Source organism: Pseudonocardia sp., from assembly GCF_050246655.1.
In the GTDB taxonomy this organism is placed as follows: Bacteria; Actinomycetota; Actinomycetes; order Mycobacteriales; family Pseudonocardiaceae; genus Pseudonocardia.
In genome coordinates this window covers 1-56,927 of record NZ_JBFWVQ010000024.1, presented here as the reverse complement: position 1 = coordinate 56,927, position 56,927 = coordinate 1, and the positions used below count along the sequence as shown (strand labels likewise).

The window sequence follows — 56,927 nt, the reverse complement described above, 5'->3', positions numbered from 1 at the left end:
CGGTGCTGCGCGGTGCGTCGATCCGCCCGGACGGCGACCTCGTGCTCGCCTGCGTCGCCCGCGAGGCGGCCAACGACGTCGTCGACCGGCTCCGGGAGCTGGAGCTGCCCACGTACGGCAGCATCCACATCGAGCCGGTACGCACCTGGATCTCCCAGGCCGGCCTCGCCGCCCAGCACCTCGCACCCGGAAGCGGTGCCGACAGCGTCGTCTGGGCCGACGTCACGCAGCAGGCCTACGAGGACTCCGAGACCAACTGGACGTTCCTGAGCCTGCTCAGCCTCGCGACGCTGCTGGCCGGGATCGCGATCGTGCTCGACTCGCAGATCCTCGTCATCGGCGCGATGGTGATCGGCCCGGAGTTCGGCGCCGTCGCCGCGCTCGGTGTGGCGCTCGTACGGAGGCGGGGATCGCTGCTGGTCGCGGCCGCCCGCACGCTGGCGTTCGGGTTCGCCGTCGCCATCCTCGTCACCACGCTCGCGGCGCTGGTCGGGCGCGGGCTCGGGTGGGTGACCGTCGGGGACGTCACCGCCGCCCGGCCCGGGACCGGGTTCATCTACACGCCCGACCGCTGGTCCTTCCTGGTCGCGCTCATCGCCGCATCGGCAGGCGTCCTGGCCCTCACGTCCGCCCGGGTCGGCGCCCTGTCCGGCGTGTTCATCTCAGTCACGACGATCCCCGCCGCGGCCAACATCGCTCTCGGGATCGCCTTCGGGCTCGGCGACGAGATCCGGGGAAGCCTGCTCCAGCTCGTGATCAACCTGTCCGGCATGGCGGTCGCCGGCTGGCTCACCCTCGCCGTCGAGCAGGCCGTCTGGGCACGGGTCTCCCGCTATCGCGCACGGCTGACCGCGCGGCTGCGCGGCGGGTGAGCCTGCGACCGGCCGTCCCGGTCCCGCGATCCGGTGATCGCTGCGGCCGCCAGCGCGGCTCGGGACGCCGGAACCTGGACGAGTGCGCACCGCACCGTGAGGATGCGCAGGTGCGCGTCCGCCTCGCCGAGCTGCTGACCGGGTTCTCGGCGATCGCCGACCTGGGGATGGGGCTGCCGGCGGGTGAGGCGGCGCGGACGGCCCTTGTCGCGCTGGAGCTGGCCCGGTCGCAGGGGTGCGCCGAGCCCGAGGTCGCCGACGTGCTGCATGCGGCGCTGCTGCAGCACATCGGCTGCACCGCGTACTCGCACGAGGCGGCACTGCTGTTCGCCGACGAGACCTCGGTCAAGCGGACGAGCCTGGCCACGGACTTCACCCGGCCGCGCGAGGTCCTGCTCGGCTACCTGCCGACGATCACCCGGGAAGCGCCCCGGGGACAGCGGCTGCGGACGGTGCGATCGGCGCTCCTGCACTCGAGGGCGCTGACCGAGGGGTACCGGCGCGCCAACTGCGAGGTGGCGTCGGTGATCGCGGCGCGGCTCGGGCTGAGCGCGAGCGTTCAGGCCGGGCTCCTGGACAACTTCGAGTGGTGGAACGGCGGCGGCGGCCCGCGGGGCCTGCGCGGCGAGGCGATCTCCCTGGTGTCGCGCCTGGTGAACGTCGCAGGGTACGGGGTGTTCTTCGACCGGATCGGCGGGCCGGACTGCGCGCGACAGGCGGTGGCGCAGCGCTCCGGCGGCTACCTCGATCCCGGGCTCGCCGCGGCGTTCGTCGACCGGGCCGACGCGCTGCTGGCCGCCACCGACGCGGGGGATGTCTCCGACCGGCTGCTCGCCGCGGCCCCCGGGCCGCCCGTCGTCGTGGCTGACGAGGCGCTCGACGAAAGCCTCCGGATCTTCGGCGAGGCGGTCGATCTCAAGTCGCCGTTCCTGCACGGCCACTGCACGGGGGTGAGCGCGCTCGCGGCGGGTGCCTGCGCCCGGCTCGGACTCGCCGGGGCCGACGTCACCCTCGCCCGGCGGACCGGCCTCGTGCAGGACATCGGCCGCGTCGCGGTGCCCAACGGCATCTGGGAGCACTGCGGGCCGCTGGGCAGCGACGCCTGGTCGCAGGTGCGGCTGCACGCCTACCACGGCGAGCAGATGCTGCGCCGCTGCGCGCCGCTGGCCGACCTGGCCCCGCTCGCGGGCATGCACCACGACCGCCTCGACGGCTCCGGCTACCACCGCGGCGCGGCCGCCGCCCAGCTGCCGACGATCGCCCGGGTGCTCGCCGCGGCCGACGTCCTGCAGGCGCTGCGCGCCGACCGGCCCCACCGGCCTGCGCACCCGCCGGAGCGGGCCGCCGCTGTGCTGCGGGCGGAGGCAGGCGCGGGCCGGCTGGACGCGGACGCCGTCGAAGCCGTGCTGGCGGCCGCCGACGGCGCGCCGCGCGCCCGTCGAGCCCGCCCGGCGGGGCTCACCGAGCGGCAGGTCGAGGTCCTCGGCCTGATGGCCCGGGGCCTGTCGAACAGGGCGATCGGCGAGGCGCTCTCGATCTCGCCGCGCACCGCCGAGCACCACGTGCAGGACGTCTACGCCCGGATCGGGGTGTCCAGCCGGGCCGGTGCCGCCCTGTTCGCGATGCAGCACGGGCTGCTCCCGAGCGGGTAGGTAGCTCTACCCATGCGCCCCACGACGTCGCGGCGCCACCCTTGGCCGCACCCCCGGCCGACCCGGCCGGACCGACCCAGGGAGCGGGCATGAGCGACAACAAGGCGATCATCCGGCGGTTCATCGACGAGTACCAGACCGGCGGCGACAAGATCGTCCTCCGGGAGACGGTCTCCCCGCGGCTGGTCAACCGCACGCCGCTGCAGCCGGACGCGCAGGGCGGCGTCGAGGAGGTCGAGCAGATCTTCGACATGTTCCACGCGGCGTTCGCGGACTTCCGCGTCGAGGTGCTCGACCAGCTCGCCGAGGGCGACAAGGTGATGACCTACAAGGTGTTCAGCGGCACGCACACCGGCGAGTTCCAGGGGATCGCGCCGACCGGCCGCGCGGTGCGCTTCGACGTCATGGACATCGTGCGGCTCGACGGCGGGCAGATCGTCGAGCACTGGGGCATGGTCGACCAGCTCGGCCTGTTGCGCCAGCTCGGCGTGCTCGGCTGATCCACGGCCCGTCCGGCTCTTGCCCGGGCCCACCTCCCCGACCAGGGTCGACGGCGACGGGCTCCGCTCCCGGGAGAGGAGGACGACCATGCTCGCCGAGGTCGGTCTGGGACTGTCGGTCGTGCTCGCGGGCCTGTGGTCGGGTCTCCTGCTCGCCGTCGCCACCCTGCTGCACCCGATGTACGCAGCGCTCGACGGCCGGGAGTTCGCCGTCGAACTGCAGCGGTTCCTCCCGGTCGCTCGGAAGTCACCGACGAACTGGGTGTCGGTGATCGGTCTGATCGTCTTCCCTGTCCTCGCCCTCGTCGCGCTGGCCGGCGACCCGACCGGGGCGCCGTTCGTGCTCACCGCCCTCGGGCTGGTGTGCACCGTCGCCGGGCCGCTGCTCGTGTCGCGGCTGCTGGCCGAGCCGAACTACGCCGTCATCCTCGGCTGGGACCCGGCCACGATGCCTGTCGGGTGGGAGGCGGTGCGGCGGCGGTACTTCCTCTGGAACTGGGTGCGCGGGGCGTTCACCTGGGTCGCCTTCGGCCTGTTCCTCGCCGCCGCCTATGCCCACCTCAGCCGGTGAGCGTGCGCGGGGCCCGCGGCTGGGCCCGCTTCCTGCTCGGGTTCGTGCTGCTCTACGCCGTCCTGGCGGGGCTCGCCGAGCTCGACCCGACCGGCGCGTCCGGGGTGGCGATCTTCGGTGCGGTGCTGCTGGCGGCGATGGTCGTCCACCGGGGCGGCCTGCGCGCGGTCGGCCTGGGCCGGCCCGCGCCGCGGGCGCTCGGCGTCGCGTTCGGGGTGTCGCTGCTGGTGCTGCTCGTCTATCCGCTCACGACGGCCGTCACCGGGGCCCAGTTCAGCCTGCGGCCCGGCTGGGTGTGGCTTCTCGTCGGGGTGTTCGCCATGCACGGGCTGGCCGAGGAGCTGGTGTGGCGCGGCTACGCGTTCGCCCGGCTGCGCGAGGGCCGGTCCTTCGGGCGGGCGGTGGTGGCGACGATGCCGCTGGTCGCCGCGACGCACATCCCGATCATCGCCGGATCCGGGCTCGCCGTCGGGCTCGCCGCGATGCTGGTCGCGGCGGTGACGGCGCTGCCGCTGGCGTACCTGTACGAGACCGGCGGCAACACGGTGTGGGCCCCCGCGGTCGTGCACACCGCGATCGACAGCTTCAAGCTCGTCACCGTCGCGCCGGAGTCGGTGATGACGTTCTCCCTGTTGCTGGCCGCCGTCAGCCTCACGGTCCCGCTGCTCGCCGTGGCCGTCCCGCGGCGCGTCCTCGTGCCGGACAGGGCTGGCGAGGGGGTCCGGTCCGCGGCAGTGTCGACGCGGGAGGTGTCGACGCGGGAGGTGTCGATGTCGAACGTGTACGAGCTACCCGACGGCCTGGTGGAGCCGACCGACGACGGCGCGGCGGACCACCTGCTCGGCGCCGGCGTGCCGCCCCTGGCCCTGCCCTCGACGCAGGGCGGGAGCGTCCGGGTCGACCGGGCGCCGGAGGGTCTGCACCGCCTGGTCCTCTACGCCTATCCCCGGACGGGGCGGCCCGGAGAGGCCCTACCCGACGGCTGGGACCTCATCCCCGGAGCCCGCGGGTGCACGCCGCAGGCGTGCGCCTTCCGAGACCATGCCGCCGAGCTGACCGCCGCCGGTGCCGCCGTCGCCGGCGTCTCCACGCAGACGACGGACTACCAGCGCGAGGTGGCCGAGCGGCTGCACCTGCCGTTCCCGCTGCTGTCCGACGTCGACGGCCGCCTCACCCGAGCGCTCCGCCTGCCGACGTTCGAGGCCGCGGGCGCGACCCTGCTGAAGCGCCTCACCCTGGTTGTGCACGACGGGCGGGTCGAGCACGTGTTCTACCCGGTGTTCCCGCCGGACCGCCACGCCGCGGCGGTCCTCGCCTGGCTGGCCGCCCACTGAGTTCCTCGTCGTCAGCCGGACCGGGGGGTGGCCGGATCGTCCGTCGCGGCCGACCCCGCCCAGGCCACGGCCGCATCGAGATCGTCAGGGTCGAACCAGCGCACCTGCGGGTGCACGATCCGCCCGGCCAGGCCCGCCGCCTGCGGCGCGAGCCGACCGCCGACGACGACCGCGAGCCGTCCGACGCGGCGGTGGTGCGTGCCGACGAAGCCGAGGTGGCGCAGGAGGGCCCCGAGCGTCGCCCACCCGGGGAAGTGCGGCGCCCGCACGACCAGTCCCGGCAGGTCCGGGTGCTCGTCGAGCCACGGGTCGACGACCGCGGCCAGCGCCTGCACGTCCTCGACGCGCAGGGCCCCGGCCGCCTCGACGACGACCACCCCGCTGTCCGGGACCAGCCGCGCGGTGACGTTCCCGCCGGCCGGCAGCGCGACGAGCCAGGCCTGCGCCGCGGCCCGCTGGTGCCCGCGGAACGTGCGCAGCGGGTAGGGCAGTACGGCCGCGGCGGCCGCGGTGGCCCTCCGGATCCACGCGACGTCGGTCACGACCGCGCACCCGTCGAACGAACGGATCGCCCGCACGCCGTCCCGCACGTCCTGCACCAGCGCGGCGGGTGTCAAGCCGCGGAAGTCCGGCGCCACCTCGACGAGGAACCGGCCCCGCCGGCCCTCCCGGGTCAACTCGTCCACCAGGGGGTCGACCACGCTCGCGTAGTCCTGCGCGGTCAGCGTCCCACTGGCGCGCACGCCGATCACGCCATCGGGCACGTCGCCGAGCTTCTCGATCATCGGGTCCTCCTCCGTCTCGATCGGGCGGCGCCCGCCTAGTCGCCCTGGCGGGCACGCAGCCGCAGATAGCTGCGCAGGACCAGCAGAGCCACCACGGCGACGAGCTGGCCGCCGAGGATCACCCGGTTGACGTCGACCGCAGGGCGCCACGTCACGGTCCCGTCGCGCAGGACGAAGGCGCCGACCGGTCGCACACCCAGCCCGTAGCCCCCGCCCGAGCCGGAACCGGTCGACCCGCCGTCGTCGGGTCCGCCCTCACCGGCCCCGGCACCGCCGCCGCCGACGATCCGGGCCACGGGGACGATCGTCACCCCGTCGCGCTCGATCGGCTCGCCGAACACGCGTCGCACGGTCAGCGCGTCGCCGGAACGGGTCACCACCTCCGTCGCGTCCATCGTCGCTCCTCCGGTTCGTCGGCGCGCCGCGCCACCGTACTCGCGCGGCGAGGTCACCGTCGGCGACTCCGGACGCGGCCACGAGAGCACACCGGCCTGCGACGCGCGGGCCGTTGGCACCTGGCTACTCTGGCCTGGACGGACAGCTGCCTTGCACGTCAGGATCGTGCAGTCCGGCGTCGCGAGGGGAGGCGGCGTGGAGCCGGAGATGTTCGGCCCGTACCGGCTGGACCGCCTGATCGGTCGCGGCGGGATGGGCGCGGTCTACCACGCCCACGACACGCAGTCCCAGCGGATGGTCGCGCTGAAGCTCCTGCCCGGGCACCTCGGGCACGACGAGGCGTTCGTCCTGCGGTTCAAGCGGGAGGCCCAGCTCGCGGCTTCGCTGAGCGACCCCCATGTCATCCCGATCCACCGGTTCGGCGAGATCGACGGCGTTCCGTACATCGACATGCGCTTCGTCGCCGGACGGGACCTGAAGGCGATACTGCACGACGAGGGCACGATGCCCGCCGCGCGAGCGGTGAACATCATCGGCCAGGTCGCCCAGGCGCTCGATGCGGCGCACGTCAGCGGTCTGGTCCACCGTGACGTCAAGCCGTCGAACATTCTGGTCGCCGGTGGCGGGGGAGAGGACTTCGCCTACCTCACCGACTTCGGGGTGGCACGGGTGGCGGGCGGCGACGTCGAGGTGACCGGTCCCGGGGTGGCCGTCGGAACGCTCACCTACATGGCACCCGAGCAGTTCGAGGGCGGCCTGGACGGTCGATCCGATGTCTACGCGCTGGGTTGCGTGCTCTACGAGATGCTCGCCGGGCGACCGCCGTTCACCGGCGAGAGCGCCCCCGAGCTCATGTTCGCGCACCTGAAGTCGCCCCCACCACGTCCGTCGGACTACGCGGCCGTGCCGCTGCTCTTCGACGACGTCGTTGCGCGGGCCCTGGCGAAGGAGCCGGAGAGTCGCTACCCCACGGCGGGCGCGCTCGCACACGCGGCGAGGGCGGCGATCTCGTCGGGCGGGCCGGTCTCGTCCCCGACGGCGGATCCGCCCGGGACCGCAGGTCACCAGGACACACCGACCGTCGTGATCAACTCGCCTGCGCCGCCTCACGTCCGCGAATGGCCGTTGGTCAGCCCGTCGGGTGCGACGGCCTTCGTCCCCAGCCGGGCCCGCGTGGACGGCTTCCCGACCGTGCAGGCCATGCGGCTCCCGCTGCACCCGGCATTTCGCTTCGTGACCGGTCCACTGCGCCCCGGTGGGCCGATCCCGCTGATCGACAACCAACCGGCGGTGGACGGGCTGCGTGACCGGATTCGCTACTCGCCGGGCGGCGCAGTCCTCGTCACCGGATTCACCGGCGTCGGGAAGACGACCGTCGTGGACCGTGCGCTGCATGAGCTGCACACCGCGCTCGCGGGCGCCGACGAGCCGGTTCCACTCGTCGTGGTGTGGATGAACGTCGCCCGCCCGATGTCCCCCGACGCCCTGCTCGTCACTCTCATCCGAAGGCTGCACGACGTCCTCCACAGAGCGGGAGTGCTGGAACGCGTCGAACCGGTGGCGCGCGACGTGCTCCTTCGGGCTTATCGGCGGACGTCGGCCGCGCACAAGCAGGTGCTGATGGAGAACCGGGAGGACGGCGGCGAGTTGGCGTTCCCGCTCGGGGGCGCCGGCGCGGCCGGCAAGGTCAACCGACGCCGGACGTCGGGGCGGCAGGAGGAACTCGTCGAGCGCGACTACACCTTCGAGGACATGGAGCACGATCTCCGCAGCGTCCTGGAGGACCTGTCGACGGAGGTATCCACGCCGTCGGCGGGCCTTCTGGCTCGGCTGTTCCGGCGAGCGCCGCCGCGATGGTCGGGCCGGCTGGTCGTCGTCCTCGACGAACTCGACAAGCTCACGGGCGCCGACGGGGGTCGCCAATCGCTGGAACGCATGCTCGCGGCGCTCAAGAACGTCTTTGCGGCAAGCCGTGTGCACTTCGTCTTCGTCGGGGGCGCAGATGTGCTCGACGAGGCACGGAGCGCGCGGGGGCGGGGCAGCAGCATCTACGACGGCGTGTTCGGCAGCATGCCGTACATCCGTTGCCTCTCCGCCGATGCCCCGCGGCGCATGCTGTCGGCTGTGCTCGTCGCCGAGACCGCCCCGGCTCAGCTCGACGGGCTGTGCGACTACCTGGAGTACCGTTCGCGCGGACGGCCGCGGGACCTGCTGGAGGCCATGCAACGGCTCGTCGTGTGGGCGGCAGACGGTCCCAGCCTGGCCGTGGACGATCGGGAGGCGGCCGCCGTGTCGTTCTTCGGCGGGCTGCACAAGCGCATCGACGTGCTCCTTGCCGAGCCGGGCCCGGTCGGTCCGCTCGATCACGACATCGACCGCGACCGCCGTCGGTTCGGCCTCTATCTGCTCGCCGACTGGGCCCTTCGCCGCGGCAACGGAACGTTCACGGCGGACGACCTGCTGGCCGATGCGGCGGGTCGGCCGGATCCGTGCGTTCTGCCTGACGAGCTCGTGCGGGAGCTGCTCGACAAGCTGGCCCGGCCGGATGTCGCCGTGCTCGAACGTGTGACGATCGAGGGTGCAGCGCAGACGGTCGTCGACTACCCCCAAGCCGAGGACGCCGTGTTCCGCCTGGCGTCGGACGTCTTGGCAGCGGCCCGCGGCAGCGGGCAAGCGGTCGCCACGATCGCCCAGGTCGGCGGCGGACGCTACCGGCTGCTGCAGGAGCTGGGCCGGGGGGCTCTGGGTCGGACCTATCGCGCCTACGACGAGCACGGCCGCCGCACGGTGGCGATCAAGTTGCTCGACCTACCGGCCGCCGCCGGTGACGAGCTCGCCCGTCAGCGCTTCCTGCGCGAGGCCGAGCTCGCCCAGCGGCTCACGCACTGCGGCCTCGCCGCAACGTACGGAAGCTTCGAGGAACCGAACGGTCTGCTCGGGCTGGTCTCCGAACTTGTTGTCGGTCAGTCTCTCGAGGACCTGCTCGCCCAACGCCCGATGCCAGCATCCGAGGCGGTCGGGATGGCGCGGGAGCTCGTCGACCTGCTCATCTACCTGCGCGCCGAGGGGGTGGTGCGGCTGGACCTCAAGCCGTCCAACATCGTGCTGCGGGCCGGTGCGGGCGCGCTCCTCACCGATCTCGGGATCGCCCGCAGACTGGCGGAACCGCAGTCGGAACGGATCACGGCGGCCGGCGCCATCCTCGGCACCCCACGCTATGCGGCGCCGGAGCAGCTGAGGGGTGAGGAGGTGGACGGCCGGGCGGCGGAGTACTCGCTGGGACTGGTCCTCTACGAGGCGCTCACCGGCGTACCGGCGCGGCCCGATGCGTCGAGCTCATCGGCGATCATGGCCGCGGTATCGGGGGAGCGGGTCGACGTCGAGGGTCTCGACTGCTCGCCGCAGCTTCGCGGCATCCTCGAGAAGCTGTTGCGTTTCGACCGCAACGAGCGCTTCGAGACGCCCGAGGCGATCGCGGCGGCTCTGCATGCGACACCGGAGGCAGCCACGCGATCGGCGTCCTGACGTCACCAGGGAGGGTCGCCGTCAGGACCGCAGCCGGATCTCGGCCACCAGTTGCGCGTGGTCGGACACGATGCGGTCGCGCCGGTCGTCGCTGAGCTGGCTGTCGACGAGGTGGTCGTTGAAGTAGCGCAGGTCGACGGCATCCGCGATCCGGGCCGGGTTGCGTTCGTAGAACTCCTGGCTGACGAGGATGTGGTCGAGGTTGTCGTAGTGGCCGCTGAAGATGTGGGTGTAGCTGACGTCGCGACCGGTGCGACGGCTCACCAGTTCGTGCGCCGAGTACAGCAGCCGGTCCCAGTAGGCCCGCCGCAGCTCGGGCTGCTGCGGCGGGGGCCAGAAGCGCGAGGGCGCATCTCCCATGACCACGTCGGTGGTGACCGCGCGGGTGCCGTCGTTGAGGTCGCCGAGCACGATCGCCGGCTGGTCGTTGTCGACGATCTCGGCGAGCAGCAGGAGCCGCAGTGCCACGGCCTCCGCGGCCCGCCGGACGAGCGACCGTGCCTTGCCCAGCGCCTCCTCCCGCGGATCGTGGTCGACCGCGTCCGGCCGCACCGTCGGCCGCTTCGACTTGAGGTGCACCACGAACACCGTGCACGTCGTGCCCGCCGCCTCGTCGAGGACGACCCGGGCACGCAGCACCGGGCGGCTGAACGTGCCACCCGGCAGCGCGATGCCGTCCGCGGGCGCGTCGACGCCGTCGGGGAAGAGCTCGATCGGCTCGGGGTCCTCGGCCAGCGGCAGCCTGGACGCGAACCCGACGCGCGGACCGCTCAGGCCGTCCGCACCCGGCGCCACGACGGTGTCGTCGGGGCCGAACCGGCCGGAGCGGGTGCACACCTCACGCAGCGCCTCGACGTGGAAGACCTCCTGGAAGCCGACCACGTCGGCGTCCATCCGCCGCAGCTGCTCGGCGATCCAGTCGGCCTTCTTGTCGAACTCCGCTGCCGTGTACGGCGGCGTGTCGTCGTAGTAGCGCTCGCCCACCCGGGCGAGGTTGAGCACGTTGAAGGTCCCGATCTTGACGTTCACAGGCGGCTCCCCCCGGTTCCAGCCCGACCGCCGAGACGCTATCGCCGTTGCGGGCGGTCCCGGTGCCGCCGGACGGGTTGGCGTCGGTCGACCACGCCTCGCCGTCGGTACCCGGCCCGCTCAGGTCGCCGAGAGCCCACGCAGGACGATGTCGAGGCCGCGTCGGAACTCCTCGTCGGGCGGTACCGACCGGGCGTCGGCGGCCGTGCGCGCGAGCAGGGGGTACTCGTCGGGGGACAGCTCCGACATCACGATCGTGCCGGGCCCCGACAGCGCGGCGAAGTGCTCGTTCTGCAGGAACCCGAGCAGGTAGCCGATCAGCGTGCGCTGGGCGAGCACCCGGTCGGTGCCGTCGAGGCCGCCCTCGGTGAGCGCCGACAGCATGGCCTCGATCAGGCGCAGCGAGCCCGGCGCGGCCTGCCGGTGCCGCAGCACGAGCGGAACCACCGCGGGATGCCGGGCCACCGCGACCCGCACGCGGTCCAGCAGCACCCGGATGCGTTCCTGCCATCCGGCGTCCGGCAGTGACAGGTCGACCGAGCGGAACACGTGGTCGACCACCAGCAGTTCGAGCGCCTGCCGGTCGGCGACATAGCGGTACAGGCCCATCGTGGCCACGCCGAGCTCGCGCGCGACCGACCGCATCGTGAGCGCCGCGAGCCCGTCGCGATCGACGACGGCCAGTGCGGCGCCGACCAGCTGGTCGGCGGTGAGCGAGCGAGGCCGGGGCACGGCTTGACAGCGTACTAGGTACGCGCATACTGGATGAGACGTAAGCGTACTTCGTACACCTAAGGAGTCTCCGATGCAGCATCCCGCCGTCGTCGCCCCTCGCACGCTGGACACCGTGGCCGGCGCGCGAGTGCCGGTACCTCATCCCGACCACCTCGTTCACCTGCAGTTTCGCCGGTTCGCCGGGTGTCCCGTGTGCAACCTGCACCTGCGTTCGTTCGTCAACCGGCTCGCGGACATCGAGGCGGCCGGCGTCCGCGAGGTCGTGTTCTTCCACTCGAGCGCCGAGGCGCTGCGCACCTACACGTCGGACCTGCCACTCGACGTGATCGCCGATCCCGACCGCGTCCTCTACCGGGAGTTCGGCGTGGAGTACGGGGCGCGAGCCCTGCTCGACCCGCGCGGCTGGCCGACCATCGTGCGGGCCGTCGCGCAGGAGCTGCGGGCCATCCGCCGCCGCGAGCGTCCCGCCCCGCCGACCACCCCGGAGGGCGGCCGGCTCGGCCTGCCCGCCGACTTCCTCGTCGCGCCCGACGGGCGGGTTCTGGCCGCCAAGTACGGCGCCCATGTCGACGACCAGTGGTCGGTCGACGAGCTGCTCGCGCTCGCACCGGTGACGGAGTGGGACCGCACGTGATGACCGGAGGGTCTGGTCAGCACCCCGGGGCCCGGGGCAGAGCTCCGCTTCGGATGTCCCGCCAGCGCCCCGCGGCAGCACCGGCGGGAACGTTCCGCTAGGCTTGGCTTATACCCCCCGGGGTACTAGGCAGGGAGCGGGAGATGAACGTCGACACGACAGCGCTGGCCGACGTACTCGGACGACTGCGTCGAGTGCAGGGCCAGATCGGCGGGATCGTCCGCATGATCGAGGAGGGTCGCGACTGCTCGGACGTGGTGACCCAGCTCGCGGCGGCGTCCCGGGCGCTCGACCGCGCCGGGTTCAAGATCATCGCTACGGGGATGCGTCAGTGCATGGTCCAGGAGGCGGAGGGAACCCGCCCGATGGACGTCGAGGAGCTCGAGCGCCTGTTCCTCTCCCTCGCGTAGTCCGGTCAACACGCGGAGATCGCGCATGTGCGACCACATCTTCATCGGCAGATACCCTACGGGGTAGGGAAGAGGAAGTCGTGACCGAGGTTCTCACCATCGAGACGTCCAGCCTGGGTGACCGCAGCTACATCGCCCACGACGGCGAGACCGCGGTGGTCGTCGACCCGCAGCGCGACATCGACCGGGTGCTCGCACGTGCCGCCGAGCACGGAGTGCGGATCGCGGGGGTGCTGGAGACGCACGTGCACAACGACTACGTCAGCGGGGGCCTGGAGCTGGCGCGCGCCACCGGTGCCGACTACGTGCTCCCGGACGGGAGCGGCGCGGAGTTCGCCCACATCGCGGCCGCCGACGGGGACGTGCTGGAGTACGGCCGCCTGCGCGTCCGGGTGCTGCACACGCCCGGGCACACCCACCATCACGTCAGCTACGCGCTCGCTGACGCCGGCGGCGAGGTGACGGCGGCGTTCACCGGCGGCTCGCTGCTGTACGGGTCGACGGGCCGGACGGACCTCGTCGGACCGGGCTCCACCGTCGAGCTGACGCATGCCCAGTACCACTCGGTGCGCCGGCTCGCCGACGAGCTGCCCGCGGACGCTGCGGTGCTGCCGACCCACGGCTTCGGCAGCTTCTGCTCGGCCACCCCGACCAGCGGCGACTCCTCCACCCTCGCCGAGCAGGCCCGCACGAACCCGGCACTGACCCTTGCCGAGCAGGACTACGTCGACACGCTCCTCGCCGGCCTGGACGCCTACCCCGCGTACTACGCGCAGATGGGCCCGCTGAACCGTCGCGGCCCGGCCCCGGTCGACCTGTCGATGCCCGAGCCGGTGCGGCCCGTGGAGCTGCGGCGGCGGATCGAGGCCGGCGAGTGGGTGGTGGACCTGCGGGCGCGCACCGCGTTCGCCGCGGGCCACCTGGCCGGCTCGCTGGGGTTCGAGCTGTCGCTGAACTTCGTCACCTATCTCGGCTGGCTCTACCGCTACGGCACGCCCCTCACCCTGATCGGCGAGTCCTCCGAGCAGGTCGCCGACGCCCGCCGCGAGCTGGTGCGCATCGGCATCGACGAGCTCGCCGGCGCTGCGGTCGGCGACATCGAGACCCTCGCCGACGGCCGGCAGCTGCGTTCCTACCCGGTCACCGACTTCGCCGGGCTCGCCGACGCCCGCGCCCGGCGCCCGGTGCACGTCCTCGACGCCCGCCGCCGCGACGAACGCGCCCGTGGGCACGTCGCCGGATCGCAGCACATTCCCCTGCACGAGCTCGCCGTCCGGATCGACGAGGTGTCCGACGGCGAGGTCTGGGTGTACTGCGGCTCCGGCTACCGCGCCGCGATCGCCGCGTCGGTTCTCGACCGCCCGGGCCGGCAGGTCGTCCTGATCGACGACTCCTACGCCAACGCCGCCGCGGCCGGCCTGGAGACCGCACAGGCGGCCGCCGCAACCGGCCGCTGACGTCCTGTGTGCCCGGCCGAAATGTCCGACCACCTATCAGATCCGAAGGGTTCGCCGTGACCAGCACGTGCTCGGGCCGTATCGACCCCGCCACCGCCCGGGCCTGGCTCGACCGCCCCGATGCGGTCACCGTTCTGGATGTCCGCACCCCTTCCCTGCAACCGCAGCCCGCGCGACCGGACAGCTGCCGAGGTCTTCGGCGCCCTCCACGCTGGGCGGGCGGTATGACCACCCGACGCCGGCGGAAGGCCGCGGTGACCGCCGCCGTCGGGTCGGGCCTGCTCATCGCGGTAGCGCCCGGTCTGCTCGGCGGTGGCGGGTCGGTTCTCGCCCTCGGCGGGATCAGCCGCGGCGACCGGTCGGCCGTCCCGGCGCATGGCCAAGCCCGGCGAATCCTCGATGAGCGCTACGCCCGCGGCGAGTTGACCACCGAGGAGTACCGCGAGCGGCTGCGCACGCAGGAGGAGCCACGATGATCCCACCGATCAGCCGCCGTCGTGCCCTGCAACTCGGCGGCCTCGGCCTCGCGGCGACCGTGGTCGGTGGTGCGGGTCTGGCAGCGGCCGCCGGCTCCCGATTCTCGCCGACACCCGGCGCCGAGCTCTCCGAGCCGGCCGTCCTGCGCAGCACCGGAGGCCTGCTGCAGGTCCGCCTGGAGGCCGCTGAGCAGCGAGTACCGCTCGCCGGCGGCGAGGCCACGATCCTCGGCTACAACGGCGGCCTGCCCGGCCCGACGCTGCGTCTGCACCCCGGCGACCGGCTCCGCGTCGACCTCGCGAACCGGCTGGGTGAGGCCACCAACCTGCACGTGCACGGGCTGCACGTGTCGCCACAGGGGAACGGCGACAACTCGTTCCTGGCTGTCCAGCCGGGCGACACCTTCGCCTACGAGTTCCGGCTCCCGCCCGACCACCCGCCGGGCGTGTACTGGTACCACCCGCACCACCACGGCACGGTCGCCGATCAGATCTTCGGCGGCCTCTACGGCGCGATCATCGTCGACGATCCCGTCTCGATCCCGGTCACCCGTGAGCGCGTCCTGGTCGTCTCCGACATCTCTGTCGACGACACCGGGAGGATCCAGCAGCCCTCGCCGATGGCGCAGATGATGGGCCGCGAGGGCGAACTCGTCCTCGTCAACGGCCAGAGACGGCCCCGCCTGCACGCCGGCCCCCGCGACCGCGAACGCTGGCGCATCGTCAACGCCTGCACCGCCCGCTACCTGCGCCTCCGCCTCGACGGCCAGCAGATGCAGCTGCTCGGCATCGACTCCGGGCACTTCGCCGAGCCGCGTGCCGTCGAGGAGTTCGTGCTCACCACCGGCAACCGCGCCGACCTGCTCGTCACCACCGCTGCGGGCACGGCCGAGCTGCGCGCGCTGCCCGTGGACCGCGGCGGCATGACCGGCATGATGGGCGGCATGATGGGCGGCCGAGGCCCGGGCGGAACCGCCTTCCCCACCGAGGAGCCGGTCACCCTGGCCGACCTGGAGGTCGCCGGCCCCGCCGCAGTGCCGCTCCCGGCCGTCCCCGCCCGCGCCGCCGCACGGGATCTTCGTGCCGAACCCGTCGCCACCCGCCGGCGGATCACCTTCGCCATGGGCATGGGCGCCGGCATGGGCATGGGAATGACCTTCACGATCGACGGCAAGCGGTTCGACCCCGACCGGATCGACCAGCTCGTCGCCGCCGGGACCGTCGAGGAGTGGACCGTCGTCAACACCAGCCCCATGGACCACCCGCTGCACCTGCACGTCTGGCCGATGCAGCTCATCGCCCGTACGGGCCGTCCCGTCACCGAGCCGACCTGGCAGGACGTCGTGAACGTCCCCGCCCGCAGCGACGTCACCCTCCGCGTCGCCTTCGACCACTTCACCGGCCGGACCGTCTACCACTGCCACGTCCTCGACCACGAGGACCGCGGCATGATGGCCGTTCTCGAAGCACGTTGATCGGTGTGAGGCTGTGGCGAAGGCGCCGCCCGGAGCTTCTCCGGCACGATCATCGGATCCCCACCGAGCCCAGCGGCCCCTCTACCAGCAACCATCCTCTCGGATCCGGTCCCGTCGGGCAGCTGATCTTGTCTCAGGCCTGGCTGGGAGAGCTGTACGCCGGTCGGCTTCCGGGCGTGGGCGTGGGCGTGGCGCCGGCGGGCGCGTCAGCGGCCCTCCGTGGCTCCGGGCGTCGCACCGTCCGCGGAGGGCACCAGCTGTTCGATGGTGTGCAGCGCCTGGGCGCTCGCCCAGGACAGATCCTTGCCTGCACCCTGAGCCATGGATCGTTGCACGGGGCCGGCGCCGAGGGCTCGTTCGAGCGAGGCTCGGGCGTCGGCCAGTCGCCGGGCCTCGTCCCCGTAGGTGCCCTTGAGGTTGTGGGCGTGCAACGCGCCGAGGAGCTGGGCAGCTGCGTCGTGGGCGCCGACGCGCGAACAGCTCGGTGACATTGCGCAACGAGGTCACCAGGTGGGTCAGGTTCCCGCGTCGCTGCCAGTCCGCGACGAGACGCGGAAACGCGCGCAGCGCCCGGTCCGGATCGGCTGACCGCCCGTAGACGGAAGCGGCGGACACCCGCGCCACTCCGCCGAGGAAACGGTTGCCGACTCCGTCGGCCAGCTCGATCGCCGCCTCGAACGCCGCCACCGCGAGGTCGGGATCGGCTCGGGCGTGTGCCTCCCCTTCGGCGTAGTGGAACCAGGCCTGGTCCGACGGTGCATGGTCGGACCGCTCGCACCTGCCGAGCACATCCAGCGCGGTGCCTGCGTCGGTGCCGTAGGCCAGGGCGAGCGCCTCGTCGACGTGGCCCAGGGCGACGGCATGGCTGTCACCGGCCTTCCGTCCGACGTCCTGAAGCCGACGTCCCAGACACCGACAGCGGACCAGGTCGCGATGGCGGTGCAGTTGGTGCACGAGTACCTGGCCGAGCTGTGAACCGGATGCTCGCCGCGCTGGCGGTCGGGCCCTGCGGTGCTCGGCGGTGTAGATCATGAGGATCAGCCCGGGTTCGGTGGTGATGGCGAGTTCCACGTAGGCGAGGACGAGTTGGCCGACGAGTTCCTGCAGGCCGGGGTCGTGCGGGTCCCGCCCGGCTCCGGCGCGCATGATCGCGACGCGCGTCTCGGCGAAGAGGTCCCAGTCGGGGTAGAACTCCCGCGAGGCGGAGTCGAGGAACTGAAAGCGGGCGAGGTTCGGGTCCGGCCGCCGTCACCGATGAATGGTGAGGGAGAACGCGCGGCCGAGGGCGTTGGTGGCGAGCAGATCCTGCTGCGAGTTGCGCACGAAGGCGACACCGTCGGTGATACTCGCGCGATCGCGTAATCGCTTCCTACGACAGTCCTTGCGTCCGTCATTCACAGGCAGCAACTCGAAGTGCTGCAAGAGGCACTGGCAGACTAGTTTGAGCGCTGGGCCTCACCCGTCAATATCCGCACATCGAAGATGGTCGCATCGTGCACGGAGTTCGCATGGCCGATCAGGGGTTCCTGCTTGTAGATACCTGTACCTGTTACAAGATTGACCAATCTAATTGAATTATCACGGTAGGCGACGATTAGAATAGGTGCCCCGTCATGCTTGGCGGCGGAAACCACACGCGGCACTTCGCTGCCTCGCTCGAACGGCGTCAGGCTTCGGATGACCCGTCCATCGAGCGACACAACGTCGATCTTCGGACGCTCGCTATGGGAATCCCGGTACACTGCTACGACCGCGGTCTCGCCGCCCAGCTCACAAACAGCTATGTTCGGACCGATCATGTCGTTCTTTCTGACCGTAGTCCACTGTGCAGGTTTCGCGGGCTCTCCGTTCGACGGTTCGGCTGCCATTGATGGGCGTTGTGCCACGCGGAAGCCGTCAAGCAGATCAACCGTCGTGTCATTGCCGATGATCGCGACGTGCCTTCCGTTACGTCGCCCTACTGCCAGACTACGAACAGGGCCAGCATTGCCTCGCTTTGGCCCGAATGCGGCGGCGCCTGTTTCCAGGTCCCATGTAGAGATGCGACCCTCAGCGTCTCCTACTACGGCGATGGGGCGACCCGCGATCCGTGCGGTAGCTACTCGAAGTACCGGACCGTCATGGTCCCGGATCGGTTCACCTACCATTTCGCGAGTTTCCAGATCCCAAACGATGATGCTGTGATCGAAACTGCCAGATACCAGAACCGGCGTTGAGTTGATTCGACTCGTTGTCAATGTGGAGACTCCGTCAAAATGGCCGACAAGCGGATCGCCCAATGAACTTCCAGTTAGCGGATCCCAAAGACGAATGCATTCATCCATCCCGGCGGAGGCTATAAACGGCTGGCCATGAATCCAGTCTGTGCAAATAGCATTAACGGATTCGTCGTGACCGATGATCGTATGATTGAGCCGTGCTTCGGAGCGTAGGTTCCACACCTTGACTGTCTCGTCAGCTCCGCACGACACGAGAAAGCTAGCTTGCGAACTCGTCCTACTCTCCTCGGATGGTTTCGCACGAGTCATTGACGAGCTATTGCCATCTAGGGGTTGGGGGCGGCGCGTCGAGCCGTCAGGGACCGAGACGCTTCTACTCTGTGTCGAGATGGGTGCGGGCTGGCGGAGTGAGGTTTGAGGAGGTCGCGGTGGGGTGCCGCCTCTAGTGGATGCTGTCGGAGAACTGATGACCGGGGACGGCACATCATGCAGCCGGCTGTCTTGAAAACGCTTCTTCGGGACGAGCGGAGCAGTCGCGAGTGCTGCGCCTACTGCTATGAGATGCTTGGGGTGCGCGTCGACTGCGATTGGCCGGTCCATCAACTCAGAAACCAACTGCGCAACTAGGGGAATTCTTGAGGATCCTCCTGCTAGCAGCACGACACTCACATCCTCAGGCGTGAGTTCAGCCGAGGTCAGCGCCCGCCGCAGAGCTTGAATCGTCTCAAGGATTGCAGGCTTGATCATTGCCTCGAACTCGGCCCGGACGATCCGCACTCGTCCTTGGTGCCCAGGAAGGTTGACGGGGATGATTGTATCGGTATCCGCGGAGAGGGCCTCCTTTGCCGCTGTGCACTCTGCGCGAAGCCTGAGGACGGCTGATATGAAATCTGGGCTCGCCGCCTCCGCCGTGGCCGTTGCAGTGGCGAGGACCGGAACCGCCTTCTTAACGTGGGCATAAACCGCTTCGTCGAAGTCTATCCCGCCCAGCCGCTCGATTCCTTCCGGCCTTCCGAGATGCACGAAACCGTTCCGCGTCTTCCGAAGAATCGCGGCGTCAAACGTTCCACCGCCGAGGTCGTAAACGGCGATAGCGCTATCCGATTTGACACGTTCTAGGCTTGAGTAGGCGATTGCGGCAGCTTGAGGTTCGGTTACGAGTTGTGCGTCGCCGATGCCCGCCCGGACGGCTGCCTGCCGCAGTAGATCCTGCTTGTAGGGGCCCCAGTTTGCCGGATGGCTCAAGCCAATGTGATCGGGTGGGCCTCCTTCGCGTGCAGTAACGTAATCGAAGACTGTGCGCAATACTCTGGCGGTGAGACCCTCAGCCGACCACGGTGCCCCGCCGACTATTAGTGGGGTAGGGTCACCAAGGCGCCTCTTGAACTCACGGGCGGAACGCTCAGGCTCCTCGACTGCCCGCCTCATAGCTGCTTCGCCAGTAATGACGGTGCCGTCGGGTCGCAGATAGACAGCGGTGGGGACAACAGCAGACCTGGCGCCGAGTTCTACGATCTCTGTGCGGCCCTCTCGGCAAATCGCGGCTGCGGAGTAGGTTGTTCCGAAATCAATACCAGCTGAGTAGCTGCCCACTTCGGCAACGCTCCTCTCGTTCCGCGCCGCCAAGGCAGTCTATGGTAGCAGGTGGACATGCACAATGGTCAGGGGTGGTAAGCGACCAGCGAGATCTACTCCACTGTGTGATCACGAAGGCTCGAATAGTGCCCGACGAGCAGGTATAGAAAGGTCGCGCGCGCCTGAAACCATCTTCGAGATTGATGTCGGCAGCGTGAACGCGCTTGATCGAATCTGCGAGTCGTTTTTTTTTCGGCTTCCGCGCCCGCGGCGATGAGGTTGCCGTGGCATCGAACCTGTAGGTCTAGCGGCTCTCCGATCTTGACGGGCAGAGTCAGCTCGGCGCGCCTGAACGAGGGCTGCCCGTGGCTGCTTGATCCTCGCTGTGTATTGGAGCAGCGAGAGGAGCGCCACGGGCAGTGGACGACCGTAGAGGACGCGGCGCGTCTGTTGGGACTGGCCGGGCCGGCGGTGGAGCGTGTCGCGCTCACACCGCTGGGGATCCGGGTCGTGAAGCTGGTCACCGCGGATCCGGACGCCGTGCGGTGACCGGACTCCAGGGGGTGTCTCTCTGGGGTTGTCAAGCGGCGACGTGGCGATGTCGGGCCTGTCGGATGTGGGTCTTGTCTGGGGTGCGGTCGCGGAGCATGGCGTAGATGACATCGACGCGGCGGCGGGCCTGGCACATCAGGGCGCCGTTGTGCCGTTTGCCTTGGGCGCGTTGGCGGTCGTAGTAGGCGCGGCTTGTCGGGTCAGCGAGACTGGCGAAGGCCGACAAGAACAGCGCGGACTCGAGGGCGTGGTTGCCGCGCTGGGAGCGGGTCGCGTCCTTGATCGAGATTCCGGATCGGCCTGTCACCGGGGCCAGGCCGGCGTCGTCGGCGAGGTCGCCGGCGGTGGGAGACGCGGCGGCGTCACTCACGATCGTGAGGATCTTGAGGGCGGTCCTGAACCCGAGGATCATCGCGATCGGTACATTCCGCTCACTGGTGAGCGGAATGCACCGCTCCTGGTGATCATGGGGCCGGTGGGCCCCGCGCACGAGGAGGTCAAGAGGGTGGGCGCGGCAGGGTTCGAACCTGCGACCGCTCGGATGTAAGAGAAGTCGTCCACACCCAACAAGCCCTCTACCGGCAACTATGGTCTCGGCACCGACATCCTCGGCATCATCAGCCCACCGGATCGCATCGGTTTCGCACCACGTTTGATCCCATGCTGAGCGTCCATAGTAGAGCGTGGCGCTATTCGGTGGCCTTCGGATGACTCGGGCTGGCTGCGACGAGCCATACGATCTGACGCTGCTCGTCGGGGCAGTACCAGATGCGGCCGCCGGCCGTGACCTCGTACTGCCACTGGTCGAGAGTCCGCCCGCCGACCTCGCGGGTGGCGAGCTGGCCGCGCAGTCGGTGCTGCCGTGCTGGGTTCTCCGGCCTGGTTGGTCGCTCGGTGAGCAGGATCCACGCCTCCCAGGTGTTGCCGCGCGCGACGCGGCAGAGCTCCTCCCAGCCCTTCGCGGCCTCGGACGTGGCGAACCGTGCTTCCCAGCCGCCGGGTCGGGCTGGTGGCGCGACCCGGTCGCCTCGTTTGGCCGGCACCGCTCATGTTCCTTCGGGCGCGGGCACCGGCCCGAGGTCGTCGTCGAGCGGGCGGGTCAGCTCCTCGACAAGTGCCGGATCGGCGTACACCGTGGCGGTCGCCCGCCACTCGACGATCACCTGGGCGAGGACGGACCAGCGGCCCAGTTCGGCCGAGGCCGCGACGGCACGGACGAAGTCGTTCGCGAACTGACGCCGGTCCGCCTCGGGCAGCACGTCGAGCCAGGGAAACTCCTCGGTGAGCGCGCCGACTGCCTCGTCGGGTGGAAGATGGGCAAGCACGTTGCGCAGCGCCCGAGCGGCACTCAATGCGCCGGTGGCGGCGGCCTCGGCGCTGTCTTCGCGGACGAGCAGCAGCGGTACGCCGTCCCGGCGCCGCACGCGCACGTCGCCTCGGTCGGCGAGCGCGGCTACCCCCTTGGGGTCGCGCTGCAGTTCGCTCCACTGCACCTCGGTCGTCATGTCCCTATTCTGAACTTCTTCAGAAGTCAGGGCAAGGTCGTTCGTGTCGCATCTGGTGTCATGGAGCACTGCCACGATCTGGCCGAGACGCGAAACTGCTGGTCAGGTCGCTGGGCGCGGCAGGGTTCGAACCTGCGACCGCTCGGGTGTAAGAGGAGTCGTCCACACCCAGCAAGGTCTCTACCAGCGACTATGGCCGCGCTGCGGCCCTCACTGGCAACATCGCCACCACCGTTCGGCGTCGCTTCGCACCACGCTTGATCTCACGAAATCTGTCCTCATAGGACGCTCACCCGGGCGGGTGCATCCCGAAAGGTGTCAGGCGCGAAGGGCACGGTGGCCCGACGGTCGGTCGCGCGGGCTCGTCGGTTGGCACGGCAGACTGTCCGGATGCCTGCTGCGTTGCGCCTCGCCTGTGGGCTGGTGGTGCTGGTGGTCGTGGTGGTCGCGCTGGTGTGGGCGTTCCAGCGACGCCTCGTCTACTTCCCTCGGGGCCGCCGGCAGTGCCTCCGGAGCTGGCCCTCACGGCCGGATCCGCCGTGGACATACGCACTGAGGACGGCCTCGACCTCATTGCGTGGTACGCCCCCGCAACAGCGCCGGCGACGGGCGCCACAGTTCTGGTCCTTCCGGGCAATGCGGGCTCCCGCGAAGCCCGGGTCCCGCTCGCGCGTGCCCTGACGGCCCAGGGCCTCCACGTGCTCCTGCTCGACTATCGGGGCTACGGCGGCAACCCGGGGTCGCCCACCGAGGAGGGCCTGGCGGCCGACGCACGCGCGGCGCACCAATATCTCGTGGGTGAACGCGGCGTCGACCCGGGACGGCTCGTGCTCCTCGGCGAGAGCATGGGGGCGGGCGCTGCGGTTCGGCTCGCGATGGAGCGGCCAGTCGGCGGGGTGGTGCTGCGCAGCCCGTTCATCTCGCTCGCCGCCGTCGCGGCCGAGCACTACCCGGTCTTGCCGGTCGGGCTGCTGTTGCGGGATCGCTTCCCGGTGGCGGAGAGCATCCGGTCCGTGACCGCGCCCGTCGTCGTGGTCGCCGGTGGAGCCGACGAGATCGTGCCGCCCGAACAGAGCCGCATGGTCGCGGTCCGGGCGGGCGCACCGTACGTCGAAGTCCCCGGTGCGCGGCATAACGACGCCGAGCTGAGTTCCGGACCGTCTGTCGTCGACGCCGTCGTGCAGGTCGCCGCGGCGTCCCGCCAACGCTGAGGCATGCCATTCCGCTCACTGTTGAGCGCCCCGCACCGCTCCTGGTGATCATGGGGCCGGTGGGCCCCGCGCACGAGGAGGTCAAGACAGTGGGCGCGGCAGGGTTCGAACCTGCGACCGCTCGGGTGTAAGAGTAGTCGTCCACACCCAACAAGGCCTCTACCTGCAACTATGCTCCGGGAACCGGCCACATCGGCCGCTGTGACCCCACCAACTCACACCAGTTCGCACCACGTTTGATTCCACGCGGCGAGTCCTCTATGGAACTGCCGTCGTCACCCGGCTGCTGTGCAGCGGGCCGGTCGGGTCGGTCAGGCGACGTCGAGCCAGGCGCGCAGTGCTTGGCGGATGACGTCGCTGGCGCTGGTGTGTTCGGCGTCGGCCCGCGCGGTGAGTGCTGCGCGTAGTTCGGGATCGAGTCGTACCGGGACGACGTCGGCAGGCCCGGACCCGAGTGGCCGTCGCCCGCCCCGTCGGCGGACGGTGGCGACGTCGTAGCCGGCTTCGGCCTCGTCCGCCAGTTGCTGCACCAGCTCGTCGGTCACCGGGACACCACCCGAGGTGGGTCGGCCTTTCTCGTCTGTGCTCATGGTGGGTTCATCCGTTGTCACGGGAGGAGGTCTCGGTACTTCGGTCTCATTCGCATCGCGTGGATGACGAGTTCGCCGCCGTCGTCGAGCAGCAACACCACGGTCTCCAGCAGGTTGCCCGCCCGATCCGGGCCCAGTCGTAGCTCGCGACGTGGGCCGTCCTGGTCCTCGTCCTCCAGCGGGTAGGTGACCAGGAACCTGCCCGCGGCGTGGACTGCGTCCTCGTCGGCGACGCCGTGCTTGCGCGCCGACCGGTGCACCTCCACACGACCAATCGTAATACGAAACCCGGTCAGGAGAAACGCCCATCCACGACCTGGCTACTCGCGACCGGCCGTAGTTGTTGCTGTCGATCGAAGAGAACCTGAGTGAGCGGCGCAGGTCCAGATGGGTGACCACTCGGCTCGGCCATGGTGCGAAACGCTGATGTCATGGTGGCTGCAGCCGATGCCGAGGACCGAGCGTGTGACGCGTTCCTGCTGGTCAAAGCGTGGGCGCGGCAGGGTTCGAACCTGCGACCGCTCGGGTGTAAGCCGAGTGCTCTCCCGCTGAGCTACGCGCCCCCTGCCGCCGGGACCGCCGCAGCGGTCCCGGCGGAGTGGCTACAACGCCGCCAGGGCCTTGCGCCAGGCGTCCTGGTCCCGGGCCTGGCCCGGCGCGTTCACCTCGGCGAACCGGACGATCCCCGCCTCGTCGACGAGGAACGTGCCGCGCACGGCCATGCCGGCCTTGTCGTTGAACACGCCGTAGGCCTGGGCGACCTCGCCGTGCGGCCAGAAGTCGGCCAGCAGCGGGAACTCGTAGCCTTCGGCCTGCGACCAGGCTTTGAGCGCGAACACGTGGTCCACCGAGACCGCGAGGATCTGCACGTCGTCGTTCTGGAAGGTGCCGAGATCGTCGCGGATCGCGCAGAGCTCGCCGGTGCAGATGCCGGAGAACGCGAACGGGTAGAACACCACGAGCGCGGCGCGGTCGCCGCGGAACGACGAGAGCGTCACCTCCTGGTTGTTCTGGTCCTTCAGCGTGAAGTCGGGGGCTTCGGTTCCCACCTCGGGGGGCATCGGCTTCTCCTTGCAGCAGGCAGTGACCCGAGCCTAGTGTCCTGCCCGTCCGGCGACGAACCAGAGCGTGGGCCGGCCCCCGCGCTGCCTACCGGCGCGACTTCGCCGCCTTGGGCGCCACGAGCCGCGCCCCGGCCCAGCCGTCCCCGACGCTGACGTTCGACGTCTGCGCCAGGCCCGCGGTGGGTGCGGCCTCGGCGATCTCGGAGGGCTCCACGTGGCCGCGCCGGCCGGTCTTGGGGGTGAGCACCCAGATGACGCCGTTGTCGGCCAGCGGGCCGATGGCGTTGATCAGGGCGTCGACGAGATCACCGTCCCCGTCGCGCCACCACAGCAGCACGACGTCCACGACCTCCTGGGCGTCCTCGTCGAGGAGCTCGTCGCCGCAGCGTTCCTCGACGGCGTCACGGACCGCCTCGTCGACGTCGGAGTCCCAATTCAGTTCCTGGACGACCATCCCCGGCTCGACACCGAGCTTGCCCGCGATGTCGGACGTCCGCCCGCCATCCCCCGCGGCGACCACGCGTACACCCCGTTCCCTTCACAACCGCACCGTCATGAGGGCACGACGGTCCTCGCGCGCGTCGCGCGATGCGGCATCCGAACACGAGCACTGACCTGTGCGCAACACATCGTGGTGGTTCGATACGTGGAAGGGGCACGATAAGGGCATGACCCCCCAGAACGAGACGAGGGACTCGACGCGCGGCCCACAGGCCAACCGCGTCCATGTCATCCGCGACGGCCTCGCGGCGCATCTCCCGGACATCGATCCCGAGGAGACCGCCGAGTGGCTGGACTCCTTCGACGCCGTCCTCGACGCGGCGGGTCAGCAACGTGCGCGGTACGTGATGCTGCGGCTGCTCCAGCGGGCCCGCGAGCGCCACGTCGGGGTGCCGTCACTGACGAGCACCGACTACGTCAACACGATCCCCACCGACCGCGAGCCCTGGTTCCCCGGTGACGAGGAGGCGGAACGGGCCTACCGCCGCTGGATCCGCTGGAACGCCGCGATGACGGTGCACCGCGCGCAGCGGCCGGGCATCGGGGTCGGCGGGCACATCTCGTCGTACGCGTCGAGCGCCACGCTCTACGAGGTCGGCTTCAACCACTTCTTCCGCGGCAAGGACCACTCCGGTGGCGGCGACCAGGTCTACATCCAGGGCCACGCCAGCCCCGGCATCTACGCGCGGGCCTACCTGGAGGGGCGCCTGTCGGCGGACCGCCTGGACGGGTTCCGCCAGGAGCTCTCGCACGGCGGCCCGGGCCACGGCCTGCCGAGCTACCCGCACCCGCGCCTGATGTCGGACTTCTGGGAGTTCCCGACGGTCTCGATGGGGCTGGGCCCCATGAACGCGATCATGCAGGCGCGGTTCAACCGCTACCTGCGCGACCGCGGCTTCAAGGACACGAACGACCAGCACGTGTGGGCGTTCCTCGGCGACGGCGAGATGGACGAGCCGGAGTCGCGCGGCCTCATCCAGATCGCGGCGACGGAGCACCTGGACAACCTGACGTTCGTCGTCAACTGCAACCTGCAGCGCCTCGACGGCCCGGTGCGCGGCAACGGCAAGATCATCCAGGAGCTGGAGGCGTTCTTCCGGGGTGCGGGCTGGAACGTCATCAAGGTGATCTGGGGCCGGGAGTGGGACGCGCTGCTGCACGCGGACCGCGACGGGGCGCTCGTCAACCTCATGAACGTCACGCCCGACGGCGACTACCAGACGTACAAGGCCAACGACGGCGCGTTCGTCCGCGAGCACTTCTTCGGCCGCGACCCGCGCACCAAGTCGCTGGTGGAGCCGATGTCGGACGCCGACATCTGGAACCTCAAGCGCGGCGGGCACGACTACCGCAAGGTCTACGCCGCCTACTCCGCGGCGCTGGAGCACGTCGGCCAGCCGACCGTCATCCTGGCCAAGACCATCAAGGGTTACGGGCTGGGCGGGCACTTCGCCGGCCGCAACGCCACCCACCAGATGAAGAAGCTCTCCCTCGCGGACCTCAAGGAGTTCCGCGACTCCCAGCGCATCCCGATCTCGGACGCTGAGCTGGAGCGCGACCCGTACCTGCCGCCGTACTTCCACCCCGGCATGGACGCCCCGGAGATCCAGTACCTGCTGGAACGCCGCCGTGCCCTCGGCGGGCCGGTCCCGCAGCGCCGCGTGCGGTCCAAGCCGCTGATGCTGCCCGGCGACAAGGCCTACGACGCGATCCGCAAGGGCTCGGGCAAGCAGGAGGTCGCCACGACGATGGCGTTCGTCCGGCTGCTGCGGGAGATGGTGCGGGACAAGGAGTCCGGCGGTCGGTTCGTCCCGATCATCCCGGACGAGGCGCGCACGTTCGGGATCGACTCGATGTTCCCGAAGGAGCAGATCTACAACCCCAACGGCCAGCAGTACACGTCGGTGGACGCGTCGCTGCTGCTCGCCTACAAGGAGTCCGAGCAGGGCCAGATCCTGCACGAGGGCATCAACGAGGCGGGCTCCATGGGCTCGTTCACGGCGGTGGGCACGTCCTACGCCACGCACGGCGAGCCGATGATCCCGATCTACGTCTTCTACTCGATGTTCGGGTTCCAGCGCACCGGCGACTCGATGTGGGCGGCGGCGGACCAGCTCGCCCGCGGCTTCCTCGTCGGCGCCACCGCGGGGCGCACCACGCTCACCGGTGAAGGACTGCAGCACAACGACGGCCACTCGCTGCTGCTCGCGGCCACCAACCCGGCGGTCGTGTCCTACGACCCGGCCTTCGCCTACGAGATCGCGCACATCGTGCACCGCGGCCTGGACCGCATGTACGGCGCCTCGGCCGAGACCGGCGAGCTCGGCGGCGAGAACGTCATCTACTACCTGACCGTCTACAACGAGCCGTACCCGCAGCCCGCCGAGCCCGAGGACCTCGACGTCGACGGGCTCCTGCGCGGGCTGTACAGGTACGCCGCCTCTCCCTCGGCGGAGGGGCCGCAGGTGCGGCTGCTCGCGTCCGGCGTGGCGGTGCCGTGGGCGCTGAAGGCCCGCGACATGCTCGCCGAGCGCTGGGGTGTGGGCGCCGAGGTCTGGTCGGTGACCTCGTGGGGCGAGCTGCGCCGCGACGGCGTCGACTGCGAGCAGCACAACCTCATCCACCCGGCCGAGGACCCGCGCACGCCGTACCTCACCCAGGCGCTGGGCGGATCGGACGCTCCGGTGGTGGCGGTGTCGGACTGGATGCGGGCCATCCCCGACCTCGTCCGCCAGTGGGTGCCCGCCCCGTTCACCTCGCTCGGCACGGACGGGTTCGGCCTCTCCGACACGCGCCCGGCGGCCCGGCGCCACTTCGGCGTGGACGCCGAGTCGATCACCGTGGCGGCGCTCGGGGCCCTCGCGGCCCGCGGCGAGGTCGAGCGCAAGGCGATGCTGGAGGCGGCCGAGGAGTACAAGATCGACGACCCGCGGGCGGCAGGCCCGCAGACGTCGGACCCCGGCGTGGCCTAGGAGGTCCCGGACGGTGCCCGGTGGCGACGGCCGCCGGGCACCGCGGCCGGTTCAGACGGCGCCCGGGTAGGTGCCCATCGTCCAGAGGTTGCCGTCGGCGTCGCGGACGCCGAACTGGTGCGAGCCGTAGTCGGTGTCCTCCGGCGGCGTGGTCACCGTGACGCCCGGGAGCACGCGCACGCGCTCGTAGGCGGCGTCGACGGTGGCGGCCTCCGCGGCGACGACGTAGGCGCCCTGCGGGCCCAGCGCGCCCCACTCGGAATGGTCGCCGCGGGAGCCGAACATGACCCCGCCACCGTCGGGCCAGCGCGCCTCCGCGTGGACGACGCGACCCCCGTCGCGCACCAGGATCGTCACGACGAAGCCGAACCCTTCGGTGAGCAGGCGGACGCCCGCGTCGAGGTCGGTGAAGCCGATCGTCGGCCACACGGTGGGGGCGGGTGGGGCGTCGAAGGGGGAACGGCGGGTCTCGACCGCCTCGGTCGTGGAGTCGTTCATGACCCCAGGGTGCCCACCGGGACGTCCCGCCGTCGTGGACGAATGGGAACGCCGACCGAGAACTCGCAGGTGAAGACTCTCGGCACGGGGCGCCCAGCACGGTACGCTCCGCGCGATGCCAGGGGCGGAGTGCAGCCCCGGCACCCGGTACGAGGAGAGCAAGAAGATGGCAGAAGGCACCGTCAAGTGGTTCAACAGCGAGAAGGGCTACGGTTTCCTCGCTCCTGACGGTGGTGGCGCGGACGTGTTCGTGCACTACTCCGCGATCCAGGTCAACGGGTACAAGAGCCTCGACGAGGGTCAGCGCGTGTCGTTCGACATCGAGCAGGGGCAGAAGGGCCCGCAGGCCAGCAAGGTCACCCCGATCGGCTGACGACCGCCGCCATACAGGCCTGACGGCCGCCGCCTCTCGGCGTACGGTCGACGGTGCTTCCATGCCCGCGACGGTCTCCCCGGCCACGCGGCGGCGGCTCCAGCTGGCCGCGGGGCGCCTCGCCACCGCGTGCCTCGCCGCGATGGAGGAGCGCCAACCCTGGTTCGCCCACCTCGGGGCGGACCAGCGCGCGGCCGTGCTCGCGGTGACCCAGACCGGGGTCTCCGACCTCGTGTCGTCCTTGATGGAGCCGGGCGCGACGGTACGGCTCACGGTCGATGCCTTCCGCACCGCCCCACGCGACCTGGCGCGGCGGTTGTCGCTGCGCCAGACCGTCGAGCTCGTGCGGATCGCGATCGACGTCTTCGAGGAGCAGCTGCCCCCGCTGGCGGCCGACGAGGCGGAGCGCAGGCTCCTCGTCGACGTCGTGCTGCGGTTCGGCCGGGAGGTCGCCTTCGCGGCCGCGACGGCGTACGCGGCCGCCGCGGAGGCCCGCGGCGCCTGGGACGCCCGCCTGGAGGCGCTGATCGTGGATGCGGTCGTGCGCGGCCCCGGTACCGAGGACCGCGCCGACGACCAGGGGCTCGTGTCGCGGGCGGCGGCGCTGGGCTGGGACCCGGCGGCGCCCGTGCGCGTCGTCGTGGGAACCCCTGCCGCCGAGCGGCCGGACCGGCTGCTCGCCGAGCTTCGCCACCACGGGTCCCGGGCGGGCCGTCCCGTGCTCGTGGGAGTGCAGGGCGCCCGGTTGGTGGTGCTGGTGGCCGACCCCGCGCGCGGGGACCGCATCGGCAGACTCGTCGACGGGTTCGGGCCGGGCCCGATCGTCGTCGGCCCGGTCGCGCCGGACCTCGCGTCGGCGCACGCCAGCGCCCGCGAGGCCCTCGCCGGCCTGCGCGCCGCACCCGGGTGGCCCGGCGCGCCGCGTCCGGTGCAGGCGGACGACCTGCTCCCCGAACGCGCACTCGTCGGGGACGCGGCCGCTCACCGCACGCTCGTCCGCACCGTGGTGGAGCCGCTGGAGGCCGCGGGCGGCGAGCTGCTGCACACGCTGGAGACCTACCTGGAGGGCGGCGGGGCGCTGGAGGCGTGCGCACGGGCCCTGTTCGTCCACCCGAACACGGTCCGGTACCGGCTGCGCCGCGTGGCCGAGCTCACCGGGCGCGTCGCGACCGATCCGCGCGACGCCCTGGTGCTGCGGACGGCGGTGGTCGCGGGCCGGTTGCGTGACCACCGGGGGCGGAGCTGACCGGTCGCGTCCGGCGCACTCGCCGACCCGGCACGGTCCCCGTCTCCCGGGGACCGCGGCGTTCGGGACGTGTGCAAGCTCACCGCGGCGGCGACGGCGGTGGCGGGTGGCCCGGCCGGTGCGGTGACCATCTGTCTGCCACGCGCTTTAAGCTGCGGAAACCCTACAACGCTCGATCGTGTGACCTGGGCAGTTGACGCGTCGGTAGCGTCACGTTTGGAGGTTTCCTCCAAATCGGGACGGCAGAGTTCGTGCGTGGCGCAGTTCCGTCACCCGCGGTCAGCGTGTTGTGTGTTCGTCGTGATCGCACTGCTCGCTCCCGGACAGGGGTCGCAGACCCCCGGCATGCTCACCCCGTGGCTCGACGCCCCCGGGGCCGCCGAGCTGCTCGACGGCTGGTCCGCGGCCATCGGGTTGGACCTGCGGCGGCTCGGCACCACCGCGGACGCCGACGAGATCAAGGACACCGCGGTCACCCAGCCCCTCGTCGTCGCCGCGGCGCTGCTCGCGGCCGCGCAGCTGGGCGACGCGATCCCGGCCTCCGCCCCGGTCGCAGGGCACTCCGTCGGCGAGCTCGCCGCCGCCGCTCTGGCCGGCGTGCTCAGCCCGCACGACGCCGTCGTCCTCGCGAGCGTCCGCGGCCGTGAGATGGCCGCGGCCTGCGCCCTGGAGCCGACGGGGATGAGCGCGGTGCTGGGCGGGAAGCCGGACGAGGTGCTCGCCCGCCTCGCCGAGCTGGGGCTCGAGCCCGCGAACCGCAACGGTGCGGGCCAGGTCGTCGCGGCCGGGCCGCTCGACGCGCTCGCCGAGCTGGAACGCACGCCACCGGAGCGCGCCCGCGTGAAGGCGCTGCCCGTCGCGGGGGCGTTCCACACCCGCTACATGGCCCCCGCCGAGAAGGCCCTGCAGGCCCACGCCGCCACCCTCACCCCGGCCGACCCGACCCACCCGCTGCTGTCCAACGCGGACGGCGGCGTGGTCACCGACGGCGCCGAGGCGCTGCGCCGGCTCGTCTCCCAGGTCACCCGGCCCGTCCGCTGGGACTCGTGCATGGCGACGCTGCGCGAGCTCGGGGTGGGCGCCGCGGTCGAGCTGCCGCCTGCGGGCGCACTCGTCGGCCTGGTGAAGCGCGATCTCAAGGGCACCGCGACGCTTGCGCTCCGGGGCCCCGACGACCTCGACGCCGCGGCGACGCTGGCGAAGGAACACACTGCCGGAGGTGCCTGAGTGACCACCCTGAACCTACGTCCGAGCACGCCGGGCGCCCGCGTGCTGGGTATGGGCAGCTGGCAGCCCTCGCGGATCGTGACGAACGACGAGCTCGCGCAGCGCGTCGACACCAACGACCAGTGGATCCGCGATCGCGTCGGCATCCAGAGCCGCCGCATCGCCGACGAGGGCACGCTGCTGGTCGACATGGCCGCCGAGGCGGGCTCGCTCGCGCTGAAGGACGCGGGCCTCGAGCCCACCGACATCGACACCGTGCTCGTCGCCACGTGCACGATGCCCGACCTGATCCCCAACGCCGCGGCCCAGACGGCCACCCGCATCGGCATCCCCGCGCCCGGCGCCTTCGACGTCAACACCGCCTGCGCGGGCTTCTGCTACGGGCTCGGCATCGCCTCGGACCTCATCCGGGCGGGCTCGGCGGGCCGCACCCTCGTCATCGGCGCCGAGAAGCTCTCGGACTGGCTGGACTGGGACGACCGCTCGACCTCCATCATCTTCGCCGACGGTGCGGGCGCGGTGGTCCTCGGACCGGCCCCGGATGAGGCGTCCGTCGGGATCGGCCCGGTCGCGTGGGGCAGCGCGGGCGACATGAAGGACGCCATCCGCATCAACCACGCCACCCACGGCATCGTCCAGGAGGGCCAGACGGTCTTCCGCTGGGCCACCACCCAGATCGCCCCGGTGGCGTTGCGCGCGGTCGAGCTCGCCGGGCTCACCCTCGCCGACATCGACGTGTTCATCCCGCACCAGGCCAACCTGCGCATCGTCGAGGCGGTCACCAAGCGGCTGCGCAAGGCAGGCGCGCGCGAGGACCTGCGGGTGGCCGACGACATCGTCCACTCCGGCAACACGTCGTCGGCCTCCATCCCCCTTGCGCTGGACCACATGCGCGCCGAGGGACGGGTGCGTTCCGGTGACGTCGCGCTGCTCGTAGGCTTCGGCGCCGGCCTGTCCTTCGCGGGCCAGGTCGTCGTGATCCCCTGAGTCACCCCGGTTTCCGAGAAGGTTTCCCGAGAAGAAGGAGAACACCGTGGCAAGCAACGCCGACATCCAGAGCGGCCTCGCCGAGATCGTCGAGGAGGTCGCCGGAATCGACGCCGCCGAGGTGACCCCCGACAAGTCCTTCGTGGACGACCTCGACATCGACTCGCTGTCCATGGTCGAGATCGCCGTGCAGGCGGAGGACAAGTTCGGCGTGAAGATCCCCGACGAGCAGCTCGCCGAGCTGAAGACCGTCGGCGACGCCGTGAACTACATCGCCACCAACCAGTGAAGCGCCCTCCGGCCTTCTAGGGTCGGATGCATGCCGCCCCTACACCGTCCCCTCACGCCCGTCAGGAGCGAACCATGAGCGCAGGAGACGTCGTCGTCACCGGGTTGGGCGCCACGACGCCGATCGGTGGCGACGTCGCCTCGACCTGGGACGGGCTGCTGTCCGGCCGGTCGGGCGTGTCCCGCATCGAGGCCGACTGGGTCGAGAAGTACGAGCTGCCGGTCAAGATCGCAGCGCAGCTCGCCGTCGAGCCGACCGAGGTCATCAAGCGCGTCGAAGCACGCCGGATGGACCGGTGCGAGCAGGTCGCGATCGTCGCGGCCCGCGAGGCCTGGGCCCACTCCGGTCTCGGCCTCGGCGAGGACCGCCAGGTCGACCCGTTGCGCCTCGCGGTCATCGTCGGCACCGGCATCGGCGGGGCGCTCACCCTCCTGCAGCAGGACGACCTGCTGGAGACCGAGGGCCTGCGCAAGGTCTCGCCGCTGACCATCCCGATGCTCATGCCCAACGGTCCGGCCGCGTACGTCGGGTTGGAGTTCGGGGCGGCCGCGGGCGTCCACGCGCCCGTCTCGGCGTGCGCGTCGGGCTCCGAGGCGCTCGCCTGGGCGTGGCGGATGCTGAAGGCGAACGAGGTGGACGTGGTGCTGGCCGGTGGCGCCGAGGCGTGTATCACCAGCATCCCGCTCGCCGGGTTCTCCCAGATGCGCGCCATGAGCACGCGCAACGACGAGCCGGAGAAGGCCTCGCGGCCCTTCGACGTCGGCCGCGACGGGTTCGTGCTCGGCGAGGGCGCCGGGATGATGGTGCTCGAACGCGAGGAGTTCGCCATCGCCCGCGGGGCCACGGTCCACGGCAGGCTCGCCGGGATCGGCACGTCCGCCGACGCGCACCACATCACGGCACCGCACCCGGAAGGCAGCGGCGCCTCGCGGGCGATCGCCGCGGCCCTGCGCACCGCGGGGGTGGACCGGTCCGACGTCGGGCACGTCAACTGCCACGCCACGTCGACGCCGGTCGGGGACGTGGCCGAGGCGGCGGCGATCCGCGCGTCCATCGGCGACCACCCGGTGCTCACCGCGCCGAAATCGGCGATGGGGCACCTGCTCGGCGCCGCGGGCGCGGTGGAGGGCATCGCCACCCTGCTCGCGATCCGGGACGGCGTGATCCCGCCGACGTGCAACCTCGACGAGCTCGACCCGGCCGTCCAGCTCGACGTCGCGGCGGGCGAGGCGCGCAAGGTCGACCTGTCCGTCGCGGTGAACGACTCGTTCGGCTTCGGCGGGCACAACGTGGCGCTGGTGTTCACCGCCGTCTGAGCACCGTGTCCCGTTCGATGTCCCGTTCGATGTCCCGTTCGATCAGGTGGCGGGCCGGGCCCGCGGCGGACCACGGCTCATGGAGCGGCTGACGAGCGAGCTCGTCGTCCTCGGCGCGGGCCCGGCCGGGCTCGCCGCCGCGTGGCGGGCCGCCCGGGCGGGCCGCTCGGTCGTCGTGCTGGAACGCGGGCCCGTCGCGGGCGGGATGGCGGCGAGCATGGACGTCGCAGGCGTGCGGGTCGACCACGGCAGCCACCGGCTGCACCCGGCGACGTCTCCCGAGGTGCTCGCGGACCTGCGCGGGCTGCTCGGTGAGGACCTCCAGCTCCGCCCGCGCCACGGGCGGCTGCGGATCGGGTCGTCCTGGGTCGGGTTCCCGCTGCAGCCCGCGCAGCTCGCCGCGTCGCTGCCGCGGGGCCTGGTGGGGCGGATCGCCGCCGAGGCCGTCCTCGCCCCGCTGCGCCGGCGGTCGACGCCGCCCGCCAGCTACGCCGACGCGCTGCGCCGCAGCCTCGGCCCCGGGCTCTACGGCGCGGTGTACGGGCCGTTCGCGGAGAAGCTGTGGGGCCTGCCGGGGGAGGAGATCGACGCCGAGCAGGCGCGGCGGCGGGTCACCGCGGACACCCCGTGGAAGATCGCCGCACGGGTGCTGCGCGGCGCGCGCGGCTCGGGGCAGGGGCGCGTGTTCCACTACCCGCGACGCGGGTTCGGGCAGCTCACCGAGGCCGTCGCCCAGGCAGCGACGGATGCGGGCGCGCGGATCGAGCTGCGCGCCGAGGCCGTCGACGTCGTCCCCGCCGCGGACCGGGTGCTGGTGCGCACCGCGGACGGCCGCGAGATCGACACGGCACACGTGTTCTCCACCGTCCCGCTGCCCGTGTTGGGCCGGCTCGTGCGGCCGGGGCCGCCTGCGGAGGTGCTCGCCGCGGCGTCGGGGCTGCGGTTCCGGGCGATGGTGCTGGTCTACCTCGTGCTGGACCGGCGCCCGTGGACGGAGTTCGACGCCCACTACGTGCCCGGCCCGGCGACGCCGGTCACGCGGGTGTCCGAACCCGCGAACTACCGGGTGAGCGCCGACGATCCCGCCGGTCGCACCGTGCTGTGCGCCGAGGTGCCGTGCGCCCCGGGTGACCGGGTGTGGTCGGCGGGGGATGCGGAACTGGGCGCACAGGTGGCCGACGACCTCGCCCGCCTCGGCCTGCCGCACCCCACCCCCGTCGCCGTCGTGACGCGGCGGCTGCCGCACGTCTACCCCGTCTACGACCTCGGGTACGCGGCACGGCTCGCCGGGCTCGACACGTGGGCGGCGAGTCTGCCGCGGGTGACGACGTTCGGGCGGCTGGGCCTGTTCGCCCACGACAACACCCACCACGCGGTCGCGATGGCCTACGACGCCGTGGACGCCCTGGGCCGCGACGGCGCCCTGGACCGGGCCGCGTGGGCGCGGGCGCGGGAGCGGTTCGCCGCGCACGTGGTGGAGGACTGAGCGGCCCCTCCGCCTCTGCGCCGTCTCCGCCCCCGTCCTCCGCCCCACTCCGTCCCGGGCGCGCGAACGGCACGTACGGGAAGACCTATTTCCCGTACGTGCCGTTCGCTCGGGGTGCGGTGGGTGCGGTGGGTGCGGCGGGTGCGGTGGGTGCGGCGGGTGCGGCGGGACGGGGTGCGGCGGAGGACGGGGGCGGCACCGGCGCGTTCAGCTCCCGGTACACCGCGGGCACCACCTTGCGCAGGTAGCGGCCCAGCCGGACGAACGACGTGCCGGTGGTGCGGAAGCGGTAGCGGATCGGCACCTCGGCGTAGGCGAACCCCTTGCCGAGCAGGTCCAGCGTGAGCACCTGGGCGTAGTTGTAGTCGTGGACGATCTCGGCGGCGGCCGCGGCGGCGGGGGAGAAGGCCCGGTAGCCGCTCTGGCCGTCGGTGAGGTCGCGCCGGCGCGCGATCCAGCGCAGCACGGCCGTCAGCACCCGGTTGCCGAGGCGGCGGCGCGCGAGCATCCGCTCGATGTCGCCGGTGAAGCGCGACCCGACGACGTAGTCGGCGTCGCCGGCCAGCACCGGCGCGACGAGCGTCGCCATGTCCTCGGGGAAGTACTCGCCGTCCGCGTCCACGTAGACGACCGCGGCGGGCCGCAGCGCACAGGCCTCGGCGAGCCCGTGGCGCACGGCGGCCCCGAGACCGCGGTTGCGCGGCAGGGAGACGACGTGCGCCCCCGCGGCGGCGGCGCGGGCGGCGGTGGCGTCGGTGGACCCGTCGTCGACCACGAGCGTGACCACCGGCCTGCCGGCCACGGTGGCGGGGACCCGCCCGACGACGGCCCCGACCGTCGCCTCCTCCTGGTGGGCGGGCAGGAACGCGACGACGGGGGCGACAGCGGCGACAGCGGCGACCGGGAGCGGCGCGGGTCGGGGCGGCAGCGTGCGGGGCAGCCGGAACCGGCCGAAGTACCCCGGCGCGGGCACAGCGAGCGCCACGAGCCCGACGGTCAGTGCGTAGGCCGTCTTCACCGCGTGGGTGGTGAGTGCGACCGCGAACGCCGGGCCCGCGGGCACCCCCAGGCCGACGAGGACGGCCGTCGCCGCGGCCTCGTACGTGCCGAACCCGCCGGGGGTGACCGCCACCGCCTGCACGGCGATCGTCACCGCCGTGACGGCCACGGCGCCCCCGAACCCGAGGTCGAACCCCGCCACCCCGGCGATCTCGTGGACGACCGCGGCCTCCGCCAGCCAGGCCGCGACGACCGCCGCGAGCACGCCCGGCCCGGGCAGCCGCAGCCCCGCCCCGGCGCGCCGCAGCCGCACCGACCACGCCGCACCCGCCGCGCACAGACCCGCCACGAGCATGCCCGCGAGCACCCAGGCCCACGCGGGCGCCGCTGCGGCGAGGGCGGCCGGGGCGGCCAGCAGCGCGAGCCCGAGGACCGCGACGAGGTCCGCGCCGCGCAGCGTCACCGTGGACGCGATCACCGGACGTGCGGCCAGGCCGGTGCGCCGCAGCACGCTCGTCACGCGCAGGACCTCGCCCAGCCGCAGCGGGAGCACGTGGTTGCCCAGCAGGCTGACGTGCAGCGCCGCCCATCCCTGGCCCGGTGTGAGCCCGGGCAGCACCCGGCACCAGGCGGCGGTGCGCAGCCCGAACGCGGCGGCGTAGCAGCCCAGGGCGAGCAGCAGCCCGGCCGGGTCCGCCAGCACCGCGCCGACGACCGCCCCCAGCTGCGCCGGGTCGGCGACCCGCACCAGGTACACCACCGCCACGGCGAGGACGGCGGTCCCGATCACGGGACGGAGGCGGCGCACGGGAGCCAGCGTATGGTGCTGGCGGTCGAGACAGTCAAGCCTGCCCTTCACTTCGGTCAGGCCGTCCTCACCGGAGGTGTGGGTATGGCTCCTGTCGTCGTGACGGGATCGGCCGGGTTCCTGGGCCGCCTGCTCGTCGAGGCGCTGGCCGAGCGCGGGCCCGTCGTCGCGATCGACCGGTTGCCGCAGGCCCCCCGCCCCGGTGTGACGACGCTGCGGGCCGACCTGCTCGACGACGATCCGCGCGTGCGGGCCGCGCTCGCCGCCGCACCGGTCGTGCACCACCTCGCCGGCTGCCCGGACGTCCGCGACCCGCGCCCGGACGCCGACCGCCACCGCCGCCGCGACAACGTGCTCGCCACCCGCGCGGTGCTCGCCGACGTCGGGCCGGACGCGGCCCTCGTCGTCGCGTCGTCGTCGTCGGTGTACGGCGGCAGCCGCGACGGCCGGCCCTGCGCGGAGGCCGACCCGCTGCGTCCGCGGGGTGGGTACGCGCGCAGCAAGGTGGCCGTCGAGCGGCTCTGCGCGGCCCGGGCGGCGAGCGGGGCGAGGGTGGCGGTGGTGCGGCCGTTCACGGTGGCGGGGGAGGGGCAGCGACCGGGGATGGCGCTCGCCCGCTGGATCGCAGCCGCCCGTGAGGGGCGCCCGCTGCAGGTCTTCGGTTCGCCGCGGCGCACCCGCGACCTCACCGACGTGCGCCAGGCCGTCCGCGCGCTCGTGGAACTCGGCGAGCTCGTCGCGGCCGAGGTCCCGGTCGGAACCGTCAACCTCGGGACGGGGACGGCGGTGCGGCTCGGCGACGTCGTCGCGGCGATCGGGCGGGTGCTGGGCGCTCCGGTGCGGGCCGTCGTCGAGCCCGCGGCGGACGCGGAGGTGGAGCACACGCTCGCGGACACGGCGCGGCTGCGGGAGCTGCTCGGCTGGGTGCCGCGCACCGACATCGACGAGCTCGTGGCGCGGCAGGCCGCGTGGACGGGGACCGGGATCGTCGTCGCCGCCGGCTGAGTGGGCCCATCCCGCCGCGGATCACGCCCGCGCCGCGGTGCGGCGAACGCCCACGGGAGGGTGACAGCCGCAGGTTGGCGGCCGATCGGAGCAATCGCTCACCGTTCGTCCCGACCGGACCGCCGCTCGGCTCTGCCGTCTCGATCGGGGGTCACCGGAACGAGGATCGGCCGCGTAGGTTGCATCAGGACAGATCACGGCATGGTCACGATCGCACCCCGCGGCGGCAGCCCCGAAACTGCCACCGGCGATCGAGGACACGGGACTCCCCAATCCCGCCGGCTCCCCGAAGCCGGGCGTCCGCCCCCCTGTGCCGCCCGTCGACGAAGGCAGGAACGTGGCTCGGCATCGCTCCCCCGGGGGCCGGGCGCGCCGCAAGGGTGCGCACCGGACCTCTTCGACCCTCCCACTGCGCGGCGCTGCTGTCGCCGCCGTCACCGGAGGGGCACTCTCCGTCGTCGCCACCGGCGGCCTGCCGGCCGTGACACCCGGTGCCGACTCCACCGCCGCCCTGCAGCTCGCGGCGGAGAACCCCGGGTTCGTCGGCGCCGTCGAGGCGTCCGGCTCCGAGGACCGTGCAGACCGGCCCGACGACCGGGCCGACCGGGGGGACGACGTTCGGCGGGTGCCGTCGGTCGTCCCGGTCGGCGCGCGCTGGGGCCGTGACGGCGGCGGCGAGGACGATGAGCGGCGCGATCGGGCCGATCGCGACGATCGCGACGGCCGGGACGACCGGGGTCGCTGGGACCGCGACGAGCGGCGCGACTCCGACGACCTGGACGCGCTGCGCCGCGGCGAGGACCGGGCCACTGAGGCTCGCAAGCGCACCGACGAGGAGCGCTCCCGCGCGGACGCCGAGCGGAAGGCCCGAGAGGCCGCGGAGAAGGCGGCGGAGAAGGCCAAGGCCGAAGCGGCGCGCAACGGCGGGAACTGCGCCGGGCTCAAGACCGGCGGTCTCGGCGCGGTGAAGCCCCACGTCCGCGAGGCGGGGGGTGAGCTGGGCTGCCGCTTCGGCAAGCCGGTGATGCTCGGCGTCGCCGGGCGCGGCGGCCCGTCGGACCACCCGGGCGGGCTCGCCATCGACTTCATGGTCAACCGTGCCACCGGCGACCAGCTCGCCGAGTGCGCGCTGGCGAACATGAAGGCCCTGGGCGTCAAGTACGTGATCTGGCGGCAGCGGATCAACCACGGCAGCGGGTGGAAGGCGATGGAGGACCGCGGCGGCGTCACGGCCAACCACTTCGACCACGTCCACGTGTCGTTCAACCGCAGCGCGGGCGGCGGCGGCCTGACGGGCTGCTGACCGGGGTCGGCATCAGGGGCATCCCCGGGGCGGGCCCCGGGCGGGGCAGCGTACAACTACCCCATGGATGTCACCGGGCAGGTCGAGCTGACGTTCCGCGACGAGACGGTCCGCAGCGGCAACCACGTGAACCTCTCCGCCGTGCGCAGCGAGGATCGGTGGCTGTGGCTCGCGGGCGACGAGACGGCCACCGTCGAGCGCCTCACGCTGGACTCGTCCGCCGTGCCGACCGTCGGTGACGACCAGCGCAGCTTCGACCTCGCCGAGCTCGTCGATCTCCCCGGCCCACCGGAGCAGGAGGCCGACATCGAGGGCATCGCCCGCTCCGGGGCGTGGCTGTGGGTGGTCGGCTCGCACAGCCTCGTCCGCAAGCGGGCCAAGGCCCATCACGGCGAGGCCAAGGTCTTCCGCCGCCTCGCCCGCGTCCGCCGCGAGGAGAACCGGTTCGTGCTCGCCCGCCTCGCCGTCGAGGAGACGCCGGACGGGCCCGTCGTCGTCCGGGAGGCCGCGGACGGCCGCCGCTCGGCGCTCATCGGTGCCTCGGGCGCGCAGAACGTGGCCGATCTCCTGGCCGACGACGAGCACCTCGCCCCGTTCCTCGCGATCCCGTCCAAGGACAACGGCCTGGACGTCGAGGGGCTCGCGGTGCACGGCGACACCGTCTACATCGGTCTGCGCGGGCCGGTGCTGCGCGGCTGGGCGGTCGTGCTGGAGGTGGCGCCGGTCGACGAGCAGCCGGGGCGGCTGGCGCTCGCCGATCTCGACGACGGCCTCCGCTACCGCAAGCACCTGCTCGACCTGGGCGGGCTCGGCGTGCGCGATCTGTGCCCCGACGGGGACGACCTGCTGGTGCTCGCCGGGCCGTCGATGTCGCTGTCCGGTCCCGTGCGGATCTACCGCTGGCGCGGCGCCGCCACGTCCGAGACCGCGCGGGTCGTCCGCGGGGACGACCTGACGCTCGTCACGGAGGTCTCCCACGGGGCGGGAGAGGACCACGCCGAGGGTGTCGCGCTGCTGGCCCGGGGCGTGGACGGCGCCGCGCCGGAGCTGCTCGTCGTCTTCGACAGCCCGGGTCCGCACCGCAGGCCCACCAGCCATTCGGTGCTCGCCGACCGCATCCGGCTCAGCGAGCAGGGCCGTCCGGCCCACGGCGATGTGGCCCAACCGTTCGTCGCGGGAGCCGATGCGCCCGCCGGAGGATCGGTTGCGGGGGTGCCCGTTCCGTAACCGATCCGCTATCTTCAGTTCCGGATCACGCGCGACCCGCTCCCCGCGGAGACAGATCGAGTCACGGATTCCCCGATCCGTCGATCTGCCGGCACCCCCGAGGCCGGACCTCCGCCGGGTCGCATCGATCCGGAAGGCAGGTCGTGTCCCGGCACCGCACCCACGGTGGCCGGCACCCGCACCAGCGGCCCACGTCGGACGGCGCCGCGCTCCCCGGTGCGGCGCCGCGCCCCACCAGGTCCGCCCGCGCGCGGTCGCACGCCGCGCCGTCGGCCGTCGGCAACGGTCTCAAGGCCGCGGCGATGACGGGTGGCGCGCTCGCGCTCGTCGTGCCGACCCTTACCGTCGAGCTCGAGCCGCCCGCCCCGCCCCGGGCCGCGGACGCCGCGCTCCGCCTCGCCGCGGACGGTCAGGCGGCGCCCGCCCCGGAGATCCCGCGCGGCGTGTCGGTCGGCACGCCCGTCGTGATGGTGGACGGCGAGGACGTGATGCTGCCGAGCGTCGTGCCCGTCGCGCAGGACGACGACCAGCCCGCCCCGCCGCAGGCCGAGACCGCGGACCTGCTCAAGGCCGCCGGCCTGTTCGACCTGGCCCGTCAGCAGGAGGAGCGTCAGCGTGCCAAGGAGGCCGCGCTCAGCTGCGACGCCCCGCTGGGCGGGCTCGGCAGGGTGCGGCCGTGGGTGCGTTCGGCCGCGCAGTTCCTGGCCTGCCTCTACGGCGAGCCCCGCCTGATCGGGGTCGCGAGCCGCGGCAACTCCTACTCCGGCCACCCGCTCGGCCTCGCGATCGACTTCATGATCACAGGGAAGAAGGCCGACGAGCTCGCCCGCTGCGCCCTGGACAACAAGGAGCAGCTCGGCGTCGACTACGTGATCTGGAAGCAGCGGATCAACTACGGCGACGGCTGGCAGCGCATGGAGGACCGGGGCGGCATCACCGCCAACCACTACGACCACGTGCACGTGTCGTTCGTGCGCACCGGCGCGGGTGGCGCGCCGCTCTCGGACGTCTGCGGCTGAGCCCCGCTCACACCCCGATCCGCGCCGGCCTGCCGTCCTCGTCGTGCCAGATGTTGACGATCGCGGGTCGCGGTTGCCTCCCCGGCCCGTCCGGCCACGTCGACCCCGGTGCGTCGGGTGACGCGTCCTCCGTGTCGCCGGGGTGCTGCACGGCGATCAGCGTGAACTCGTCGGTGATCACCGGGCCGCAGCACTCCGCGCCGACCGGCGTGCTCGCGAACAGGGTCGTCCGCCCACGTGCCGGACCCTCCAGCGCCACGCCGTACAGGCCGTCGTTGATGTCGAGCGCCGCCGTGGAGTCGGTGGAGATCCACAGGTTGCCGTGGGTGTCGAAGGCGAGGTTGTCCGGCGAGGTGATGGGGCTGACCTGCGACCGGTCGAAGCCGGCGAAGTAGGTGGCCGGGTCCGCCGGGTCGCCGCAGATCAGCAGGATCGACCAGGCGAACGTCGTGGCCGCCGCGTCCCCGCCGTCCTCGACGAGCTCGATGACGTGGCCGTGCTTGTTGTCCGCGCGGGGGTTCGCGGCGTCCGGGCCCGCCTTGCCTGCCTTGCCGCGGTCGGAGTTGTTCGTGAGCGCGAGGTAGACCGTCCCGGTGCGCGGGTTCGCCTCGACGTCCTCGGGGCGGTCCATCTTCGTCGCGCCGGCCTTGTCGGCCGCCTCGCGGGTGAAGACGTAGACCTCCTCGGCGGTCATGCCGTCCACGTAGGACGTGGTGCCCGAGGCCAGCCGGATCCACTCGCCCGTCCCGGACGACGAGCCGTCCCGCTGGATGGGAGCCGCGCCGGGCCCGTCGAACCGGGCGACGTAGAGGGTGCCGAACTGCAGCAGCTGCCGGTTCGCCTCCCGGGCGGCCCGGTTCTCGCCGGGTGTGACGGTGCGGTCGGAGACGAACTTGTAGACGTAGTCGAACCGCTCGTCGTCGCCCATGTACGCGACCGGACGGCCGTCGGCGGCGAGGTGGATCGTCGCGCCCTCGTGCTTGAGCCTGCCCAGGGCGGTGTGCTTGACGGGACGGGCGTCGGGGTCGAGGGGGTCCACCTCGACGACCCAGCCGAAGCGGTGGACCTCGTTCGGGTGCTGCGCGATGTCGAAGCGTGCGTCGAGCCGCTCCCACTTCCGTTCCGACGCGCCCTCCTCGAACCCGTAGCGGGCCAGCCGGGCGGCGGCCACCGGGTCCGTGACGGCCTGGGCGTTGGCGAAGTACTGGTTGACGTTCTCCTCGCCCGACAGGAACGTCCCCCACGGCGTCGTGCCGCCGGAGCAGTTGTTCAGCGTGCCCGCGACGAGGCGGCCGGTCGGGTCGGCGGCCGTCTGCAGCGGCGGGGCGCCCGCGGCGGGCCCCACCAGCTCGAACTCCGAGGACGCCGTCCAGCGGCGGTTGCGCTCGTCGGTCACCGCCGTGAGCTGCCCGGAGGTCGCGTCCCGCTGCACGACGACCAGGGAGAGCCCGTGCGCGGCCTGGCCGACGCGGATCTGCTCGTCGGTGGGGGCGGCCTCGTCGTAGTCGCGGAACATCAGCGGCTCGATCGTGTACTCGTGGTTGACGAACATCAGGTAGCGCTCGCCGTCACCGGGGAGCGGTACGAGCCCGACGTAGTCGTTGTTGTAGCCGAACTGCGCCGCCTGGGCGGAGCTGGTCTGGGCGTCGAAGTCGAAGGCGGGCGCCCCCGGCAGCACCGCGTCGCCCCAGCCGATGACCACGTTCTGCGCGTACCCGGACGGGACGGTGACGGCGTCGGCCGTGTTCGGCACGACGGGCTCGTACCGCAGCCCGGCCGGGACGTCGCCGCCGTTCCCGCCGGACGAGCCCGGCCCGCCCGTGCAGGCGGCGAGCACCGGGGCGGCGCCTGCGGCGACGGTGAGCACGGCACCGGCCCGCAGCACGGCGCGGCGGTCCACCGCCCGGGCGAGCAGGTCGCCGAAGTACGGGTTGGCCGACGGGTTCGGGGCAGGCCGGGCGCAGGCGTCGCCGCACCGGTAGCGGCACGTCAGGCCCTGGCGACCCCGGTGGTGGGCGGGGAGGAGCGGGAGGACGCGTCGATCGGTCACGCAGCGAACCTAGGTAGTCGGATCGGGCACGGGGTGGATCGGGCGTGGACTCGGGGTGAACTCCCGCCGATCCGGGGAGACCGCTAGCGTGTGGCCGCGAAGCGTCTGCATCGATAGAGAGGGCGTGCGTCACATGCGCGTCGGCGTGCTCACCGGGGGCGGCGACTGCCCCGGGCTCAACGCGGTCATCCGCGCGATCGTCCGCAAGGGCGTGCCGGAGTACGGCTACTCCTTCGTCGGCTTCCGGGACGGCTGGCGCGGCCCGCTCGAGGCGCTCACCAAGCCGCTGGACATCCCCGCTGTGCGTGGCCTGCTGCCCCGCGGCGGCACCATCCTCGGTTCCTCCCGCACCAACCCGTTCGCGATCGAGGACGGCGTCGAGCGGATCCGCCGCAACCTGCAGAACCTCGGCGTGGACGCCCTGATCGCCATCGGCGGCGAGGACACGCTCGGCGTCGCCACGAAGCTGCACGAGATGGGCGTGAACGTCGTCGGGGTGCCGAAGACGATCGACAACGACCTGTCCGGCACGGACTACACGTTCGGCTTCGACACCGCCGTCCAGATCGCCACCGAGGCCATCGACCGGCTGCACACCACCGCCGAGTCCCACCACCGCGCGCTGATCGTCGAGGTCATGGGCCGCCACGCCGGCTGGATCGCGTTGCACTCCGGCATGGCGGGCGGGGCGAACGCGATCCTCATCCCCGAGGTGCGCTTCGACATCGACCAGGTCTGCCGGTGGGTGGAGGACCGGTTCCGGCTGGACTACGCCCCGATCATCGTGGTCGCCGAGGGCGCGACGCCCAAGGAGGGCGACGAGGTGCTGCTGACGGGGGATCGGGACGCCTTCGGCCACGTCCGGCTCGGCGGCATCGGGGACTGGCTGGCCCGCCAGATCGAGGAGCGCACCGGCAAGGAGGCGCGCACCACCGTCCTCGGGCACGTCCAGCGCGGCGGCACGCCGTCCGCCCGCGACCGCTGGCTCGCCACGCGGTTCGGCGTGCACGCCATCGACGCCGTCGCGGCCGAGAGGTGGGGCACGATGGTGGCGCTGCGGGGCACCGACATCGAGATCGTCCCGCTGGCCGAGGCCACCCGTGAGCTGAAGACCGTCGATCCGGCGCTCTACGCCGAGGCGGAGGTCTTCTTCGGGTAGCGCGGTCGGCGGCGCGGTCCGCCGATCATGGTCGGGCGAGGGAGTGGAAACCGCCGGACGCCCGATGGGCGTCCGGCGGTCGTCTCACCGCGGAGCGGGGCTCAGACGATCCCGTGCCGCGTGGCCGTGTAGACGATCTCGGTGCGGCGCCGGACGTCGAGCTTGTCGCGCAGGTTGCGCACGTGGAACTTCACGGTCGCCTCGCTGATCACGAGCCGCCGCCCGATCTCGCGGTTCGACATCCCCACGGCCAGCAGGCGCAGGACCTGGTTCTCCCGCTCGGTGAGCATCGCGGCACCGAAGCCGCGCGGCGGGCGGGCCGCGGCCTCCTCCGCGCGCAGCACGTCCACCACGAGGGCGCCTGGTCGGGAGTCGAACACGCTCTCGCCGCGCATCAGGGCGTGGGCGGCGCGCAGGATCTCGGCGGTGTCGGCGTTCTTGCGGAGGTAGCCGTGCACGCCGAGGCGGACGGTGCGGAGCATGACCTCGCGGTCCCGACAGCCGGTGAGGACGAGCACCTTCACCCCGCGGTGCCGCTCCAGCAGGATGCGGATGAGCTCGAGCCCCGCCGAGTCCCCGCGGCCGAGGTCGACGTCGAGGAGCACCAGGTCCGGCGGGCAGCGGTCCGCGATGACGAGCGCGTCGCGCGGTGCTGCGGCCTCGCCGATCACGGTGAGGTCCGGGTCGGCGCCGATGAGCTGGCGCAGGCCGTGCCGGACGATCGGCTCGGCGTCCACCACGAGTACGCGAGCCGTGCGGCGAGCGGCCGGCTCCGGTCTGTTCCGGTCCAGATCGCGGACGGGGTCGACCACGGCTTCGGTCGTCACGGACGTCCTCCTGCCTCGTCGTCGGCGGCGTTGCGCAACGGTAGGAGGTGCGACGTTGCCCGGACGTTGCACGCGGGAGCCTCGTCACGACCGGGTCCCCACTCCTTGCCGGGCGTGCGGGCCTGGGTGAAGATGTGGAATCGAGTGAGCGACGACGCTCGGGGTGTGGATGACTTCCGATCAGGCCGACCAGGCGCGCCGCGTCCGCGCGCCGGACCCGCGCGCCGACCTGGCCGCGCACGCTGACCTGCTGCGCAGGGTGTACGACGCGGCGATGAGCGAGGACGCGGCCGGGCTGCGGCCGCGCTCGCTCGTGTCGGACTCCTGGCAGCGCAGCCTTGCCGCCCGGGTCGATCCGGAGCGGCTGCGCCCGCAGGTGCGCGTGCCGGAGAGCGACCTGCTCGGCGTCCGCGAGGCGCACCCGCTCAACGAGGTGCTGCCGCTCCTGCGCAGCACCCTGGTCAGCATCGCGGACGAGGCGATGCACATCATGATCGTCACGGATGCGGACGGCGTGATCCTCTGGCGGGAGGGTGCGTCGTCGCTGCTCGGGCCCGCGGACGCGGTCGGCCTCGTCGCCGGTTCCACCTGGGCCGAGGAGGCGGCGGGCACGAACGCGATGGGCACCACCATCGCCGTCGACGCCCCGGTGCAGATCCACTCCGCCGAGCACCTCGTCCGCACGCTGCACGCGTGGACGTGCGCCGCGGCCCCCGTCCACGACCCGGACACCGGCACGATCCTCGGCGCCATCGACATCACCGGCCCGATGCACACGGTGCACCCCGCCATGACGCAGCTCGTGGCCGCCACCGCGCAGCTCGCGGAGAACCAGCTGCGCGTGCGAATGGCCATCGCCGACGAGCGCCTGCGGGTGCGCAACATGCCCCATCTCGCGAGCCTGCGCGGCCGTCCGGGCGCGCTCGTCACCCCGACCGGGCGGATCATCGCGGGCGAGCCGTACGGCACGTGGCCGGAGCGGGTCACGCTGCCCGCGGACGGCGACCGCGTCTGCCTGGACGACGGCCGCGAGATGGTCGTCGAGCGGCTCGCCGAGGGGTTCCTGTTGCACGCGCCGCGCAAGGCGCCGCGTGCCGCGCCGCGTCGCGCGCTCGCACTGCAGGTCATGGGCGCGCACCACCCGCGCGTGGTGCTGGACGGCAAGCCGGTGCCGGTGACGCTGCGCCCCGCGGAGCTGCTGGTGGCGCTGGCGCTGCACCCGGAGGGGCTCACCGCCGAGCAGCTCGCGCTCCTGCTCTACGGCGAGGAGGGCAACCCCACGACGGTGCGCGGGGAGGTGCACCGGCTGCGGCTCCTGCTGGGCGCGGACGTGCTGCGCACCCGCCCGTACCGGCTGGACGGCACGGTCGACACGGACTTCGGCACGGTGCGCAGGCTGCTGCGCGCCGGGCAGCCCGCCGAGGCGCTACGGGCCGCGTCCGGTCGCTTGCTGCCGCGCTCGGACGCCCCGGAGATCCGCGAGCTGCGCGACGAGCTGGAGGCGGGCCTGCGCCGGGGCGTGCTGCACGGCGGGGACGCGGACCTGCTGGCCGAGCTCGCCTGCCACCCCGTCGGCCGGGAGGACCTCGAGGTGCTGGAGCGGGCGGTCGCGGCGCTCCCGCCGGACGATCCGCGGCGGCCCGAGATCGCGGCCCGCTGCGCGCGCCTGCTCGCGGACGGCTGAGCACACCCGAGCCCGGCGGCTCAGCGCGCGCTGACGCGTGCCGCGGTCCGCGGGGTGAAGCGCATCTCGCGGGCGACGTCGCCGGGCAGCGCCGCGAGCCGGTCCGCCAGGTAGTTCTGGCGGACCAGCCAGGGGGCGCGCCCGCCCTTGCGGGGGAAGGCGCCGATGCCGCGGCGGATGTAGCCCGCGTCCAGGTCGTCGATGAACGGCCGTCGCGGGGTGTCGACCGTGGGTGCGGGCGTGGCGACCGCGTGGCCGTGACGGTCCATGTGCCGCAGCAGCCGGCAGACGAACCGCGCGGAGAGATCGGACCGCAGCGTCCACGACGTGTTGGTGTAGCCGAAGCTGAACGCGAGGTTCGGCACGCCGGAGAGCATCACCGCCCGGTAGGCGACGGTGTCGGCAGGCGCCACCGGCCGGCCGTCGACGGTGAGCTCCACGCCGCCGAGCGGGCGCAGCACCAGGCCGGTGGCGCACACGACGAGGTCCGCCGGGAGCGTCGCGCCCGAACCCAGCCGGATGCCCTCGGGGACGAAGCGGTCGATCGTGTCGGTGACGACGCTCGCCCGGCCCTCGCGGATCGCGGCGAACAGGTCGCCGTCCGGGGCGATGGTGAGCCGCTGGTGCCACGGGTCGTAGCGCGGCGTGAAGTGGGCGTCGACGTACGCCTCGTCGCCCAGCAGCCGCACCGCCGTCGTGCGCAGCAGCCGCCGCGACACCCCCGGGAAGGCCCGGAAGAACGTGTAGATGCCCTGGGTGAGCAGGACGTTCTTCGCCCGCACGATGCGGTGTGCCGACCGGCTCGACAGCCGGGCCCGCAGCGCATCGGCGAGGGCGTCCACGGCGGGCAGCGGCAGGACGTAGCTGGGGGAGCGCTGCAGCATCGTCACGTGCCCGGCCTCCCGCGCGATCGCCGGGATGATCGTGACGGCCGTGGCGCCGCTGCCGATCACGACCACCCGCCTGCCGCTGAGCTCCAGGTCCGCGGGCCAGAACTGGGGATGGACGACGGTGCCGGTGAACTCGTCGAGCCCGGGCAGGTCCGGCTGGTACCCGCGCGCGTAGTCGTAGTAGCCGGTGCACAGCAGCAGGAACGCGCACGTCCAGGTGCCGTCGCTGGTGCGGACGGTCCAGCGGGCGTCGCCCGACGACCACGACGCGTCCAGCACCGTCGTGCCGAACACGATGTGGCGCTCGACGTCGTGCTCGGCCGCCGCCTCCTGCAGGTAGCCGCGGATGTCGGCGCCGCAGGCCATGCTCGAGGCCCCCGTCCAGGGCTTGAACGGGTAGGAGTAGGTGTACATGTCGGTGTCGGAGCGCACGCCGGGATAGCGGAACAGGTCCCAGGTGCCGCCGAGGGCCGCGCGTTGCTCCAGGATCGTGTAGGCCGTCCCCGGGCGCTCCCGGGTGAGCCGGCAGGCGGCACCGATGCCCGACACCCCCGCCCCCACGATGAGCACCTCGACATGGCGGTCGGCGTCACCGTCGACGGGGCGGGTCGCGTCCATGGTCGGTCAGTCTCGCCGACCGGACCCCTCAGGCGAAATCGGCGGGCGTGAACTCCCGGGGCTCCACCATGACCAGCCAGTTGCCGGAGTTGTCGCGGAACACGGCCTCGACCCCGTACGGGCGCTCCTCGGGCATCTGCACGAACTCGACGCCCTTGGCGATGAGCTCGTCACAGGTCTTGCGGCAGTCGTCGGTGCGCAGGCCGAGGCCGCCCATCCGGCCGTCGGCCAGCGCCCGGCGGACGGCCTCGGCGAGCTCCTCGCCGAGCGGCGGGCCGGGCTTCATCAGCGTGATCTCGAGCTCCGGGTGGTCCGGGTGGGCGACCGTGAGCCAGCGGAATCCCTCGCCCATCGTGATGTCCGTGTCCTCGACGAAGCCGAGCGTGTCGACGTAGAAGGCCTTGGCGGCGTCCTGATCGGTGCAGTAGATGGTGACGAGCGAGACGTTCGTGATCATGCTGCCGAGCCTACGACCGCCCGTCGTCGCGTCGCTTCTCCGGAATTGCGGTGTCCTTCGGCTCCCGGTCGGAGAGGCCATGCATGAACACGTAGCAGCCCGGGATCCGCGGCGCCCCGCGCTCCGCCCACTTCGCCTGGTAGGCCGACGGCGACATCCCCACGAGTGTCCGGAAGCGGCTGGAGAACGAGCCGAGGCTCGCGTAGCCGACGAGCCCGCACACCTCGGTGACCGTCAGGTTCGTGGCGCGCAGGAGGTCCTGCGCGCGCTCGATCCGCCGCTGCGTCAGATACGCCGCGGGTGTGTGCCCGTACACCGCGGCGAAGCAGCGCAGGAAGTGGTACTTCGACACCCCGGCGACCGCCGCCAGCTCGTCCAGGTCGAGCGGGTCTGCGTAGCGGCGGTCCGCGAGGTCCCGGGCGTGGCGCAGGTGCACGAGAAGGTCCTCGGGCACGCGCAGGGTCACGACCCCCGACGGTAGCCCAGCAGGGGCGCGACCGTCCTCGTCGAGAACGACGTTCTGCAGCCCGAACGGCCCTGTTGATCAGCACAAGGTCGTTCTCGACGGCTACTCGACGGTGACCGACTTCGCCAGGTTGCGCGGCTTGTCCACGTCCCGGTCCAGGAGCACCGCGGCGTGGTAGGCGAGCAGCTGCAGCGGCACCGACAGCAGGATCGGGTCGAGCTCCGGCTCGTTGCGCGGGATGACGATGGTGCGGTCGGCGAGCTCGACAGGCAACTCCCGGTGCGCCACGGCGATCACGGGGCCGCGGCGGGCCTTGATCTCCGAGAGCGTGGAGAGGTTCTTCTCCAGCAGGTCGTCGTCGGGGACGACGGCGACGGTGGGCAGCTCGGGGCTCACGAGCGCGAGCGGGCCGTGCTTGAGCTCGGCGCAGGCGTAGGCCTCGGCGTGGACGTAGGAGATCTCCTTGAGCTTCTGCGCCCCCTCGCGCGCCACCGGCCAGCCGCGGCGGCGGCCCACGAACAGCACGGAGTCGCGGTACGCGATCTCCTTGGCCACGTCCGCGATCGCGTCCGACTGCTCGACGATCGCCTCGACCTGCGCCGGCAGCGCCTGCAGCCCGTCGAGGATGCGCCTGCCCTCGGTGGGCGACAGGTCGCGGATGCGCCCGAGGTGCAGCGCGAGCAGCCCGAACGCCGCCACCGTCGAGGTGAACGACTTCGTCGCCGCTACCGACATCTCCGGGCCGGCGTGGATGTAGATGCCGCCGTCGCACTGGCGCGCGATCGTCGAGCCGACGACGTTGACGATGCCGATCACGCGCCCGCCCTTGCGCTGCACCTCCTGCACGGCGGCGAGCGTGTCGATCGTCTCGCCGGACTGGGAGACGGCGACGTAGAGCGTGTTGGGCTCGATCACCGGGTTGCGGTAGCGGAACTCCGAGGCGGCCTCGGCCGACGCGGGCACCCGGGCGAGGTCCTCGATCATCTGGGCGCCCAGCTCGCCTGCGAAGCAGGCCGAGCCGCACCCGAGGATCTTCACGCGCCCGAACTCGCGCGCCTCCCGGATGCTGATCGTGAGCCCGCCGAGCCGCGCGGTGGAGAAGCGCTCGTCGATGCGCCCGCGCAGGGCGCGCTCCAGGGTCCGCGGCTGCTCGCGGATCTCCTTGACGAGGAAGTGGGCGTGGTCGCCGATCTCGGCGCCGACGACGTCCCAGTCGATCGTCGCGGGGCTCTTGGTGGTGGAGCGGTCGGCGAGGTCGAAGGTGCGGTAGCCGCCCGCGGTGATCGTGGCGAGCTCGCCGTCGTCGAGGTAGACGACCTGGCGGGTGTACCCGACGAGCGCCGCGACGTCCGAGGCGACGAACATCTCCCGCTCCCCGACCCCCAGCAGCACGGGGCTGCCGTTGCGGGCTACGACGATCCGGTCCGGGTGCTCGGCGTCGAGCACGGCGATGCCGTAGGCCCCGACGACCTGCTGCAGGGCCTGGCGGACCGCGGTCTCCAGGTCCTCCGCTCCGCCCGCGAACGCGGCGGCGACGAGATGGGCGATGGTCTCGGTGTCGGTCTGCGAGGTGAGCTCGACGCCGTCCGCGGTGAGCTTGGCGCGCAGCTCCTCGGCGTTCTCGATGATCCCGTTGTGGACCACGGCGATGCGCCCGGCCATGTCGGTGTGCGGGTGCGCGTTCTCCGGGGTGGGCTCGCCGTGGGTGGCCCAGCGGGTGTGGCCGATGCCGGGGGCGCCCTTGAAGCGGGCGGGGACGGCGGCGGTGAGATCGGCGACGCGGCCGCTGACCTTGCGGATCGCGAGCCCCTTGCGCGTCGCGACGGCGATGCCCGCCGAGTCGTAGCCGCGGTACTCCAGCCGGCCCAGCCCTTCCAGCAGGATCGGCGCCGCGTCCTGGGCGCCGACGTAGCCGACGATGCCGCACATGTGGTGTCTCCTCGCTTGTCGGTGGTTCTCCGGGGATCAGCCGTAGACGATCCGCCGCAGCTGGCGCGCGGTGAGCGCGGGAGCCGCGAAGCGGCGCTCCGCGAGCTCTGCGCCGAGCACGGCGAAGATCCGGTCGTTGGTGAGGCCGCCGGCCTTCAGCTCGGCGTGGCGGCGCCGGACGAAGGCCGGCACCTGCTCGCCGAAGTAGCCGACCACCTCGGCGACGACGCGCTCCGCCTCACCCGCGCTCAGCGGGGTGCTGCGGACGAGATGCGCCACGAGGTCGGCGTGCACGGCGTCGATAGTGCCCGCGCGGGACCCGGATCGGCAAATTCCTGCCCGATCCCGGGCAAGTTCGTGCGGGATCGGTAAGGTCCCGGTCCGCCATGATCCGCGGGTGTGGTACGAGGCGGTCACGGGTGGCCGCCTCGCACCGCAGACGCGGATCATCCGGCCGGTACGGTCCGTCCATGCCGATCGTCGCTCTCGTCCGGCACGGCCAGGCGTCGTTCGGCGCCGCGGACTACGACGAGCTCTCCCCGCTCGGCCGCCGCCAGGCGCAGGTCGTCGGGGAGGAGCTGGCGCGGCGCGGGCTGCGCGAACCGCTCCTCGCGCGCGGCACCCTGCGCCGCCAGCGCGACACCCTCTCGGCGCTCGCCGGCGCTGCGGCCTTCCCCGGCGAGCCGGCCGTCGACGCGCGGTGGGACGAGTACGACCACGAGGCACTCCTGCTGCGCTACGGCGGTCCCGAGCGGGCGGCGGCGGTGCGCGGGGATTCGCGGGCGTTCCAGGCGCTGCTCGACGTCGCCCTCGCGGCGTGGGACGCGGACGGCGGCTGGGCGGGCTTCGCGGACGGCGCCGCGGCCGCGCTCGCCGAGCTGGCCGACCGGCTGCCCCGCGGGCGCGACGCCGTGGTGGTGACCTCCGGCGGGGTGCTCGGGGCGCTGGCGGCGCACCTGGTCGGGGCGGGGGCGGCCACGGCGGTGGCGTTCAACCGGGTGGCCGTCAACGCCGCCGTCACGACGGTGATCGTCGGGAGCCGGGGGGCGAGCCTGCTCACGTTCAACGACCACGCGTTCCTGGACGGGGAGCTGCGGACCTACCGGTGACGGTGCCGGTCCCGGCCGGCGGTGCCGCAGCGCCCGGTGGGGCCTGCGGAGGCCCTGCCTCGCAGGCCGGGCCGCGCACCTCGCAGGCCGGACGCGCGCTTCGCAGGCCCGACCTCGCAGACCGGATGCGCGCTTCGCAGGCCGACCTCGCAGGCCGGGCGTGCGCCTCGCAGGCCCGACCTCGCAGACCCGGCGTGCACCTCGCAGGCCCAGTACGCGCCTCGCAGATGCCGCAGCCCCTGCGAGGCGTGTCCGAACCCTGCGAGGCGTGCCCGAACCCTGCGAGGACGGCCGCCCGCGAAGGCGCCTCGCAGACTGGAGGCGCCTCTCACGGCCCCGACCTCGCAGGCCGGACGCGCGCTTCACAGGCCGACCTCGCAGACCCGGCGCGCACCTCGCAGACCGAGCACGCGCCTCGCAGATGCCGCAGCCCCTGCGAGGCGTGCCCGAACCCTGCGCGGGCGGCCGTCCGGGGCGCACGCGCCTCGCGGGCTGGGGCGCCGGTCCTGGGCCTGACCTCGCAGACCGGGCGTGCACCTCGCAGACCGAGCACGCGCCTCGCAGAAGTCGCAGCCCCTGCGAGGCGTGCCCGAACCCTGCGAGGACGGCCGCCCGCGCCGGTGGGCCCGGTCCGCGCCGGTCGGCCCGGTGGGCCCGGGTCCGCCCCGGTCCGCCCCGGTGGCTGGTCCGCCCCGGTGGGCCCGGTCCGCGCCGGTGGACCCGGTGGGCCCGGTGAGCCCGGTGAGCCCGGTGAACCCGGTGAACCCCGAGAATGCGGACGGCGCCCCGAGCGGATCACCCGCCGCCACGGCTCACTTGATCGCCTGCGGGTTCACCGGCGAGCCGACGGCGCCGGTGATCGTCAGTGGCGGCGCGACGAGCTGGAACTCGTACACGCCGTCCTCCGCGCAGTCCTCGGCGAGGGCTTCGAGGTCCCAGATCTCGCCGAGGTGGATGCCGGCGTTGAGCAGCATGATGATGTGCAGCGGCTGGAACACGTCCGGGGTCTCGTTGGGCAGCACCTCGGTGCCCCACGTGTCGGTGACGACGGCGGCGACGTCGCGGGGGCAGAAGTAGTCCGCCGCGCTCACCCCCAGGCCCGGGGCGGGCCCGCCGGCGTAGTCGCCCCAGTTCCCGATGTCGCGGCGCTGCGCGATCTGGCCCGTCCGCACCAGGACGAAGTCGCCCTCCCCGACGGCCACGCCCTGCGCCTGCGCGCAGGCCTCCAGGTCCGCCTCCTGGATGGCCTCGCCCGGCTCCAGCCAGCGCCTGTCCTGGTGGCGGGGGATGTCGAGCAGCACGCCGCGCCCGACCATCCGGTCCCTGGTGTTGATGATGCCGTTGCGGGCCGCGCCGCGGCTCGTGACCAGCTCCGGCCCGTAGCCGTTGTACATCTTGCCGTCGTGGAAGATGTGCGCGAGCGCGTCCCACTGCGTGGAGGACTGCAGGATGATGTAGGCCGCGTCGTCGGTGTAGCGGATCTCGGCGAGGTGGTCCTGGGCGCCCGAGATGATGTCGCCGCCGTCCCAGATCATGTGGTGCAGCGGGTTGTAGCGGCCGAACGATCCGGTCTGCGGCCCGTTCTGGTCCAGCGGCAGCGCGAGCGAGAAGACCTTGCCCTTGCGCACCAGGCCCGCGGCCGCGCGCACCTTCTCCGGGGTGACGTGGTTCAGCGTGCCCAGCTCGTCGTCGGGGCCCCACTTGCCCCAGTTGTTGTACCGCGCGGCGAGCTCCCGCACGGTGTCGATGTTCGGAACGGTCTGCGTCATCGCGTCGGTCCCTTCCCGGGCGGGCGTGCGGTCAGTACATCGCGACGCCGGCGTTGACGTTCAGGTCCTCGCCGGTGATGGACGCCGCGGCATCGGAGGACAGGAACGTGCACGCGCGCGCGACCTCGTCGGCCTCGACGAAGCGCCCCAGCGGCGAGGCGGACGTGAACGCCGCCCGGGCCTCCTCCTCGCTCACGCCACGCGCCCGTGCCTGGTTGCGCACCACGGCGTCGATCCGGGGGCCCGTGACGGCGCCCGGGCACACCGTGTTGACCCGGATGCCGTGCGGGCCCAGCTCGTGGGCCAGCGTCCGGACCAGCCCGATGACGGCCATCTTCGCCGCCGCGTACGGGGTGCGGTCCAGCAGCGGCCGCTTGCCGGTCATCGACGAGATCGCGATGAGGCTCCCGCCCGCTCCCGCGTCGATCATCGCCGGGACGAACGCCCGGAAGGTGAGGAAGACGCCGTCGAGGTCGGTGGCGAGGCACTCGCGCCACTCCGCGAGGGTGATCTCGTGCAGCGGCGCGGTCGGCCCGGCGATGCCGGCGTTCGCGACGACGGTGTGCACCCCGCCGAAGCGCTCCAGCACGGCCTTGCCCATGGCCTCGACCGACGCCTCGTCGGCCACGTCGCAGGGGAGGGCGAGGGCGGTGCGGCTGCCGCCGTCGGCGCCCTCGATCTCGGCGAGCGTGTCGCCGAGCGTGGCGGGATCGCGTGCGGTCAGCGCGAGCGCGTACCCGGCATCGGCGTAGGCGAGCGCCAGTGCCCGCCCGATGCCGCGGTTCGCGCCGGTGACCACGGCCACCCGCGCCGCCGCGTTCCCGTGGTCCGCCACGGCGACTCCCTCCCCGCCGCCGGTCGCCCCTGACCGGCTCGGAACGAGCATGGGGCAGCTGCCGGGCGGGTTCCATGGAGAACCCACCAGAGATGCGGCCGGTTCTCCGGGTGGTTCCCCAGCGTGTGGCGTCAGCCTGCAGGCGCGCGCGTGGCGATGTTCTGCACGTCCCGGACGGTGAACGCCAGCTGCAGCTCCATGCGCACCTCGGTGGTGCGCAGGTCGCGCCCGACGATGGTCTCGGCGCGGCCCAGCCGGTAGGCGACCGTGTTCGGGTGCACGGTGAGCGCCGAGGCTGCCGCTGGCACGGAGCAGCCCGCGTCCAGCCAGGCGCGCAGCGTCGCGCACAGCCGCGAGCCGCGCCGGGTGTCGTGGCCCTCCAGCGGTCCGAGCAGGGTGTCGACGAACTCGGCCAGCTCGTCGGTCGCGCCGCTGCGCAACAGGTAGGCCGCGAGGCCGAGACGGCGCAGGTCCAGCACGCCGCCCGTCCCGTCCGCGGGGCACAGCGCCGCCGCGGCGACCCCGACGGAGAACGCCGTGGCGTAGTCGCCGGTCACCGGCGGGCCCAGCACCGTCGCGACGCGGGCACCCGGGGCGGCGCCGACCACCCGCTCGTGCACCCGCGCGAGCATCGGCACCGGGTCCGGCGTCACGGGCAGGACGACGACCAGCGCGCCCCCGTGCGCACCCACCAGCGGGCGCGGGCTCGACGTCTCGTGGTGGCGGACGTGGTCGGCGAGCTTCTCCGGCTCCGGCCCGCCCGCGACGCTGATCACCGCCAGCGCCTGCGGTCCGGCCAGGTCGTGGCCCAGCACCGCCGCGCGCTCCAGCGTGGCGGCCGGGATGCGGCCCGCGCCGCAGCGCAGGAGCTCCTCGACGAGGTCGCCCGCGAGCCGGTTCTCCGTGTCGATGCGGTAGCGCCGCTTCAACAGCTCGACGGCCACCACCAGCGCGAACCGCTCGACCAGCCGGCGTTGCGCCGGTTCGGGCTGCGCGGAGAGGCCCGTGCCCCACAGCCTGCCGACGAGCTGGCCGCCGATCACCACGGGCGCCACCCACGCGTGCCGGCCGTCGCGGCCCGTCACCGGCACGACCTCGTACCGTTCCCGCAGCGAGCGCAGGGCGTCGTTGATCGGACGGCGGCGCCGTGCCGCCGGGCCCGGCGGGGGTGTCGCGCCCTCCGGGGCGGACGCCAGCACGGTGCCGTCGACGTCCTCGATCGTCAGCGACGCCTGCAGCGACCCGGCGAGCGACTCCGCCAGCCGCTGCAGCCCCGCCTCGTCGAGCAGCAGCTGCATGAGCCTGCGGTGC

Annotated in this window: 52 protein-coding genes, 1 tRNA gene and 2 pseudogenes (1 of these 55 running past the window's edge); 28 read left to right on the top strand and 27 right to left on the bottom strand. The window is 72.7% G+C overall.

Going from position 1 to position 56,927, the window contains the following annotated elements; genetic code table 11:
- From AB7J25_RS11050 to AB7J25_RS11030, 5 genes are all read left to right on the top strand, one after another.
- A protein-coding gene (locus tag AB7J25_RS11050; protein ID WP_428507819.1) for a DUF389 domain-containing protein crosses the window boundary here: on the top strand, positions 1 to 872 show its 3' portion. Its footprint begins 88 nt before the window's first position; 872 of the gene's 960 nt are visible here — the last part of the coding sequence; its start codon lies beyond the left edge, outside the window; its stop codon occupies positions 870 to 872.
- A 110-nt stretch (positions 873 to 982) separates the two neighbouring features.
- Entirely contained in the window at positions 983 to 2,524 is a 1,542-nt protein-coding gene (locus AB7J25_RS11045; RefSeq protein ID WP_428507817.1) for an HD domain-containing phosphohydrolase, read from the top strand.
- Between the two features lie 89 nt (positions 2,525 to 2,613).
- Positions 2,614 to 3,024, top strand: coding sequence for an ester cyclase (locus AB7J25_RS11040; RefSeq protein WP_428507815.1), 411 nt, complete (start codon positions 2,614 to 2,616; stop codon positions 3,022 to 3,024).
- Positions 3,025 to 3,112: 88 nt separating this feature from the next.
- The gene (locus tag AB7J25_RS11035) at positions 3,113 to 3,595 is read left to right on the top strand and encodes a hypothetical protein (RefSeq protein WP_428507813.1); all 483 of its coding nucleotides are present in this window, start codon (positions 3,113 to 3,115) and stop codon (positions 3,593 to 3,595) included.
- Positions 3,592 to 4,929 carry a redoxin domain-containing protein gene (locus AB7J25_RS11030; protein ID WP_428507811.1) on the top strand — a complete coding sequence of 446 codons (1,338 nt, stop codon included), beginning with the start codon at positions 3,592 to 3,594 and terminating at the stop codon, positions 4,927 to 4,929. The genes AB7J25_RS11035 and AB7J25_RS11030 overlap by 4 nt, the downstream gene beginning before the upstream one ends.
- 11 nt (positions 4,930 to 4,940) lie before the next feature.
- Here the strand turns inward: AB7J25_RS11030 and AB7J25_RS11025 are convergent, their stop codons facing one another.
- Entirely contained in the window at positions 4,941 to 5,714 is a 774-nt protein-coding gene (locus AB7J25_RS11025) for an STAS/SEC14 domain-containing protein (RefSeq protein ID WP_428507809.1), read from the bottom strand.
- A 35-nt stretch (positions 5,715 to 5,749) separates the two neighbouring features.
- The gene (locus AB7J25_RS11020) at positions 5,750 to 6,109 is read right to left on the bottom strand and encodes a spore germination protein GerW family protein (RefSeq protein ID WP_428507807.1); all 360 of its coding nucleotides are present in this window, start codon (positions 6,107 to 6,109) and stop codon (positions 5,750 to 5,752) included.
- A gap of 196 nt (positions 6,110 to 6,305) precedes the next feature.
- Between AB7J25_RS11020 and AB7J25_RS11015 the strand changes: the two genes are divergently transcribed.
- Entirely contained in the window at positions 6,306 to 9,635 is a 3,330-nt protein-coding gene (locus tag AB7J25_RS11015) for a protein kinase domain-containing protein (RefSeq protein ID WP_428507805.1), read from the top strand.
- A 21-nt stretch (positions 9,636 to 9,656) separates the two neighbouring features.
- Here AB7J25_RS11015 and AB7J25_RS11010 read toward each other — a convergent pair whose 3' ends face one another.
- Positions 9,657 to 10,664, bottom strand: coding sequence for an endonuclease/exonuclease/phosphatase family protein (locus AB7J25_RS11010; protein ID WP_428507803.1), 1,008 nt, complete (start codon positions 10,662 to 10,664; stop codon positions 9,657 to 9,659).
- 120 nt (positions 10,665 to 10,784) lie between these two features.
- Positions 10,785 to 11,396: a TetR/AcrR family transcriptional regulator gene (locus tag AB7J25_RS11005; RefSeq protein WP_428507801.1), complete on the bottom strand. Its 612-nt coding sequence runs from the start codon at positions 11,394 to 11,396 to the stop codon at positions 10,785 to 10,787.
- Positions 11,397 to 11,469: 73 nt separating this feature from the next.
- Between AB7J25_RS11005 and AB7J25_RS11000 the strand changes: the two genes are divergently transcribed.
- From AB7J25_RS11000 to AB7J25_RS10980, 5 genes are all read left to right on the top strand, one after another.
- Positions 11,470 to 12,033: a peroxiredoxin-like family protein gene (locus tag AB7J25_RS11000; protein ID WP_428507799.1), complete on the top strand. Its 564-nt coding sequence runs from the start codon at positions 11,470 to 11,472 to the stop codon at positions 12,031 to 12,033.
- A gap of 143 nt (positions 12,034 to 12,176) precedes the next feature.
- On the top strand, positions 12,177 to 12,443 hold the full coding sequence (locus AB7J25_RS10995; RefSeq protein WP_428507797.1) for a metal-sensitive transcriptional regulator: 267 nt from the start codon (positions 12,177 to 12,179) through the stop codon (positions 12,441 to 12,443).
- 80 nt (positions 12,444 to 12,523) lie between these two features.
- Entirely contained in the window at positions 12,524 to 13,900 is a 1,377-nt protein-coding gene (locus tag AB7J25_RS10990) for an MBL fold metallo-hydrolase (RefSeq protein WP_428507795.1), read from the top strand.
- A gap of 224 nt (positions 13,901 to 14,124) precedes the next feature.
- Positions 14,125 to 14,376: an SHOCT domain-containing protein gene (locus tag AB7J25_RS10985; RefSeq protein ID WP_428507793.1), complete on the top strand. Its 252-nt coding sequence runs from the start codon at positions 14,125 to 14,127 to the stop codon at positions 14,374 to 14,376.
- A complete protein-coding gene (locus AB7J25_RS10980; protein ID WP_428507791.1) occupies positions 14,373 to 15,851 on the top strand; it encodes a multicopper oxidase family protein in 1,479 nt (492 codons plus the stop codon). Before AB7J25_RS10985 ends, AB7J25_RS10980 begins: the two co-directional genes overlap by 4 nt.
- Positions 15,852 to 16,057: 206 nt before the next feature.
- Here the strand turns inward: AB7J25_RS10980 and AB7J25_RS10975 are convergent, their stop codons facing one another.
- Positions 16,058 to 16,342: a hypothetical protein gene (locus AB7J25_RS10975; protein ID WP_428507789.1), complete on the bottom strand. Its 285-nt coding sequence runs from the start codon at positions 16,340 to 16,342 to the stop codon at positions 16,058 to 16,060.
- 268 nt (positions 16,343 to 16,610) lie between these two features.
- Between AB7J25_RS10975 and AB7J25_RS10970 the strand changes: the two genes are divergently transcribed.
- Positions 16,611 to 16,826, top strand: coding sequence for a hypothetical protein (locus AB7J25_RS10970; RefSeq protein WP_428507787.1), 216 nt, complete (start codon positions 16,611 to 16,613; stop codon positions 16,824 to 16,826).
- 159 nt (positions 16,827 to 16,985) lie between these two features.
- Here the strand turns inward: AB7J25_RS10970 and AB7J25_RS10965 are convergent.
- From AB7J25_RS10965 to AB7J25_RS10945, 5 genes and pseudogenes are all read right to left on the bottom strand, one after another.
- Positions 16,986 to 17,036: pseudogene (locus AB7J25_RS10965) on the bottom strand (hypothetical protein); the annotation flags it as partial.
- A gap of 251 nt (positions 17,037 to 17,287) precedes the next feature.
- Positions 17,288 to 19,663, bottom strand: a complete 2,376-nt coding sequence (locus AB7J25_RS10960; RefSeq protein WP_428507837.1) for an Hsp70 family protein — start codon at positions 19,661 to 19,663, stop codon at positions 17,288 to 17,290.
- A 562-nt stretch (positions 19,664 to 20,225) separates the two neighbouring features.
- Positions 20,226 to 20,603 (bottom strand): annotated as a pseudogene (locus AB7J25_RS10955) (transposase); the annotation flags it as partial.
- Between the two features lie 283 nt (positions 20,604 to 20,886).
- Entirely contained in the window at positions 20,887 to 21,240 is a 354-nt protein-coding gene (locus tag AB7J25_RS10950; RefSeq protein ID WP_428507785.1) for a hypothetical protein, read from the bottom strand.
- A gap of 3 nt (positions 21,241 to 21,243) precedes the next feature.
- Positions 21,244 to 21,702: a hypothetical protein gene (locus AB7J25_RS10945; protein WP_428507783.1), complete on the bottom strand. Its 459-nt coding sequence runs from the start codon at positions 21,700 to 21,702 to the stop codon at positions 21,244 to 21,246.
- Positions 21,703 to 22,241: 539 nt separating this feature from the next.
- Between AB7J25_RS10945 and AB7J25_RS10940 the strand changes: the two genes are divergently transcribed.
- A complete protein-coding gene (locus tag AB7J25_RS10940; protein ID WP_428507781.1) occupies positions 22,242 to 22,913 on the top strand; it encodes an alpha/beta hydrolase in 672 nt (223 codons plus the stop codon).
- Positions 22,914 to 23,224: 311 nt separating this feature from the next.
- Here the strand turns inward: AB7J25_RS10940 and AB7J25_RS10935 are convergent, their stop codons facing one another.
- The 5 genes from AB7J25_RS10935 to AB7J25_RS10915 form a co-directional block, all read right to left on the bottom strand.
- Positions 23,225 to 23,458 carry a ribbon-helix-helix protein, CopG family gene (locus tag AB7J25_RS10935; RefSeq protein ID WP_428507779.1) on the bottom strand — a complete coding sequence of 78 codons (234 nt, stop codon included), beginning with the start codon at positions 23,456 to 23,458 and terminating at the stop codon, positions 23,225 to 23,227.
- Between the two features lie 62 nt (positions 23,459 to 23,520).
- Complete coding sequence (locus AB7J25_RS10930; RefSeq protein ID WP_428507777.1) at positions 23,521 to 23,769, bottom strand: hypothetical protein; 249 nt, start codon at positions 23,767 to 23,769, stop codon at positions 23,521 to 23,523.
- A gap of 225 nt (positions 23,770 to 23,994) precedes the next feature.
- Positions 23,995 to 24,066, bottom strand: a tRNA-Val gene (locus tag AB7J25_RS10925).
- A 39-nt stretch (positions 24,067 to 24,105) separates the two neighbouring features.
- The gene (locus AB7J25_RS10920; RefSeq protein ID WP_428507775.1) at positions 24,106 to 24,564 is read right to left on the bottom strand and encodes a peroxiredoxin; all 459 of its coding nucleotides are present in this window, start codon (positions 24,562 to 24,564) and stop codon (positions 24,106 to 24,108) included.
- An 88-nt stretch (positions 24,565 to 24,652) separates the two neighbouring features.
- Complete coding sequence (locus AB7J25_RS10915; RefSeq protein ID WP_428507773.1) at positions 24,653 to 25,087, bottom strand: DUF3052 domain-containing protein; 435 nt, start codon at positions 25,085 to 25,087, stop codon at positions 24,653 to 24,655.
- A 148-nt stretch (positions 25,088 to 25,235) separates the two neighbouring features.
- Here AB7J25_RS10915 and aceE point away from each other — a divergent pair, with 148 nt between their 5' ends.
- Positions 25,236 to 28,040, top strand: a complete 2,805-nt coding sequence (aceE, locus tag AB7J25_RS10910) for a pyruvate dehydrogenase (acetyl-transferring), homodimeric type (protein ID WP_428507771.1) — start codon at positions 25,236 to 25,238, stop codon at positions 28,038 to 28,040.
- Between the two features lie 51 nt (positions 28,041 to 28,091).
- On the opposite strand, the gene AB7J25_RS10905 is transcribed toward aceE, so the two are convergent.
- Complete coding sequence (locus tag AB7J25_RS10905; protein ID WP_428507770.1) at positions 28,092 to 28,538, bottom strand: VOC family protein; 447 nt, start codon at positions 28,536 to 28,538, stop codon at positions 28,092 to 28,094.
- A gap of 166 nt (positions 28,539 to 28,704) precedes the next feature.
- Here AB7J25_RS10905 and AB7J25_RS10900 point away from each other — a divergent pair, with 166 nt between their 5' ends.
- The 7 genes from AB7J25_RS10900 to AB7J25_RS10870 all read left to right on the top strand — a co-directional run bounded on the left by AB7J25_RS10900 (position 28,705) and on the right by AB7J25_RS10870 (position 35,462).
- Positions 28,705 to 28,911 (top strand): cold-shock protein, encoded by a 207-nt coding sequence (locus AB7J25_RS10900; protein WP_428507835.1) that lies wholly within the window; start codon positions 28,705 to 28,707, stop codon positions 28,909 to 28,911.
- A 61-nt stretch (positions 28,912 to 28,972) separates the two neighbouring features.
- Positions 28,973 to 30,157, top strand: a complete 1,185-nt coding sequence (locus AB7J25_RS10895; RefSeq protein ID WP_428507768.1) for a PucR family transcriptional regulator — start codon at positions 28,973 to 28,975, stop codon at positions 30,155 to 30,157.
- Positions 30,158 to 30,457: 300 nt separating this feature from the next.
- The gene (locus AB7J25_RS10890; protein WP_428507833.1) at positions 30,458 to 31,384 is read left to right on the top strand and encodes an ACP S-malonyltransferase; all 927 of its coding nucleotides are present in this window, start codon (positions 30,458 to 30,460) and stop codon (positions 31,382 to 31,384) included.
- Complete coding sequence (locus AB7J25_RS10885) at positions 31,385 to 32,371, top strand: beta-ketoacyl-ACP synthase III (RefSeq protein ID WP_428507766.1); 987 nt, start codon at positions 31,385 to 31,387, stop codon at positions 32,369 to 32,371.
- A 46-nt stretch (positions 32,372 to 32,417) separates the two neighbouring features.
- Positions 32,418 to 32,660, top strand: a complete 243-nt coding sequence (locus tag AB7J25_RS10880) for an acyl carrier protein (RefSeq protein ID WP_428507764.1) — start codon at positions 32,418 to 32,420, stop codon at positions 32,658 to 32,660.
- A gap of 74 nt (positions 32,661 to 32,734) precedes the next feature.
- Complete coding sequence (locus tag AB7J25_RS10875; RefSeq protein WP_428507762.1) at positions 32,735 to 33,976, top strand: beta-ketoacyl-[acyl-carrier-protein] synthase family protein; 1,242 nt, start codon at positions 32,735 to 32,737, stop codon at positions 33,974 to 33,976.
- Positions 33,977 to 34,055: 79 nt separating this feature from the next.
- Positions 34,056 to 35,462, top strand: a complete 1,407-nt coding sequence (locus AB7J25_RS10870) for a protoporphyrinogen/coproporphyrinogen oxidase (RefSeq protein ID WP_428507760.1) — start codon at positions 34,056 to 34,058, stop codon at positions 35,460 to 35,462.
- Between the two features lie 85 nt (positions 35,463 to 35,547).
- Here AB7J25_RS10870 and AB7J25_RS10865 read toward each other — a convergent pair whose 3' ends face one another.
- A complete protein-coding gene (locus AB7J25_RS10865) occupies positions 35,548 to 37,269 on the bottom strand; it encodes a lysylphosphatidylglycerol synthase domain-containing protein (protein WP_428507758.1) in 1,722 nt (573 codons plus the stop codon).
- 84 nt (positions 37,270 to 37,353) lie between these two features.
- Between AB7J25_RS10865 and AB7J25_RS10860 the strand changes: the two genes are divergently transcribed.
- The 4 genes from AB7J25_RS10860 to AB7J25_RS10845 all read left to right on the top strand — a co-directional run bounded on the left by AB7J25_RS10860 (position 37,354) and on the right by AB7J25_RS10845 (position 41,823).
- On the top strand, positions 37,354 to 38,274 hold the full coding sequence (locus AB7J25_RS10860; RefSeq protein WP_428507756.1) for an NAD-dependent epimerase/dehydratase family protein: 921 nt from the start codon (positions 37,354 to 37,356) through the stop codon (positions 38,272 to 38,274).
- 481 nt (positions 38,275 to 38,755) lie between these two features.
- Entirely contained in the window at positions 38,756 to 39,577 is an 822-nt protein-coding gene (locus AB7J25_RS10855) for a hypothetical protein (protein ID WP_428507754.1), read from the top strand.
- A 63-nt stretch (positions 39,578 to 39,640) separates the two neighbouring features.
- A complete protein-coding gene (locus AB7J25_RS10850; protein ID WP_428507752.1) occupies positions 39,641 to 40,804 on the top strand; it encodes a DUF3616 domain-containing protein in 1,164 nt (387 codons plus the stop codon).
- Between the two features lie 143 nt (positions 40,805 to 40,947).
- The gene (locus AB7J25_RS10845) at positions 40,948 to 41,823 is read left to right on the top strand and encodes a hypothetical protein (RefSeq protein ID WP_428507750.1); all 876 of its coding nucleotides are present in this window, start codon (positions 40,948 to 40,950) and stop codon (positions 41,821 to 41,823) included.
- 7 nt (positions 41,824 to 41,830) lie between these two features.
- Here the strand turns inward: AB7J25_RS10845 and AB7J25_RS10840 are convergent, their stop codons facing one another.
- The gene (locus AB7J25_RS10840; protein WP_428507748.1) at positions 41,831 to 43,873 is read right to left on the bottom strand and encodes a PhoX family protein; all 2,043 of its coding nucleotides are present in this window, start codon (positions 43,871 to 43,873) and stop codon (positions 41,831 to 41,833) included.
- A 133-nt stretch (positions 43,874 to 44,006) separates the two neighbouring features.
- Between AB7J25_RS10840 and AB7J25_RS10835 the strand changes: the two genes are divergently transcribed.
- A complete protein-coding gene (locus tag AB7J25_RS10835; protein WP_428507831.1) occupies positions 44,007 to 45,032 on the top strand; it encodes a 6-phosphofructokinase in 1,026 nt (341 codons plus the stop codon).
- 101 nt (positions 45,033 to 45,133) lie between these two features.
- On the opposite strand, the gene AB7J25_RS10830 is transcribed toward AB7J25_RS10835, so the two are convergent.
- A complete protein-coding gene (locus tag AB7J25_RS10830; protein WP_428507746.1) occupies positions 45,134 to 45,859 on the bottom strand; it encodes a LuxR C-terminal-related transcriptional regulator in 726 nt (241 codons plus the stop codon).
- 169 nt (positions 45,860 to 46,028) lie between these two features.
- Here AB7J25_RS10830 and AB7J25_RS10825 point away from each other — a divergent pair, with 169 nt between their 5' ends.
- The gene (locus AB7J25_RS10825) at positions 46,029 to 47,543 is read left to right on the top strand and encodes a GAF domain-containing protein (protein ID WP_428507744.1); all 1,515 of its coding nucleotides are present in this window, start codon (positions 46,029 to 46,031) and stop codon (positions 47,541 to 47,543) included.
- A gap of 20 nt (positions 47,544 to 47,563) precedes the next feature.
- Here AB7J25_RS10825 and AB7J25_RS10820 read toward each other — a convergent pair whose 3' ends face one another.
- The 5 genes from AB7J25_RS10820 to AB7J25_RS10800 all read right to left on the bottom strand — a co-directional run bounded on the left by AB7J25_RS10820 (position 47,564) and on the right by AB7J25_RS10800 (position 52,197).
- Complete coding sequence (locus tag AB7J25_RS10820) at positions 47,564 to 49,051, bottom strand: flavin-containing monooxygenase (protein WP_428507742.1); 1,488 nt, start codon at positions 49,049 to 49,051, stop codon at positions 47,564 to 47,566.
- 28 nt (positions 49,052 to 49,079) lie between these two features.
- Positions 49,080 to 49,508: a VOC family protein gene (locus AB7J25_RS10815; protein ID WP_428507740.1), complete on the bottom strand. Its 429-nt coding sequence runs from the start codon at positions 49,506 to 49,508 to the stop codon at positions 49,080 to 49,082.
- Positions 49,509 to 49,518: 10 nt separating this feature from the next.
- Positions 49,519 to 49,974 carry a helix-turn-helix transcriptional regulator gene (locus AB7J25_RS10810; RefSeq protein WP_428507738.1) on the bottom strand — a complete coding sequence of 152 codons (456 nt, stop codon included), beginning with the start codon at positions 49,972 to 49,974 and terminating at the stop codon, positions 49,519 to 49,521.
- Between the two features lie 102 nt (positions 49,975 to 50,076).
- On the bottom strand, positions 50,077 to 51,903 hold the full coding sequence (gene glmS, locus AB7J25_RS10805) for a glutamine--fructose-6-phosphate transaminase (isomerizing) (protein WP_428507736.1): 1,827 nt from the start codon (positions 51,901 to 51,903) through the stop codon (positions 50,077 to 50,079).
- 36 nt (positions 51,904 to 51,939) lie between these two features.
- Positions 51,940 to 52,197: a hypothetical protein gene (locus AB7J25_RS10800; RefSeq protein WP_428507734.1), complete on the bottom strand. Its 258-nt coding sequence runs from the start codon at positions 52,195 to 52,197 to the stop codon at positions 51,940 to 51,942.
- 176 nt (positions 52,198 to 52,373) lie between these two features.
- On the opposite strand from AB7J25_RS10800, the gene AB7J25_RS10795 reads away from it, so the two are divergent.
- Positions 52,374 to 53,012, top strand: a complete 639-nt coding sequence (locus AB7J25_RS10795; RefSeq protein WP_428507732.1) for a histidine phosphatase family protein — start codon at positions 52,374 to 52,376, stop codon at positions 53,010 to 53,012.
- Positions 53,013 to 53,824: 812 nt separating this feature from the next.
- Here the strand turns inward: AB7J25_RS10795 and AB7J25_RS10790 are convergent.
- The 3 genes from AB7J25_RS10790 to AB7J25_RS10780 all read right to left on the bottom strand — a co-directional run.
- Positions 53,825 to 54,781: a cyclase family protein gene (locus tag AB7J25_RS10790; RefSeq protein ID WP_428507730.1), complete on the bottom strand. Its 957-nt coding sequence runs from the start codon at positions 54,779 to 54,781 to the stop codon at positions 53,825 to 53,827.
- Between the two features lie 31 nt (positions 54,782 to 54,812).
- Complete coding sequence (locus AB7J25_RS10785; protein WP_428507728.1) at positions 54,813 to 55,616, bottom strand: SDR family NAD(P)-dependent oxidoreductase; 804 nt, start codon at positions 55,614 to 55,616, stop codon at positions 54,813 to 54,815.
- A gap of 131 nt (positions 55,617 to 55,747) precedes the next feature.
- Positions 55,748 to 56,927: PucR family transcriptional regulator (locus AB7J25_RS10780; RefSeq protein ID WP_428507726.1), on the bottom strand; the 1,180-nt coding region annotated here is incomplete at its 5' end.

Coding starts and splice junctions, on each gene's coding strand:
- AB7J25_RS10825 (WP_428507744.1), top strand. CDS start 46,029: ATGACTTCCGATCAGGCCGACCAGGCGCGCCGCGTCCGCGCGCCGGAC.
- AB7J25_RS10870 (WP_428507760.1), top strand. CDS start 34,056: ATGGAGCGGCTGACGAGCGAGCTCGTCGTCCTCGGCGCGGGCCCGGCC.
- glmS (WP_428507736.1), bottom strand. CDS start 51,903: ATGTGCGGCATCGTCGGCTACGTCGGCGCCCAGGACGCGGCGCCGATC.
- AB7J25_RS11020 (WP_428507807.1), bottom strand. CDS start 6,109: ATGGACGCGACGGAGGTGGTGACCCGTTCCGGCGACGCGCTGACCGTG.
- AB7J25_RS10995 (WP_428507797.1), top strand. CDS start 12,177: ATGAACGTCGACACGACAGCGCTGGCCGACGTACTCGGACGACTGCGT.
- AB7J25_RS11040 (WP_428507815.1), top strand. CDS start 2,614: ATGAGCGACAACAAGGCGATCATCCGGCGGTTCATCGACGAGTACCAG.
- AB7J25_RS10820 (WP_428507742.1), bottom strand. CDS start 49,051: ATGGACGCGACCCGCCCCGTCGACGGTGACGCCGACCGCCATGTCGAG.
- AB7J25_RS10980 (WP_428507791.1), top strand. CDS start 14,373: ATGATCCCACCGATCAGCCGCCGTCGTGCCCTGCAACTCGGCGGCCTC.
- AB7J25_RS10985 (WP_428507793.1), top strand. CDS start 14,125: ATGACCACCCGACGCCGGCGGAAGGCCGCGGTGACCGCCGCCGTCGGG.
- AB7J25_RS10895 (WP_428507768.1), top strand. CDS start 28,973: ATGCCCGCGACGGTCTCCCCGGCCACGCGGCGGCGGCTCCAGCTGGCC.
- AB7J25_RS10920 (WP_428507775.1), bottom strand. CDS start 24,564: ATGCCCCCCGAGGTGGGAACCGAAGCCCCCGACTTCACGCTGAAGGAC.
- aceE (WP_428507771.1), top strand. CDS start 25,236: ATGACCCCCCAGAACGAGACGAGGGACTCGACGCGCGGCCCACAGGCC.
- AB7J25_RS10790 (WP_428507730.1), bottom strand. CDS start 54,781: ATGACGCAGACCGTTCCGAACATCGACACCGTGCGGGAGCTCGCCGCG.
- AB7J25_RS10975 (WP_428507789.1), bottom strand. CDS start 16,342: ATGTCACCGAGCTGTTCGCGCGTCGGCGCCCACGACGCAGCTGCCCAG.
- AB7J25_RS10835 (WP_428507831.1), top strand. CDS start 44,007: ATGCGCGTCGGCGTGCTCACCGGGGGCGGCGACTGCCCCGGGCTCAAC.
- AB7J25_RS10945 (WP_428507783.1), bottom strand. CDS start 21,702: ATGACGACCGAGGTGCAGTGGAGCGAACTGCAGCGCGACCCCAAGGGG.
- AB7J25_RS10900 (WP_428507835.1), top strand. CDS start 28,705: ATGGCAGAAGGCACCGTCAAGTGGTTCAACAGCGAGAAGGGCTACGGT.
- AB7J25_RS10905 (WP_428507770.1), bottom strand. CDS start 28,538: ATGAACGACTCCACGACCGAGGCGGTCGAGACCCGCCGTTCCCCCTTC.
- AB7J25_RS10850 (WP_428507752.1), top strand. CDS start 39,641: ATGGATGTCACCGGGCAGGTCGAGCTGACGTTCCGCGACGAGACGGTC.
- AB7J25_RS11000 (WP_428507799.1), top strand. CDS start 11,470: ATGCAGCATCCCGCCGTCGTCGCCCCTCGCACGCTGGACACCGTGGCC.
- AB7J25_RS10860 (WP_428507756.1), top strand. CDS start 37,354: ATGGCTCCTGTCGTCGTGACGGGATCGGCCGGGTTCCTGGGCCGCCTG.
- AB7J25_RS10815 (WP_428507740.1), bottom strand. CDS start 49,508: ATGATCACGAACGTCTCGCTCGTCACCATCTACTGCACCGATCAGGAC.
- AB7J25_RS11035 (WP_428507813.1), top strand. CDS start 3,113: ATGCTCGCCGAGGTCGGTCTGGGACTGTCGGTCGTGCTCGCGGGCCTG.
- AB7J25_RS10875 (WP_428507762.1), top strand. CDS start 32,735: ATGAGCGCAGGAGACGTCGTCGTCACCGGGTTGGGCGCCACGACGCCG.
- AB7J25_RS10970 (WP_428507787.1), top strand. CDS start 16,611: ATGGTCGGACCGCTCGCACCTGCCGAGCACATCCAGCGCGGTGCCTGC.
- AB7J25_RS10795 (WP_428507732.1), top strand. CDS start 52,374: ATGCCGATCGTCGCTCTCGTCCGGCACGGCCAGGCGTCGTTCGGCGCC.
- AB7J25_RS11025 (WP_428507809.1), bottom strand. CDS start 5,714: ATGATCGAGAAGCTCGGCGACGTGCCCGATGGCGTGATCGGCGTGCGC.